This is a genomic window from Jeotgalibaca caeni, assembly GCF_028863945.1.
Taxonomy (GTDB): Bacteria; Bacillota; Bacilli; order Lactobacillales; family Aerococcaceae; genus Jeotgalibaca; species Jeotgalibaca caeni.
The window spans coordinates 1-57,671 of the sequence record NZ_JARBEA010000001.1 but is presented as its reverse complement, the minus strand read 5'-3'; the positions used below and the strand labels follow the sequence as shown (position 1 = coordinate 57,671).

At 41.4% G+C, this 57,671-nt stretch carries 51 protein-coding genes, 2 pseudogenes and 1 other annotated feature (1 of these 54 running past the window's edge); of the genes and pseudogenes, 46 read left to right on the top strand and 7 right to left on the bottom strand.

What is annotated here, in order from left to right:
- The 3 genes and pseudogenes from PVE40_RS00260 to PVE40_RS00255 form a co-directional block, all read right to left on the bottom strand.
- Window positions 1-1,040 carry the 5' portion of an ABC transporter permease gene (locus PVE40_RS00260; protein ID WP_274729878.1) on the bottom strand. Its footprint begins 223 nt before the window's first position, so only the first 1,040 of its 1,263 coding nucleotides appear in the window; its start codon is at window positions 1,038-1,040; its stop codon lies off the left edge, out of view.
- Window positions 1,033-1,242: pseudogene (locus tag PVE40_RS12950) on the bottom strand (ATP-binding protein DrrA1-3 family domain-containing protein); the annotation flags it as partial. The gene PVE40_RS00260 and the pseudogene PVE40_RS12950, both read right to left, overlap by 8 nt.
- A pseudogene (locus tag PVE40_RS00255) lies at window positions 1,242-1,932 on the bottom strand (ABC transporter ATP-binding protein); the annotation flags it as partial. The pseudogenes PVE40_RS00255 and PVE40_RS12950, both read right to left, overlap by 1 nt.
- A gap of 328 nt (window positions 1,933-2,260) precedes the next feature.
- Between PVE40_RS00255 and PVE40_RS00250 the strand changes: the two are divergent.
- The 4 genes from PVE40_RS00250 (at window position 2,261) to PVE40_RS00235 (ending at window position 4,644) form a co-directional block, all read left to right on the top strand.
- On the top strand, window positions 2,261-2,722 hold the full coding sequence (locus PVE40_RS00250) for a hypothetical protein (RefSeq protein ID WP_274729876.1): 462 nt from the start codon (window positions 2,261-2,263) through the stop codon (window positions 2,720-2,722).
- A gap of 25 nt (window positions 2,723-2,747) precedes the next feature.
- On the top strand, window positions 2,748-3,257 hold the full coding sequence (locus tag PVE40_RS00245; protein ID WP_274729875.1) for a DUF3592 domain-containing protein: 510 nt from the start codon (window positions 2,748-2,750) through the stop codon (window positions 3,255-3,257).
- A 78-nt stretch (window positions 3,258-3,335) separates the two neighbouring features.
- Entirely contained in the window at window positions 3,336-3,881 is a 546-nt protein-coding gene (pgsA, locus tag PVE40_RS00240) for a CDP-diacylglycerol--glycerol-3-phosphate 3-phosphatidyltransferase (RefSeq protein WP_274729874.1), read from the top strand.
- Window positions 3,882-3,990: 109 nt separating this feature from the next.
- Complete coding sequence (locus PVE40_RS00235; protein ID WP_274729873.1) at window positions 3,991-4,644, top strand: deoxynucleoside kinase; 654 nt, start codon at window positions 3,991-3,993, stop codon at window positions 4,642-4,644.
- Window positions 4,645-5,011: 367 nt separating this feature from the next.
- Here the strand turns inward: PVE40_RS00235 and PVE40_RS00230 are convergent, their stop codons facing one another.
- Window positions 5,012-6,184 (bottom strand): pyridoxal phosphate-dependent aminotransferase, encoded by a 1,173-nt coding sequence (locus PVE40_RS00230; protein WP_274729872.1) that lies wholly within the window; start codon window positions 6,182-6,184, stop codon window positions 5,012-5,014.
- 342 nt (window positions 6,185-6,526) lie between these two features.
- Here PVE40_RS00230 and PVE40_RS00225 point away from each other — a divergent pair, with 342 nt between their 5' ends.
- The 22 genes from PVE40_RS00225 to PVE40_RS00120 all read left to right on the top strand — a co-directional run bounded on the left by PVE40_RS00225 (window position 6,527) and on the right by PVE40_RS00120 (window position 28,909).
- On the top strand, window positions 6,527-8,266 hold the full coding sequence (locus PVE40_RS00225; RefSeq protein WP_274729871.1) for an ABC transporter ATP-binding protein: 1,740 nt from the start codon (window positions 6,527-6,529) through the stop codon (window positions 8,264-8,266).
- Window positions 8,263-10,023 carry an ABC transporter ATP-binding protein gene (locus PVE40_RS00220; protein WP_274729907.1) on the top strand — a complete coding sequence of 587 codons (1,761 nt, stop codon included), beginning with the start codon at window positions 8,263-8,265 and terminating at the stop codon, window positions 10,021-10,023. Before PVE40_RS00225 ends, PVE40_RS00220 begins: the two co-directional genes overlap by 4 nt.
- A gap of 362 nt (window positions 10,024-10,385) precedes the next feature.
- Window positions 10,386-11,165: an IclR family transcriptional regulator gene (locus tag PVE40_RS00215; RefSeq protein WP_274729870.1), complete on the top strand. Its 780-nt coding sequence runs from the start codon at window positions 10,386-10,388 to the stop codon at window positions 11,163-11,165.
- Between the two features lie 106 nt (window positions 11,166-11,271).
- Window positions 11,272-11,919, top strand: coding sequence for a bifunctional 2-keto-4-hydroxyglutarate aldolase/2-keto-3-deoxy-6-phosphogluconate aldolase (locus PVE40_RS00210; protein WP_274729869.1), 648 nt, complete (start codon window positions 11,272-11,274; stop codon window positions 11,917-11,919).
- A gap of 36 nt (window positions 11,920-11,955) precedes the next feature.
- Window positions 11,956-13,371: a glucuronate isomerase gene (uxaC, locus tag PVE40_RS00205; RefSeq protein WP_274729868.1), complete on the top strand. Its 1,416-nt coding sequence runs from the start codon at window positions 11,956-11,958 to the stop codon at window positions 13,369-13,371.
- 29 nt (window positions 13,372-13,400) lie between these two features.
- Window positions 13,401-14,450, top strand: coding sequence for a mannonate dehydratase (uxuA, locus tag PVE40_RS00200; protein WP_274729867.1), 1,050 nt, complete (start codon window positions 13,401-13,403; stop codon window positions 14,448-14,450).
- 22 nt (window positions 14,451-14,472) lie between these two features.
- On the top strand, window positions 14,473-15,321 hold the full coding sequence (locus PVE40_RS00195) for an SDR family oxidoreductase (RefSeq protein WP_274729866.1): 849 nt from the start codon (window positions 14,473-14,475) through the stop codon (window positions 15,319-15,321).
- Window positions 15,322-15,428: 107 nt separating this feature from the next.
- Entirely contained in the window at window positions 15,429-16,313 is an 885-nt protein-coding gene (locus PVE40_RS00190; protein WP_274729865.1) for a Gfo/Idh/MocA family protein, read from the top strand.
- A 28-nt stretch (window positions 16,314-16,341) separates the two neighbouring features.
- Window positions 16,342-17,418, top strand: coding sequence for a Gfo/Idh/MocA family protein (locus tag PVE40_RS00185; RefSeq protein ID WP_274729864.1), 1,077 nt, complete (start codon window positions 16,342-16,344; stop codon window positions 17,416-17,418).
- A gap of 138 nt (window positions 17,419-17,556) precedes the next feature.
- Window positions 17,557-18,249, top strand: a complete 693-nt coding sequence (locus PVE40_RS00180) for an NAD(P)H-dependent oxidoreductase (protein WP_274729863.1) — start codon at window positions 17,557-17,559, stop codon at window positions 18,247-18,249.
- 5 nt (window positions 18,250-18,254) lie between these two features.
- On the top strand, window positions 18,255-18,434 hold the full coding sequence (locus tag PVE40_RS00175; RefSeq protein ID WP_274729862.1) for a hypothetical protein: 180 nt from the start codon (window positions 18,255-18,257) through the stop codon (window positions 18,432-18,434).
- A 41-nt stretch (window positions 18,435-18,475) separates the two neighbouring features.
- Window positions 18,476-18,613 (top strand): hypothetical protein, encoded by a 138-nt coding sequence (locus PVE40_RS00170; protein WP_274729861.1) that lies wholly within the window; start codon window positions 18,476-18,478, stop codon window positions 18,611-18,613.
- Window positions 18,606-19,487, top strand: coding sequence for a DsbA family protein (locus PVE40_RS00165; protein WP_274729860.1), 882 nt, complete (start codon window positions 18,606-18,608; stop codon window positions 19,485-19,487). The genes PVE40_RS00170 and PVE40_RS00165 overlap by 8 nt, the downstream gene beginning before the upstream one ends.
- Window positions 19,484-19,855, top strand: coding sequence for a hypothetical protein (locus tag PVE40_RS00160; protein ID WP_274729859.1), 372 nt, complete (start codon window positions 19,484-19,486; stop codon window positions 19,853-19,855). The genes PVE40_RS00165 and PVE40_RS00160 overlap by 4 nt, the downstream gene beginning before the upstream one ends.
- Window positions 19,856-20,047: 192 nt before the next feature.
- The gene (ord, locus tag PVE40_RS00155; protein WP_274729858.1) at window positions 20,048-21,106 is read left to right on the top strand and encodes a 2,4-diaminopentanoate dehydrogenase; all 1,059 of its coding nucleotides are present in this window, start codon (window positions 20,048-20,050) and stop codon (window positions 21,104-21,106) included.
- 19 nt (window positions 21,107-21,125) lie between these two features.
- Complete coding sequence (gene ortA, locus PVE40_RS00150) at window positions 21,126-21,437, top strand: 2-amino-4-oxopentanoate thiolase subunit OrtA (protein ID WP_274729857.1); 312 nt, start codon at window positions 21,126-21,128, stop codon at window positions 21,435-21,437.
- The gene (gene ortB, locus PVE40_RS00145) at window positions 21,424-22,845 is read left to right on the top strand and encodes a 2-amino-4-oxopentanoate thiolase subunit OrtB (RefSeq protein WP_274729856.1); all 1,422 of its coding nucleotides are present in this window, start codon (window positions 21,424-21,426) and stop codon (window positions 22,843-22,845) included. The genes ortA and ortB overlap by 14 nt, the downstream gene beginning before the upstream one ends.
- Window positions 22,845-23,216 (top strand): ornithine aminomutase subunit alpha, encoded by a 372-nt coding sequence (locus PVE40_RS00140; protein ID WP_274729855.1) that lies wholly within the window; start codon window positions 22,845-22,847, stop codon window positions 23,214-23,216. Before ortB ends, PVE40_RS00140 begins: the two co-directional genes overlap by 1 nt.
- Complete coding sequence (gene oraE / locus PVE40_RS00135; RefSeq protein WP_274729854.1) at window positions 23,216-25,435, top strand: D-ornithine 4,5-aminomutase subunit OraE; 2,220 nt, start codon at window positions 23,216-23,218, stop codon at window positions 25,433-25,435. The genes PVE40_RS00140 and oraE overlap by 1 nt, the downstream gene beginning before the upstream one ends.
- A 3-nt stretch (window positions 25,436-25,438) precedes the next feature.
- Entirely contained in the window at window positions 25,439-26,830 is a 1,392-nt protein-coding gene (locus PVE40_RS00130; RefSeq protein WP_274729853.1) for a GlmL-related ornithine degradation protein, read from the top strand.
- Between the two features lie 125 nt (window positions 26,831-26,955).
- A complete protein-coding gene (locus PVE40_RS00125; RefSeq protein WP_274729852.1) occupies window positions 26,956-28,338 on the top strand; it encodes an APC family permease in 1,383 nt (460 codons plus the stop codon).
- Between the two features lie 16 nt (window positions 28,339-28,354).
- Window positions 28,355-28,909 (top strand): cob(I)yrinic acid a,c-diamide adenosyltransferase, encoded by a 555-nt coding sequence (locus PVE40_RS00120; protein WP_274729851.1) that lies wholly within the window; start codon window positions 28,355-28,357, stop codon window positions 28,907-28,909.
- 61 nt (window positions 28,910-28,970) lie between these two features.
- Here PVE40_RS00120 and PVE40_RS00115 read toward each other — a convergent pair whose 3' ends face one another.
- Complete coding sequence (locus PVE40_RS00115) at window positions 28,971-29,849, bottom strand: LysR family transcriptional regulator (RefSeq protein ID WP_274729906.1); 879 nt, start codon at window positions 29,847-29,849, stop codon at window positions 28,971-28,973.
- Between the two features lie 260 nt (window positions 29,850-30,109).
- Here PVE40_RS00115 and orr point away from each other — a divergent pair, with 260 nt between their 5' ends.
- Entirely contained in the window at window positions 30,110-31,240 is a 1,131-nt protein-coding gene (orr, locus tag PVE40_RS00110) for an ornithine racemase Orr (RefSeq protein WP_274729850.1), read from the top strand.
- A gap of 57 nt (window positions 31,241-31,297) precedes the next feature.
- On the opposite strand, the gene tyrS is transcribed toward orr, so the two are convergent.
- A complete protein-coding gene (tyrS, locus tag PVE40_RS00105; RefSeq protein ID WP_274729849.1) occupies window positions 31,298-32,560 on the bottom strand; it encodes a tyrosine--tRNA ligase in 1,263 nt (420 codons plus the stop codon).
- 64 nt (window positions 32,561-32,624) lie between these two features.
- Window positions 32,625-32,838, bottom strand: a binding site (T-box leader).
- A 236-nt stretch (window positions 32,839-33,074) separates the two neighbouring features.
- Here tyrS and PVE40_RS00100 point away from each other — a divergent pair.
- The 7 genes from PVE40_RS00100 (at window position 33,075) to PVE40_RS00070 (ending at window position 40,411) form a co-directional block, all read left to right on the top strand.
- Window positions 33,075-34,415: a C40 family peptidase gene (locus tag PVE40_RS00100; RefSeq protein ID WP_274729848.1), complete on the top strand. Its 1,341-nt coding sequence runs from the start codon at window positions 33,075-33,077 to the stop codon at window positions 34,413-34,415.
- Between the two features lie 114 nt (window positions 34,416-34,529).
- Window positions 34,530-35,291, top strand: coding sequence for a MerR family transcriptional regulator (locus tag PVE40_RS00095; protein WP_274729847.1), 762 nt, complete (start codon window positions 34,530-34,532; stop codon window positions 35,289-35,291).
- Between the two features lie 125 nt (window positions 35,292-35,416).
- Window positions 35,417-37,435 (top strand): methionine--tRNA ligase, encoded by a 2,019-nt coding sequence (metG, locus tag PVE40_RS00090; protein ID WP_274729846.1) that lies wholly within the window; start codon window positions 35,417-35,419, stop codon window positions 37,433-37,435.
- Window positions 37,436-37,576: 141 nt separating this feature from the next.
- Window positions 37,577-38,350 (top strand): TatD family hydrolase, encoded by a 774-nt coding sequence (locus tag PVE40_RS00085; RefSeq protein ID WP_274729845.1) that lies wholly within the window; start codon window positions 37,577-37,579, stop codon window positions 38,348-38,350.
- A complete protein-coding gene (gene rnmV / locus PVE40_RS00080) occupies window positions 38,347-38,937 on the top strand; it encodes a ribonuclease M5 (protein WP_274729844.1) in 591 nt (196 codons plus the stop codon). The genes PVE40_RS00085 and rnmV overlap by 4 nt, the downstream gene beginning before the upstream one ends.
- Complete coding sequence (gene rsmA / locus PVE40_RS00075; protein ID WP_274729843.1) at window positions 38,924-39,829, top strand: 16S rRNA (adenine(1518)-N(6)/adenine(1519)-N(6))-dimethyltransferase RsmA; 906 nt, start codon at window positions 38,924-38,926, stop codon at window positions 39,827-39,829. The genes rnmV and rsmA overlap by 14 nt, the downstream gene beginning before the upstream one ends.
- Before the next feature lie 324 nt (window positions 39,830-40,153).
- Window positions 40,154-40,411, top strand: coding sequence for a Veg family protein (locus PVE40_RS00070; protein WP_274729842.1), 258 nt, complete (start codon window positions 40,154-40,156; stop codon window positions 40,409-40,411).
- A gap of 73 nt (window positions 40,412-40,484) precedes the next feature.
- On the opposite strand, the gene PVE40_RS00065 is transcribed toward PVE40_RS00070, so the two are convergent.
- Window positions 40,485-41,771, bottom strand: a complete 1,287-nt coding sequence (locus PVE40_RS00065; protein WP_274729841.1) for a Gfo/Idh/MocA family protein — start codon at window positions 41,769-41,771, stop codon at window positions 40,485-40,487.
- Between the two features lie 173 nt (window positions 41,772-41,944).
- Between PVE40_RS00065 and PVE40_RS00060 the strand changes: the two genes are divergently transcribed.
- The 12 genes from PVE40_RS00060 to PVE40_RS00005 all read left to right on the top strand — a co-directional run bounded on the left by PVE40_RS00060 (window position 41,945) and on the right by PVE40_RS00005 (window position 57,546).
- Complete coding sequence (locus tag PVE40_RS00060) at window positions 41,945-43,960, top strand: glycosyl hydrolase 115 family protein (protein WP_274729840.1); 2,016 nt, start codon at window positions 41,945-41,947, stop codon at window positions 43,958-43,960.
- Window positions 43,961-43,993: 33 nt separating this feature from the next.
- Complete coding sequence (locus tag PVE40_RS00055) at window positions 43,994-46,213, top strand: glycosyl hydrolase family 2 protein (RefSeq protein ID WP_274729839.1); 2,220 nt, start codon at window positions 43,994-43,996, stop codon at window positions 46,211-46,213.
- A gap of 227 nt (window positions 46,214-46,440) precedes the next feature.
- Window positions 46,441-47,109, top strand: coding sequence for a DUF1961 family protein (locus tag PVE40_RS00050; RefSeq protein WP_274729838.1), 669 nt, complete (start codon window positions 46,441-46,443; stop codon window positions 47,107-47,109).
- Window positions 47,110-47,121: 12 nt separating this feature from the next.
- Entirely contained in the window at window positions 47,122-47,772 is a 651-nt protein-coding gene (locus PVE40_RS00045) for a YesL family protein (RefSeq protein ID WP_274729837.1), read from the top strand.
- 24 nt (window positions 47,773-47,796) lie between these two features.
- Entirely contained in the window at window positions 47,797-50,328 is a 2,532-nt protein-coding gene (locus PVE40_RS00040) for an exo-rhamnogalacturonan lyase family protein (protein WP_274729836.1), read from the top strand.
- Window positions 50,325-51,872, top strand: coding sequence for an extracellular solute-binding protein (locus tag PVE40_RS00035; protein ID WP_274729835.1), 1,548 nt, complete (start codon window positions 50,325-50,327; stop codon window positions 51,870-51,872). The genes PVE40_RS00040 and PVE40_RS00035 overlap by 4 nt, the downstream gene beginning before the upstream one ends.
- A gap of 85 nt (window positions 51,873-51,957) precedes the next feature.
- Complete coding sequence (locus PVE40_RS00030) at window positions 51,958-52,953, top strand: ABC transporter permease (protein WP_274729834.1); 996 nt, start codon at window positions 51,958-51,960, stop codon at window positions 52,951-52,953.
- A 17-nt stretch (window positions 52,954-52,970) separates the two neighbouring features.
- Complete coding sequence (locus tag PVE40_RS00025; protein WP_274729833.1) at window positions 52,971-53,849, top strand: carbohydrate ABC transporter permease; 879 nt, start codon at window positions 52,971-52,973, stop codon at window positions 53,847-53,849.
- A gap of 23 nt (window positions 53,850-53,872) precedes the next feature.
- Window positions 53,873-54,688: a polysaccharide deacetylase family protein gene (locus PVE40_RS00020; RefSeq protein ID WP_274729832.1), complete on the top strand. Its 816-nt coding sequence runs from the start codon at window positions 53,873-53,875 to the stop codon at window positions 54,686-54,688.
- A gap of 139 nt (window positions 54,689-54,827) precedes the next feature.
- Window positions 54,828-55,931 (top strand): beta-galactosidase BglB, encoded by a 1,104-nt coding sequence (gene bglB, locus PVE40_RS00015; protein WP_274729831.1) that lies wholly within the window; start codon window positions 54,828-54,830, stop codon window positions 55,929-55,931.
- A gap of 65 nt (window positions 55,932-55,996) precedes the next feature.
- Entirely contained in the window at window positions 55,997-57,001 is a 1,005-nt protein-coding gene (locus PVE40_RS00010) for a TRAP transporter substrate-binding protein (RefSeq protein ID WP_420828497.1), read from the top strand.
- Window positions 57,002-57,015: 14 nt separating this feature from the next.
- On the top strand, window positions 57,016-57,546 hold the full coding sequence (locus PVE40_RS00005; protein WP_274729829.1) for a TRAP transporter small permease: 531 nt from the start codon (window positions 57,016-57,018) through the stop codon (window positions 57,544-57,546).
- Window positions 57,547-57,671: the final 125 nt, after the last annotated feature.

Here is a 57,671-nt window from a genome sequence, read left to right as displayed (position 1 = left end):
GTAAAGAATGGCACATGAGATCCGATTTTAATAATCGGATGCGTAGTCGAAGCTAATGCAAACATTCCACCGTAAAAGCCCATCAAAGCAATAAAGACAATGGGCGAAACTGCCTTCGATACATCCTCACTCTTCGTTACCAATGAACCTAGGAATGCGGCGACTACGGCATATAGGAAGATCCCCATAATAAAGTAGTACAAGGAAGAGCCAACAATTCCGCGCAAAGTCGCAACAAGGTCGAGACCTTCAGGAAGTAAGTTTTGAACGAAATCCAACTGAAGGGCAATCGCAATGATAACCGCGTAGAAACCAATTTGAGTTAAACAGATGAAGAAAATAGCGACTAGTTTACCGAAGAAATGAGTAGTGGCTGACACACTGGAAAGAACCACTTCCATAATGCGTGTGCCTTTTTCAGAAGCAATTTCTTCAGCGATAATACTAGAATAGGTCATGATGAACATGAAAATCGCAATACAAATCGCATATGCAGCGGCAAGTTTCAAACCTTGATCAGCACTATCGCCTTCTACAACTTCCCCTTCGTCAATCGAAACCGTACGTGTTTCGATGACGGGAGGAGTTAATAGGGTCTGCGCTGTTTCAGGAGAGAGACCAAGTTCACTTGACTGTAGGTTCAGCTGCAGCCCTGATAACTGATTGGTCAAGTAAGCCATGTCCAAGGTCTCGCTATCTGGAAGGGAAACATAGGAAGCAGTTAGTGCACCATTTTGATTCGCAACAGTTAAATAGCCATCTAAGCCGCCAGCTTCCATTGCGGACTCGGCTGCTTCTTGCGTCTCAATTGTAGAGTCAACGTTGTAATATTCATTTTCTGCCTGTAACAATTCGACTACCTCAGATGATTCAGAAAGAACGGCAATTTGTGGAATCTCTTGTTCCATATTATCAATGAAAAAGATAATCGCCGCTACAATCCCAATCAAGATCAGCGGGCTCAACATCATGGTAATGAAACCGACTGACTTTACGTTTTTCTTATAAACTTGTCCAACAATTACCCAAAATTTATTCATTCTTTTCACCAGCTTTCAAACGGAAGATTTCATCAAGAGAAGGAGGTTGTTGGCTGAAGGTTGCAATGTACCCGCCTTGCGTCACCGCAGCAAAAATTTCCTTACCATGAGAGGGGTCCGAAAGGTCAAGAACCTTGAATCCATCTGAGTTCTCGGTAATCGTTTTGACACCAGGTAAGGCAGCCAATTGTTCGTTTGACCAATCAGTCTCCAAGAAGAGCTTGGTTCGACCGAATTGTTCCCGGACTTCTTTTACTGTTCCTGATAAAACCATTTCTCCGTTGCGCAACATCAATAAGTGGTCGCAGATTTCTTCTACGTTATTCATGTTGTGGCTGGAAAAGATTACGCAAGAACCTTGCGTTCGTAACTCCTTGATACCGGCTTCTAATAGGCTTGCGTTTACAGGATCGAGCCCACTGAATGGTTCATCTAAGATAACTAGTTTTGGTTCGTGTAAAAGGGTCGCAATGAGCTGCACCTTTTGCTGATTTCCTTTGGAGAGCGTTTTTACTTTGTCAGTCTTTTTTCCTTTTACTTGGAACTTTTCCATCCAATAATCGATTTTCGGCTTTACTTCTTTTTTTGATTTTCCTCTTAGCTGAGCGAAATAAATAAGTTGCTCTTCGATTGAAACCTTCGGATAGAGCCCTCTTTCTTCTGGTAAATAGCCAATAATATCATATTCGTCCTTCGTTAACGGTTTTCCATCCCACAAAACTTGTCCTTGATCAGCAGTTAAAAAATCAAGAATCAAACGGAAGGTAGTTGTTTTTCCTGCCCCGTTTTGCCCAATCATCCCCATGATTTCGCCGTCTTGTATAGTAAAGGATACACCCTCGACAGCTTGCAGCGAACCAAAGGACTTGTGTAAATCAATCACTTCTAACATCTTTTCTCCTCCTTGCAATCAACACTTACTGTAATAAGTGTATCATAACTGGTGAATACATCGAAAAGATTTCTCTAATTTTCCTATAAGGAAGTTAGTTACTTTTATTAAAAATTTTCTATAGAGATACAAGAAATATCAGTGGTTCTCTGAAAAAATATGTCATAGTTGAACTTCAATCTTTTTCTATATGTCCTTTTCTTATTTTTACTGTATAGTTATTATTTGTAAGAAAGGAGACATATTTGCTACTGTGTCTATACACTCGCTATGAGCATCCAAATGATATGATTATTATTAATAATGTAATGAACTAAAGGAGGTACTCATGACTCATATTCGTGTAGAACTAACAGCATTACAGAAACAACGAATCGAAGACACGAAACATACGGGCAGTCAGTTAGAGAAGGTACATCAAATTGTCCAACAATTTTTGGACCACCAAAAGGAAGGCGCTTGGGAGGGACGTGCGGTTTTCGTTCCATTCCAAGCACAATATACCAATGTGGATAAGCGTGCTCGCATTTTATACGTATTGGTAAACGATACAGACCAAACGATTCATGGAGTGTCCGGCTCCTTATTGCTGAAACTTCCCGTGAAAGAGGCACAAGTAGCTGCTTCCAAGTTATCTTTCACAGAAGAGTTTATGGGAAGAGTTGCTCCCCAGACTGCAATGATGTTCTTCATTGATGCACCGGTAAAGGGACTCTATCAAGATCAAACCTTCCATTTACAGACGTTGCAACTCTACATTAAAGATATCGAGTTTCAATCTGTCCAATAATTTTGATTAGAAAGAAGTTGATTGTTTGTCCGATTCAGAAGTTATGGATCTCGTTGCCTTGATCCTTGTTATCGTGGGTGTGCTCTTTATCATAGCGGGATTTGTCTTAAACGCCCGTGGAAAAAGGAAAGCCGAACGCTGCACAAGTCGTACGACTGGCGAGGTGTTTGGTTATGACGCAAGAGGGAATGGTGTCTTTTTCCCTCGTGTTGCTTTTAAGGTGCGCAACAAAGAATATCAAACGCGCCTCCATTATCGAAACCAAGTGGTGAAATCGACTCCTGCTCAAGGGGAAGCGATGATAGAAGGAGATCCACTCTCCACCACAATACGCATTAAACGGAACAGCATGGTTTCTGGTAATCCACTGGAGAACGTTTTTCCTCGTGGAACTGAAATGAAGGTTTACTATAATCCGAATGATCCGACCGAAAACTATGTGGAGCGCTATGCCGGCTCCCTCATGCCATTTTTACTTATTTTGAGCGGATTTATGGATTTCGGAATCGCTGCACTCTTTTATTTTCTTTTTTAAGGAAAAATTTATTTGGATTTTTCTGATCCATGATAGAATGAGAGTAGCAGATGAATTGAAGGAGAGGATGTGCGTAGCATGAAGAAACAGCTACCTAATCTTTTAACGATTTTACGGTTATTATTAATTCCTTTTTATTTTATTGTGTTTTATTCGGGCAGCGAAAATGCTACGTTTCAAGCACTTTTGGTATTCATAGCGGCGAGTATTACAGATGTGCTGGATGGTTATTTGGCAAGAAAGTATGAAGTCGTTTCGAAGTTTGGTACGGTAGCCGACCCGTTTGCAGATAAGTTAATGCAAATTTCTGTACTTTATACATTGTCCGATGCCGATTATTTAGAGAATTGGTTTTTCTGGATTATCTTGGTAAAGGAATTTTCGCAGATTGCATTGGGAGCAGTTATGGTTTCCATGAAACCAAGAATTATTATTGCAGCAAATGTTTTTGGAAAAGCTACAACGGTTTTGGTTTTTCTGACCATTATTTTGGCAGTATTCGAAGTTCCTGGCATAAACATTTTGCAAATCATTGTCACAACACTTGCTATTATCACCTTTAGCCAGTATGCACTTCGGTTCAGTCAAAAACTACAAAAAAGGAAAGCGGATGAGAAAAGGTAACTTTTCCATCTGTTTTTTTTATGTGCCTACTACATGTTGTGTTTTCTTTTTATTTAAGGGATAATCAAACTATTGTTTTAAAAATGGAGACGAGAAAAGAAGGGATATGATGAGTGTGATTGTCTTAGCGGGCATGATTGGCGCTGGGAAAACCAGCTATACGAGTTTAATAGCAGAGAGAATGGGGACCCAGGCGTTTTACGAGAGCGTGGACTATAATCCAGTATTAGATAAATTTTATGAGGAGCCAAAAAAGTGGGCGTTTAGTTTACAAATTTATTTTCTGAATTCGCGTTTTCGCAGCATCAAAGATGCCTTGGTTCATGACAACAATGTGTTGGATCGCTCAATCTATGAAGATGCTCTATTTACTCGGATCAATCATTTACAAGGAAATATTTCCGCGATCGATATGGATATTTATGAAGATTTGCTCGCAAACATGATGGAAGAGTTAGAGGGAATGCCTAAAAAAGGGCCAGACTTGTTGATTTATCTGCACGGATCCTTTGAAACTATTTTGGAAAGAATTCAACAACGCGGACGTGAATTCGAACAAGTAGAAGTGGGCGACGAACGCTACCAATACTTCAAATTACTCTGGGAAAAGTATCAAGGTTGGTACGATGCCTATGACGCGTCACCAAAAATATCTCTTTCCATTGATGAATTCGACATTAAACACAGTCTAGAAGATCAAAATCGCGTAATGGCTATTATTGAAGAAAAATTAGCAGAAATTAGAGAAGTGGTACCCTGCTAAAAATACGAAAAATGGGTAGCTCAGGAATAAATTTCCGCTGAACTACCCATTTTCACGCAGAAGTGGGTAGCTCAGGAAATATTTTTCGCTAAACTACCCATTTTCGTACAAAAATGGGTAGCTCAGGAATTTCTTTCCATTGAACTACCCACATTCATGTATACGAATGTCTGCCCCGTAAATGTGCTCCAAAAGGAAGCTCCGACGTCACTTTGTCATGATTGTTGCTGCTTTAGCAGCTTACAAGCATGATACACTTGGGCGTCAGCCCACAGTGCTCCCGAAATCATGCTCAGATGGTCTATGACCATCCTGCGCTTATCGATCCAGTGATTCGGTGCTTAACGCCTTTTGCAGCACTCTCTTTTTATTTTACATCGGGATAAGCGCGGCGAACGTATGCTTCAATCCGGTCCATCGCTTCAGAGAGAGCCTCTTCAGACTGGGCAAACGAAATGCGCAGATACCCTTCACCCATGGAACCAAATGCTGAACCAGGCGTCATTGCTACATGAGTTTCTGTTAATAATTCGAGCGCAAAGTCTTGTGAGCTTTTGCCAAACGCTTGTATGTTAGGGAAAGCATAAAAGGCGCCTTCCGTTTTTAGGCAATGAAACCCTGGAATCTGATTCAAACGGTCGACCACAATGTGCCGGCGACGGTCGTAAGCAGTAAGGTATTCTTGGACAATGGATTGATCGGACTGTAGCGCTTCGACCGCTGCATCTTGAATAAAAGGAGGCACACAGAAGCCGATTCCTTCTCTAAACTCAGCCATCCGCTCAATGGATGCTGTGTTTCCTACCACATATCCCACGCGCCAACCTGTCATCGCATAAGTTTTTGAAAAACTATTCACGACAAAGTGCCGCTCGTTCGTTCCTGGAATTTGGAATAAACTGAAATGTTTCTTGCCGTCATAAAGGATGCTCTCATACACTTCATCCGACAAAATGGTAATTTGATGCTTATCTGCCAACGCCACAATTTCTTCCATTTCTTCTTTTTCTAAAATAGAACCGAGAGGATTGTTTGGTGAATTAATAATGAGCAATTTCGTACGTTCGGTAATGGCTGCCTCAATATCTTTTGGCTGAATCTTAAATTGATACTCTTCGTATACAGGAACCTCTACAACGTTTGCTTTTAGTGCCATGATTTGGCCTAAGTAATTAGGATAGTGGGGATTCGCGATGAGGACTTCATCTCCCTGATCCAGAATGGTCATCATAACCAGCAGGATCCCTTCTGTAGCTCCAAAACTAGCCATCACTTCATCAGGATGAAATGGAAAGCCAGTCATCGCTTGGTACTTCTCAGCTACTGCTGCTTGAAAAGTGGATTCCCCCACGTTAGGCCCGTAATGCGTACGGTTTTCTTCGATGGCTTTGGTGCCTGCATACTTAATTAAATCAGGTGTTTCAAAATGAGGCTCGCCCATTGTTAACATAATTGTGTCTTCAAATTGTCCCGCAAGCTTTGCCATTTTACGGATACTGGAGGCGGGATAGTGTTTCGATAAAGATGACCAATGATACATGAAAGTAGCTCCTTAAGTTTTCTAATGATTTTAACAGAATTTTCTATTTTTTTATAGCTTTGTTCAAAAAACTTTCAAGATAATCAACATTATACTTGTTCATTGAGGAGAAAAGAATTAAAATACAAATAGAATAAAGAGAGGAGGAGTTACGATGAACGTAACAATTAATGTTTTTCAACGAAGTGAATACAATACAACCTCCCTCCATAAGATTATGTAATGGTTATTTTTGGTAAACCAAACCAGGCGTATTCTCCTTTAGGGCGGAATATGCCTTTTTTGTGTTTATGAAAGAAACCGTTTCAAAACTGGGAGGCAGAAAAGAGGGAAGCAATTTATATGTTTGATGTGATGTTTAAGTTGAAAGGATTTTTCAAGGAAAATCGCAAAAATTATTTTATTTCATTGGTCACCATGATCGGCAGTAACTTATTCAGTGTGTTCATTCCTTTTTTAGTCGGAAGAATCATTGATGCCATTGTACGGCAGGAATTAACTGGACGCGGATTAACTACCCTAGCTGGCTTATTCTTGTTCAGTTTGATTGCTGCTTACTTTTTAGAATTTACGTGGTCTTATTATTTATTTACCGGAGCAGCAAAATTACAGCGGAACATGCGCAGTAAAATGATGGATCATTTTCTGCATATGCGCGCAACCTTTTATGAAAAATTCCGCGTAGGGGACTTGATGGCGCGTGCCACCCAGGACATCCGTTCGATTTCAGATACGGCTGGATACGGAATGATGGTTTTGATGAACGCCACACTATTCCTGACCGTCATTGTTTTCATGATGGGCGGAACCGTTGCTTGGTCTTTGACTTTATTCAGTTTACTGCCACTCCTGTTCCTAGCTTATGCATTCGGTAAATTAGGCAACATGGTGGAAACTCGTTATACCATTGCTCAAGACTCATTCTCTGCCTTGAATAACGATGTACTGGAAGTAGTAGACGGTATTCGTGTGGTGCGGGCATATGTAAAAGAGGAAGATTATATTCAAAAGTTCCGCAGCCAAACCGAAAGCATGTTAAAGAAAAACAACCGGGTTGCCGACGTAAATGCCTTGTTCTCGCCAATGGTAAAACTTTCTATTACTGCGAGCAATGTCATTGCATTTGGGTACGGAGCGAACTTGGTTCTCGATGGACAGCTTTCTGTTGGGGACATGGTTGCCTTCCAAATGTACTTGGGAATGATTGTCTGGCCCATTATCTCAATCGGCGAACTGACAAACGTTCTCCGTCAAGGCAGTGCCTCCATGATTCGGGTGGAGAAGGTGCTGGCAACTGGCGACGAGATGGAAGAAACAGGGATCAAAGTAATCGAAACAGCGGATGACATTGTTATGCATGGATTAACTTTCCAATATCCAAGCAGCCAACAAAAAAATCTGGAGCGCATCGATATTACGATTCCAAAAGGGAAAACATTAGGGATTGTTGGGAAAACAGGTGCTGGGAAAACAACCTTCTTACGCCAACTATTGCGCCAATATCCACTTGGAACAGGGGACTTCCGTTACGGCAGTGAACCGGTGCAAAACTATCACCGGCCTTCCTTGCAGAACCTGATCGGCTATGTACCGCAAGACCACATTCTCTTTTCCCGAAGTGTGAGAGAAAATATAGCCTTCGGAAAAGCCGGAGCAACGGACGAAGAAATTATGGACAGCGTTCGGATTGCTGCCTTTGAAGAAGATTTGATGCGTATGGATCAAGGCTTGGATACCATGATTGGTGAAAAAGGGGTATCCATTTCTGGCGGACAGAAGCAACGGATCTCCATTGCCCGCGCCTTAATCAAGAATCCAGAAATTTTGATTTTAGACGATTCACTATCCGCAGTAGACGCAAAAACCGAGCAAAAAATTATTGAAAATATTAAACGTGTCCGGGCGGGTAAAACAACCATTATCTCGACCCACCGCTTGTCTGCAGTACAACAGGCTGATGAGATTATCGTCATGGAAGATGGACGAATTGTGGAACGAGGAACGCATGAAGCATTGATTCGCCGCCAAGGATGGTACTACACGCAGTACCTCCGACAAGAATTGAAAGAAGGTGGCGAATAATGAGAACGACCAAACGGTTATTATCTTATATGAAGCATTATAAAGGGCGGTTTGTCATTGGTTTCATCTTGCTCCTCGTGGCAGTTACCACCGACCTTTCTGCTCCGCTAGTAGCGCAAAGACTGATTGATGAAGTGATTACACCTGCTGCAGCAGAAGGGGAGTTTTTCGCTGAAGTACTAATCAGGCTGCTCCTGTTTTACGCATTCCTGATGCTCACAACCGCTGTCCTTCGCTACGCAAGCTTTTTGGTTTTAACAAAAGCTGCAAATGGAATTGTCAAAGTGATTCGGGACCAGGCTTATGAACATTTACAACGGTTGCCTATTCGCTACTTTGACAACCTGCCTGCAGGGAAGGTAGTCTCTCAAATTACGAACGATACGGAAGTATTGCGTCAGCAATTCTATGTAGCAGCCATCAGTAATGTGATGCTAAACGTTGTGTACGTAATCGGAACCTACATTGCCATTGCGCGGCTCCATCAAGGATTAGGAATTGCACTGCTTATCTTGTTGCCGTTGATGTATCTCTGGCACCGATTCTATTCCAAACGGGCAGGAGCATTAAGTCGGAAAGAAAGAGAATTGAATGGGGAAATTAATGGGAAGATTAATGAGTCTGTCCAAGGGATGCCGATTATTCAAGCCTTCCAACAAGAAGAACAAGTTGCTGAAGAATTCCAAACTATTAATGATGAGTGGTTTGAAGTAGAACGGAAATATGTACTGCTGGATTCAGCTGCGCAATTTACCTTAGGAGGACTGTTGCGTCACGTTACCTTGTTGTTGGTGATGGTTTACTTCGGTACGCAGTACTTAAACGGTGTATTAGGAATTTCGATTGGGACTTTGTATGTATTTGGAGACTATGTGACGCGTTTGTACGATCCAATCCAAGGAATTATCCAGCAAATGGCGTTTGTTCAACAAGCTATTGCAGCTGGAGAACGGGTTTTCAAACTAATTGATGAACCAGAGGAAGAAGAGGAAACTGGTGTATTCGAAATTGGCGAGGGAAAAGTGGAATTCCAGCACGTTACCTTTGGCTATCAAGAAGAGTCACCTGTTTTGAATGACATCCATTTTACCGCAATGCCGGGTGAAACGGTTGCGTTGGTAGGGCACACAGGTTCAGGAAAGAGCTCTATCATGAACTTGCTGTTTCGTTTCTATGATCCACAAGAAGGAAAGATTCTGATTGATGGACAAGATACAAAAGCCAGCTCACGCCAAAGTATCCGGGAAGCGATGGGAATCGTCTTACAAGATCCATTCTTATTCACTGGAACAATTGAGTCGAATATTACACTCGATAACCCAGCCATCACTACGGAAATGGCCGCGAAGGCTCTGACCGAAGTAGGCGGCGATTCGATGCTGACTCATTTTGAAAAAGGCTTAGGAGAACCGGTAGTTGAAAAGGGCGGTACCCTAAGTTCTGGACAACGACAGTTAATTTCTTTCGCACGGGCGCTTGCTTATGATCCGAAAATTTTGATTTTGGACGAAGCAACTTCCAGTATCGACACAGAGACAGAAGAAATTATTCAGCACGCGATGGATGTCTTAAAAGAAGGTCGCACGACGTTTATTATCGCGCACCGTCTCTCCACCATCCAGCACGCGGATCAAATTCTGGTCCTAGACGCTGGGAAGATTGTGGAACGCGGCAGCCATGATTCCTTGTTGCTGGAAAATGGAAAGTATGCTGAAATGTACCGGATGCAAAAGAAAGGCATGGAAGAAGCAAGTTAAAAACAGTGTGGGCAAGAGGAGAAAGATTTCTCCTTTAGCCACACTATTTTTTGTTGAATGGAGTACACGTGAGATACTGGTACTACAGTGGCTTCTCGTTTTTTTTTGTTTTTATGTAATCGGTATCATCGAAGTTTTTCTACCTGTCCAGAAATCTCACATGCTAAAAAAATGACACCAACCACTTTGCAAATCCTGTTTTAAAGAGACACGCAGTTTTTGATTTCCATGAATCTTAAGCTTGTAGGCAAGGGAAATAGAGGGATCCATTCGGGAAAAGTTGCTTTGTTTAAATAAAGATTCTATACTTAACATGGATTGTAAATAGTAGGAATACCATTTCCATAGGAGAAGAGAAGTTCATGGCAACAAGAGAAGAACAAGGAGTAACCTCCAAAGTTCAATCAATTGATCGTGCAGTATCAATCATCGAAACTCTATCAGATTACCCGAGTTTGAGTCTCAATGATTTGAGTGACAAGGTTCAGTTGCATAAAGCAACAACACACCGCCTAGTCCACTCATTGATCGAAAACGGCTTGATTGAACAAATTGAAGACACCAAACAATACCGTATTTCATTACGGATGTTTGAATTGGGCAATAAACGTGTCCAGAATATTGATTTCCTTAATGTCGCAAAAAGTAATATTCGTCAATTGTCACAAGAGATTGGACAAACCGTCCACCTAGTCATCGAAGATCGAGATGAAGTTTTATATGTTGATAAGTATGGAGACTATCAAGAATCCAAGATGCGTTCGAAAATCGGGTTGAAAGCGCCTTTATACTGTACGGCGGTTGGGAAAGCAATTCTGGCCACTCGCGAACAGAGTGAAGTGGATTCTTATTGGGGACGTATTACTGCGGAAAAGAAAACCGAATATACCATTACCGAACTCAATCATTTTCACGAAGAACTGCAACACATTCGTGAAGTAGGGTATGCGTTAGATGATGAAGAGTTTGAGTACGGTGTTTTTTGTGTGGGTTGCGTATTTTCTAGTTACAAAGAAGAAGCAGCAGGCGCAGTGAGCATTTCTTTACCGATCAGTGAAAAAGAAAGAAAAAGCTACTATATTCAAAAAGCATTAGAATGTGCCGAGAAAATTACACAATTATTAGGTGGAAAGTGGAAATAGCTGAGTAGAAGGCATTGACATAAATTTCATAAAATTTTATAATTGATTCGGTATGTGATATTGCGTTTCATAATGTGAGACGCAAACTATGAATGGAGGAACATTAATGAGCTTAAAAAGAGATATCTTAGACCAAATGCAAAAGAACTTCCTTTTCGCAGTCGTTCGTGGCTCTACACAAGAAGAAGGCTATGAAATTTCGAAAGCTGTTTACCAAGGCGGAATCAAAAACGTCGAAGTAACTTTTTCTACACCAAACGCTGAACAAGTAATGCGTCGTCTTGCTGACGAATTTGCAGATACAGATATGGTTGTTGGAGCTGGAACGGTTTTAGATGAAGTGTCTGCAAGACTTGCAATTTTGAATGGCGCGAAATTCATCGTTAGCCCAAACTTCAATGAAAGAATTGCAAAAATGTGTAACCTCTACACCATCCCTTACCTACCAGGTTGTGGTTCCATTACGGAAGTTGCAACTGCACTAGAAGCTGGTTGCGAAGTTGTTAAATTGTTCCCAGGTGGACTATTAGGTCCTGGATTCATTAAAGACTTGCACGGTCCAATTCCTTGGGTAGAAGCAATGCCTTCAGGCGGCGTTTCCTTGGACAACATGGAAAAATGGATTGCAAACGGCGCTTGGGCTGTAGGTGTAGGTAGTGCTTTAACGAAAGGTCTAAAAGAAGGCGGCTCTGCACAAGTAGAAGCAAACGCAAAAGAATTTGCTGATAAATTAATAGAAATTTTAGCAAAATAGATCTTTTTGGCAATAAAAGAAGGAGAGACTGAAGTAATGTCTTTTATTCACGATGATTTCATGCTCCAAACAGAGACAGCGAAACATCTCTATCACGATTTTTCAAAAAATATGCCGATTTTTGACTATCATTGTCATCTATCTCCACAGCAAATTGCGGAAGATCATGAGTTTGAGAATGTTACCGAACTATGGTTAGGCGGCGACCATTACAAATGGCGTGCAATGCGTGCAATGGGAATTCCAGAAGTGAAAATCACTGGAAATGCTACACCAGAAGAAAAGTTCGAAGCTTGGGCATACGCTTGTGAGAACGCAGTAGGGAATCCTTTGTTCCACTGGTCTGCTTTGGAATTAAAACGCTACTTCCATGTGGATGAATTGTTAAATTCCAAAAACTGGAAAGAAATCTATGACCACTGTAACCAAGTGATCAAAGATGAAAAATTGACTGCACGCACACTTATCAAGAACTCTAATGTTACCTTCGTATGTACAACAGATAATCCAACCGATGACTTAGCTTGGCACAAACAAATTGCAGAAGATGACTCTTTTGATGTAACGGTAGCCCCTGGTTTCCGTCCTGATGAAGCTTTTGCCGTTCAAGATGCAGCGAAGTTTACTGGTTTCCTTGATAAAATGAAAGAGGGAACGGGACGTGAAATGGACAGCTTCCAAGACCTGCTAGCAGGAATGGAAGAACGCATCCAATATTTCGCTGACCACGGTTCCAACGTTTCAGATCACGGCTTGTCGACCATTTACTATGTAGAAGCAAGCGACGAAGAAATTGAAGCGATTTTCCAAAAGGCTGCAAAAGGCGAGGCTGTAAGTGATGAAGAATACGCCAAATTCCAAACAAAATTGTTTGTAGAACTTGGGAAAATTTATCACGATAAAAACTTCGTGATGCAGTTGCATTTTGGTGCCATTCGCAACAACAACTCTCGTATTTTCAATAGCGTAGGCGCTGATGCGGGTGTGGATGCGATTCAAGATCAACCAAACGTCAGCTATGCCCTAAACAAGTTGATGGACGGCATGGATAAAGAAAACAAACTGCCTAAATTCATTATGTATCCTTTAGACCCAACCTACTTTGATTTGGCTGGAACCGCAGCAGCGAACTTCCAGATGAATGATCAAGGAATAAAGAGCAAAGTTCAACTTGGTTCTGGATGGTGGTTTAACGATACGAAGTATGGCATGTTGAAGCAGTTGAAAGCTTTATCTGAGGCAGGGTTGTTAATGAACTTTGTCGGTATGCTGACTGATTCAAGAAGCTTCATTTCTTATACACGTCATGAGTATTTCCGTAGAATCCTGTGTGACTTCATCGGAGACCTCGTTGAACGTGGTGAGATTCCAAATGACGACGCGTTATTGGAAAAACTAATTACCAATATTAGCTATAACAATGCAGTAGAATACTTCGAGTTTAATAAATAAAAAATTATAAATAAGGAAGTGTTTTGAAAATGGAAATGTCATTCAGATGGTACGGTCACGATGATCCTGTTACATTGAAAAATATTCGTCAAATCCCAGGTATGAAAGGGATTGTTACAGCAATTTACGATATTCCAGTTGGACAAGCATGGCCAATGGAACGCATCGAAAAGTTGAAAGCAGACGTAGAAGCAGAAGGCCTATACATTTCTGTTATCGAATCTGTACCGGTTCACGAATCCATTAAATTGGGTCGTCCAGACCGTGATCAATACATTAGTGCATACAAAGAAACCTTGCGCAACTTAGGTAAAGCAGGAATTCCTGTTGTATGTTACAACTTCATGCCAATCTTTGACTGGACTCGTTCCAACTTGGCTTATGATTTACCAGATGGTTCCAACGCGTTAATCTTCGATGAAGAAGAAGTAAACAAAATGGACCCACGTACGCTTTCACTTCCAGGTTGGGACGAAAGCTACAGTTCTGAAGAAATGAATGCCTTAATGGATGAGTACAAAGAAGTTGACGAAGAAAAACTATGGGCTAACCTAGAATACTTCATCAAAGAAATTATCCCAGTTGCAGAAGAAGCTGGCGTCAAGATGGCGATTCACCCAGATGATCCTCCATACAGCATCTTCGGCTTGCCTCGTATCATCACAGGCGGCGAAGCGTTGAACCGTTTCATCAAGCTATATGACAGCGAATATAATGGAGTAACACTATGTGTTGGTTCATTCGCATCTGATCCAAAGAACGATGCAGTAGAAATCTTGAAAGACATGTTAGCTAAAAAACGCGTAAACTTCGTGCATGCACGTAACGTGAAATTAGTTGGCGGACGTTCATTCGAAGAATCTGCTCACTTGTCCGAAATGGGATCCATCGACATGTATGAAGTCGTAAAAGCATGTGTAGAAGGCGGCTTTGAAGGCGCAATCCGTCCAGACCACGGCCGTATGATTTGGGGCGAAACTGGTAAACCAGGATACGGTTTATACGACCGCGCATTGGGTGCAACATACCTAAATGGTCTAGAAGAAGCAGTTAAAAAGAACTTAAAAGCTCAACAATAAAAAGAAAGTAGGTTTTTTAACCATGACAAATCCATTTGTACATGATTTTACTGACAAAGTAGTTGTCGTTACAGGTGCTGGTGGCGTATTGTGTTCTGACTTTGCAAAAGCATTCGCAAAAGCAGGCGCAAAGGTTGCTCTGCTTGACTTGAATGAGGAAGCAGCACAAAAATATGCGGACGAAATCGTTGCAGATGGCGGCGTAGCGAAAGCTTACAAATGTAACGTATTAGAAAAAGATTCTATTGAAGCAGCAAAAGCAGGCGTAGTAGCTGACCTAGGTGCAGTTGACGTATTGGTTAACGGTGCTGGCGGGAACAACCCTCGTGCAACGACAGATAATGAATTCCATGAAGCAGACATGCCTGAAGGAACAAAAACATTCTTTGATCTAGATCAAAGCGGTGTAGAATTCGTCTTCAACTTAAACTTCTTGGGAACATTGTTGCCAACACAAGTTTTTGCAAAAGACATGGTTGGACGTGAAGGTGCAAACATCATCAACATCTCTAGTATGAATGCATTCACACCACTAACTAAGATTCCTGCATATTCAGGAGCTAAATCAGCTATCTCCAACTTCACACAATGGTTGGCAGTGCATTTCTCCAAAGCAGGAATTCGTTGTAACGCAATCGCACCAGGTTTCTTGGTATCAAACCAAAACCGCGACTTGTTATTCGAATCAGACCACGAAACATTAAAACCGCGTGGCCAAAAAATCATCAACAACACGCCAATGGGCCGCTTCGGTGAGTCTGAAGAGCTGTTGGGTGGATTGATGTTCTTGGCTGACGAAAAAGCATCCAGCTTCGTAAACGGAGTTGTATTGCCAATCGACGGTGGATTCAGTGCGTACTCTGGCGTTTAATTAAATAGATATTAAGTAGGAAAGGAGCCGATAGAAAAAACTTCAATATGAAGATTTCTATTAGGCTCCTTCACTTTTAGTGAAACTTTTTCTAAAATGTAGAAGAGATGCTAGACCAAGAAAAAATAGACGTTGTTCATATTTGTCTGCCACATCATTTGCATTATCCAGTCACGAAGATTTGTGCAGAAAAAGGCGTCCATGTTTTACAAGAAAAACCATTGTCGTTAGATTTTTGTGAAGGTCTTAAAACAGCAGAATTGGCTAAGAAAGTCTCAACCAAAATCGCAGTCTGTTTCCAGAACCGTTACAATACAACTTTTCAGAAGTTACTAGAGGTTTTGAGAACAGATGACCATGGTGAAATAAAAGCAATCAAGGGCTTGGTAGCATGGCATCGCCCGGATGAATATTACACAGAGAAACCTTGGCGAGGCAGATGGTCAACTGCTGGCGGCGGTACGATTATCAATCAAGCCATTCATACACTGGACTTGATGCAAGTGGTTGGCGGAGAACTCGTTGCTTGTAAGGCGAGTCTTTCCAACATTACGGATTATAATGTAGAAGTAGAAGACACCGCAGTGGCGAACTTTACTTTTGAAGGGAACCGGACCGGCTTTTACATGTCTACGAATGCTTATGCCACCAATTCCAGTGTAGAGTTGGAAGTCGTGACCGAAAAGGCGACCTATACTATTAAAAATTATCAACTGTACAAAATTGATTTTGATGGGAATGTAACGGTTCTTGCACAAGATGAACAAAAAGCAGGGACAAAGTCTTACTATGGACCGGGTCATGCAACGTTCATCCAACGGTTTTACCAAGCAATCGAAGAAGATACCGATGACTTTGTATCGGTAGAAGATGCGTTGCCTTCGATGTTGATGATTGATGCAATGAAGCAATCATCAACAGAAACGAGAACGATTTTAATGGAAGAACTAAAAAAAGTGCCAGTATGCAATGTGAAGCAACTGCATAAATGAACAGTATGGTTTTGAAAGGAGTTTTATCGTGTCAGCAAATGATGGAATGAATTACGCACCAAAAGGGAAAATCAATCGGGTGGTAGAGCCGGGAGAATTTGTAGTCGGCGTGACTGCACTCGACCACGGGCACATCAATGGAATGTCCAATGGATTATTGGAAGCAGGGGCAACGATTAAGTATGTCTACGATGCAGACCCTGAAAAGGTGAAGAATTATTTGGAGAGCTTCCCTGAAGTACAAGCGGCAGAATCTCTGGAGCAAATTTTGGAAGATCCAGAAATTAAGTTGGTTGCGGCTGCTGCTGTACCGAATTTGCGCAGCGAATTAGGGAACCGGGTGATGCGTGCTGGGAAAGATTACTTTACTGATAAAACTGGATTTACCACTACGGCTCAGTTAGAAGAAACGAAGCGCGTTGCAGCTGAAACAGGACGCAAATACTGGGTTTACTTTAGCGAACGACTCCATGTAGAAGGTGCCGTTCTAGCTGGCCAATTGATTAAAGAAGGCAAAATTGGACGTGTTCTTCAAGTTACTGGATTTGGACCACATCGCTTGGATAAGGAAAAACGTCCAGAATGGTTCTTCAAGAAGGAACAATATGGCGGGATTTTAGCAGATATTGGAAGCCATCAAATCGAACAATTCCTGTACTTTACAGGAAACGAAGATGCCAAAGTGATTCATAGTAAAGTGGCAAACTACAACAACCCTGAAACGCCTGAGCTAGAAGATTACGGTGATGCTACTTTAGTGGGAGAGAATGGCGCTACATTCTTCTTTAAAGTGGATTGGTTTACTCCAGATGGGCTAGGAACATGGGGAGACGGTCGAACGTTCATTACCGGAACCGAAGGAACGATTGAAATCCGTAAGTACATCAACGTAGCAACGGAAGAGACAGGAGACCATGTCTTCTTAGTTACGAAAGACAGTGAAGAACATCACTCCGTTACTGGAAAAGTAGGCTTCCCGTTCTTTGGAGAAATGATTTTGGACATCATCAACGGAACCGAGCATGCGATGACCCAAGAGCATATCTTTAAGGCACAAGAGCTTTGCTTACTTGCACAGGAACAAGCGATGCGTATTACAGACTGATGAATGAAGGAGGGGCCAAGCTTGCAGCTGGCCTCTTTTTTTATATCGAAGCTTTAGAGGAGGAAAAAAGCTGTAATCATTGAATTATTCTGTTTCAATTGCTATGATTTGAAGAGGACTAAAAAAGGACGGTCGATCATGAAAACACTGATTATCATTTCCCATCCCTATCTACAAGAATCACAGACGCAGCAGTTTTTGCGTGAAAGTTTACCTGATCATGACGTGACGTGGCATCACTTGGAAGAGTATTACCCAGATGGGAACATTGATCTTCAAAAAGAGCAGTCGCTCTTAAGCCAGCATGATCGCATCTTGTTTCAATTTCCACTCTACTGGTACAGTTCCCCGCCGATATTAAAGCATTGGCAGGATGTCGTATTGACAGAAGGATTTGCCTACGGGAAAAATGGGACAAGTTTGACGGGGAAAGAGTTCGGTATTGTAGTGGCAACGGGTGTTCATGAATATGAATATCAACCCGGTGCGCGAGAAAACTATACAATGGCAGAATTGATGCGGCCGTTTCAAGCTATGGCTCAGAAATGCCGGATGACCTATTTACCTCTTTTTGTCATTTCCCGTTTTGAATACATGAACGAGACGCAACGGAAAACGTTGCTGATTCAATATCGGCAGTATTTAACGAAAGAAAATCGCTCCTCTCTTGCTATACGAGAACAGTGGTTCAAGCAGGAACTGCTTCATCTAGGCAAGAAGGACTTAGCAGAAACGGATCAACAATTGGTGGATCTAATGATTCAGCAAATGGAAGAAAACCGAGAGCGTTTGGATGATTTACTTTGGACCTTGGAAGAGATGGAGGAATAAAGAAGTTGGCACAAGAAGAATGGATGTTAGAACAAATTTTCCAGTTACAAGAAAAAAGCAAAGACTATCGACAGATTGCTTTATTTCAAGAGTTTGCTGCTTTAATAAAGGAACAATACCAACGCATTTATCAAGCAGAAGGCGAAATTGATGGCCGGATGTGGAGCCCGAAAGAATGGGGATAAAATATTTGATTCGGTTGTGTCCGAAAAAAGGAGCGAAAAACATGGAAAAATTTACATTTCTTGAACCGAACAGTAATGAGCTTCAAGAAGGAATGATATGTGATCCCATTACCGGGATGTGCAGTCCTTTTGCACCACAGGAAGAATCTGATAAAGAAAAGGAAGAAGCAGATGAATAATCCCTTAAATGAAGCTCCTCAAATTGATTTGTACTATATTACTGACCCGCTCTGTTCTTTCTGTTGGGTATTTGAACCCACGCTACGGAAATTTCGTTATCAATATGCCAAATACATCCATAATGATACGACTGTCATGGGCGGAATGATTGAAAAATGGGAAAATTTTGGCGGTGATGGAGCAAATGGCATTACCAATGCGGTAGATGTAGCGAAACATTGGCGTGAGATTGGGGACTACACCCGAATGGTAATGGATGGCCGAATTTGGTTGGATGAACCAATTGATTCTTCTTTCCCAAGTTCGCAAGTTTATCAAGTAGTACGCCGTGATGATCCAGAAAAAGCTTCTGTATTTTTACGCAAGTTACGTGAAACAGTGATGATGTGGAACCAAGATATTTCAAAAGCAGAGGTTGTTACGGGTATTTTGGAAGAAATGGACTTGGATGCAGAAGAAATCTGGCAAGAAGCAAACTCCTTTGAAGGGAGAATGCTCTTGAATGGAGATCTTGGTTTAGCTCAAGCCCTGACAGTAAGTGGATTCCCTACAGTTGTGATGGTGAACGGAGATAATCAAGGAATCAAAGTAGTGGGCGCCCAATCCTATGAAGCACTTATCGAAGCACTCCAACAAATTCTCCCAACCGATACAGAATTACTGGCCGACCCGATCCCAAGCTTGGATGTAGTGATGGAAATGACGCCGATGTTGCTGAACCGGGAAATTGAAGTGCTCTACAACTTAGAAGAAGTAGAGGTGCAGCGTTTCGTTGATATGACTTTAGGGAAAGAAAATCATCAAAAAGGAGAGCTGTTAGGACAGAATTACTACAAAAAAATCCAACATGCTCCTGAAAAGGGTCAGCAATGAATCTAGCAAAAGATATCGAGAATGCTTTGCAGAGTGTATTTTTAATTATGATCGTCATGTTAAAACAATACGCTGGATCATCTCTAGGCGAATATGAAAATGTCATTTTTGTTTTTTCAGCAGTTACAGGTTCGTATCTCATCCACTTCCTTTTTGTGAAGTTGAGTAAAAACTATCCAAAGCGCGATGATTGGGAAGAAAAATTAAATCTTCTTACACTTTTGGCATATGGGTTTGGTTTGCTTGTCCTTCAACTTCTTGGAGTGAAAAGTATTTTTGTCTTAGGTGCAGTCGGTATCATTTTGATTGCGATGAACATCTTAATTAAAACGAAACGAAAGAGTATTAAGAAAAAGATGGAAGAATAAAAAATGAATGGCCACGAAAAGAGGCGGGAGCGATTTGATAAGCTCCGGCCTTTTCCATTTAACTAAATGTAAACGTTTTCGAATAATAAGTATTCTCATTATTAATAATTATTCACTTGTGATCCGTTAAACTATACTCATGAAAGCGTTTCAAATAATAAGTTTACTTAATAAAAATCGGAGGTTAATTAAATGGAAAACGTTAAAGTAGTAATTTGGGGATTAGGCGCCATGGGAAGCGGTATGGCTCGCATGTTGATGGAAAAAAAAGGGGTCGACATCGTTGGAGCTATTGATATTGGCGCAAAAGTTGGCAAACCAATTTTTGAAGTAATCGGCCAAGAATATGCTGAAAAAGAAAATATTACAGTCGGAACCGTAGAAGAATACATCAAACCTGAAATTGCCGACGTTGTTTTACTATGTACAGACTCTTTTGTAAAAACAGCATTTGATAAAATCAAACTCATTCTTGAGAATAAAATGAACGTAATCACCAGTGCAGAGGAAATGGCTTATCCTAAAGCACAACAGCCTGAGTTGGCTGAACAAATTGATCAACTTGCGAAAGAAAATGGCGTTTCTGTTCTAGGGACAGGGATCAATCCTGGTCATATCATGGATTTGTTGGTGCTTGTGATGACAGGAGCATGCGTAGATGTAAAACATATTACCTCCCGTCGAGTAAACTCTCTATCTCCATTCGGCGCAGCAGTAATGGAAGAACAAGGGATTGGAATCACAGTGGAAGAGTTCGAAGCTGGGAAAGCTTCGGGTGAATTAGCTGGACACGTAGGATTTGCAGAATCCGTAACAATGATGGCGGATGCATTAGGAGTGAAACTAGATAACATAAACCTTTCCATGGAGCCAATCGTAACCGATGTTGATCGGAAAGCTCCGCATGGCGAAGCAAAAGCTGGAGAAGTTGCCGGAGTATCGATGCAGGCAGCCGGTATCGTAAATGGTGAAGAATTCTTCACGATGGATCATCCTCAACAAATTGAACCAGAACAAGTCGGCATTCAAACAGGGGATTATGTAATCATCGACGGATCACCATCCATCAATTTAATGAACACACCAGAAGTTGAGGGCGGCTTAGGAACCATTGCGATGTGTGTCAACATGATTCCGAAGATTATTAATGCTCGTCCTGGTTTGAGAACCATGATTGACTTACCAGTACCGCATGCAATTCTTGGAGACTTCAGAGATCAAATCGAACCAGAATGCAAAATTGTGAAATAACAAGGAGGTAGAAAGGGAAATGGCGATTAAAGGTGAGTGGGTGCAAGTTCATTCGGTGATTCTAACCCCTGAACAACGAGCACCACAAGTTCCTGATGATACAAAACGCGTTCCATTAGAGATGTGGGTGAAGGGAACGTTGCTGGAAGATGCAGCGATTGGCGATCACGTAAGGATTAAAACGGTTACGGGGCGCATCGAAGAAGGAACCTTAGTAGTTGTACGTCCTAACTTTTCTCACAGCTTCGGAAATTTTATTCCTGAAATTGTTCAAATCCATGAGCAACTTACAGAAGAATTAGCAGGAGGTGATACGGTTGCTGAAGGATAACGAGTATACAGCGGTCATGAGTCGCAGGAATCAAATCATGAATGATTCCTTACAAGTAGATTATTCAAAGTTTGAATTAAGCGGAGTTGCTTTCGATTATGAAGGTATGATGCAAGAAGCTGCCTATGAGGTAGAAGAAATGATCGAGATTCAAAATCGCGTAGGTGTGGGCAATACCCCCATTGTCGAATTGAAAAATTTAACGAAACTCGCCCGCAAATGTGCGCCAGCAGGCAAAGGTGCTCGTATTTTTATTAAAGACGAAGCGACGAATGCGTCAGGAAGTTTCAAAGATCGACGTGCTGCAGTTTCTTGCTACCATGCGAAAAAGCTAGGCTACAGAGGCGTAGTCACTGCGACAAGTGGAAATTATGGAGCAGCTGTAGCTTCCCATGCAGCGAAACTTGGTTTGAAATGTATCGTCGTACAAGAATGCTTTGATTCTAAGGGTGTTGGTCAACCAGAAATCGTGGAAAAGGCTCGTAAATGTGAAGCTTTAGGTGCAGAGGTTATTCAATTAACTGTAGGGCCAGAATTATTCTATCAGTTCTTAAAAGTAATTGAAGAGACCGGCTACTTCAATGCTTCCCTCTATACACCCTTTGGCATTGCAGGGGTAGAAACATTAGGCTATGAGATTGTAAAACAGTTTGAACGAGAAATTGGGCAACAGCCAGACGTTGTGGTATGTACCAATGCCGGTGGTGGAAACTTAACCGGAACTGCTCGCGGTATACGCAAAGCCGGTAACAAGACAACAAAAATCGTTGCTGCAAGTGTAGATTTGGCTGGATTGCATATGGCTTCCGACACAGACTTCAATCGCAAGTCCTTTACAACTGGACATACCGGATTTGGAATTCCCTTTGTGACTAATCCAGACCGCTCGGATGTACCGCGTTCAGCAGCGCGTCCACTGCGGTATATGGATCGATATGTATTAATCCATCAAGGTGAAGTCTTCTATATAACTGAAGCACTCTCCTGGATTGAAGGGTTGGAAAAAGGTCCGGCAGGAAACACGTCCTTAGCGGCTGCGTTCTCCTTAGCTCAGGAAATGGATGAAGAACAAATTATACTTGTTCAAGAAACTGAGTATACCGGAGCAGGAAAGAGTGTGCAGGCACAATTATCCTTTGCACGAGACAACGGGGTAAACATCTACTTTGGAAACCCTGCTGATGAAATCCCAGGAGAATCGATTGTTCTGCCTTCCAACTTGTCACTAATCAAAGCTGTAGATGTGGACTTGGAAAAATTGAGACGCTCTGCTATTAGAAATGCTCTCAAAGAAGGAAACGGTGATTTTTGTGAAGTGGAATTACACTATTTAGCTGAGGAAATTAATGGAACTGTGGAAGATGTATTGAAATTTGTCGCAGAACTACAGAAAGAAGAGGGAAAATAATGGAACAATCAATCGAAACGAGCTTTGAAGAAAAAAGAAAACATCTCATTGACTTATCTGATGAACAATTGAAGGAACATTTCTGGAAATTAGCAGAAGAAATCGTTCAACCTCTATTGGATCTTGGTCATGAATATACATCGCCTTCCATCGAACGTTCTGTGTTGCTGCGGATGGGTTTTTCTTCCATTGAAGCAACAGAAATCGTGAACCGGGTCATCCAAAATGAATTAATGGGAAAAGGTGCCGGACACATTGTGTACCTGGTTGCTAAAAAGAATGGACTAAGTGTTCGCGAAGCTGGGTTGAAATTGGCAGAAGGCAGTTATTGGGATCAAATGGGACAATTATTTAACGGAGGTCACGAATAATGAATGAAGAAATCAAGTTGAATAAAGACGAGAAAATTAATATTCATGAAATATTGAATGATTTAGAAAATTATCGTCCGAAACGTCGTGGCTGGACATGGCGCACACCGAAACCTCGCTATCAAATGAATAAATTTGAATACAAAGACATGTCCGAATCGTTGAAAAACTTTGTGCCGCTTCCATCAGCGAAGTACTTTGATAACATTGACCCACAAGGAACGGCATCCATTACAACTGAAATTGCTTCTGGGCGTTTTGAAGATGATATTCGCCGGATGCGTATGGCTGCTTGGCATGGTGCAGATCATATCATGGTTATCCGAACTGCTGGACAATCCCACTTCGACGGCTTGATCGAAGGAACACCACAGGGGGTTGGCGGAATTCCGATTACTAGAAAACAAGTACGTGCTCAGCGGAAGGCATTGGATGCCATTGAAGAAGAAGTGGGACGTCCCATTAACTATCATAGTTATATTTCCGGGATTGCCGGTCCAGAAATTTCTGTTATGTTTGCGGAAGAGGGCGTAAATGGTGCCCACCAAGACCCTCAATACAATGTCCTTTATCGGAACATTAACATGGTTCGTTCGTTCGTAGATGCATGCGAGGCGAAAAAAGTAATGGCTTGGGCTGGGATTGCTCAAATTGACGGTGCACACAATGCGAATGCGACAGCAAGAGAAGCATGGAAGGTTATGCCTGAACTGATGGTCCAACATGCCATCAATACTGCATTTTCTTATAAGGTAGGAATTGATCCATCTAATATCTGTCTTTCAACTGTGCCACCAACCGCACCGCCTGCTCCATCGATGTACTTGGATTTACCTTATGCCGTAGCTTTACGTGAATTCTTCAGTGATTTCCGGATGCGGGCACAACAAAATACGAAGTATATGGAAGCTTCTACTAGAGAAGCAACCGTAACGCATACATTGAACCTACTGATTTCGAAGTTGACGAGTGCTGATATTCAATCCACTATTACACCAGATGAAGGCCGCAACGTGCCTTGGCATATTTACAATATGGAAGCAATTGATACAGCGAAGCAAGTGTTCCAAGGGTTAGATGGACTAGGAGACTTGGTTCAACTGAAAGAGGAGGGCCCATTAAGAGAAATGGCTCGTGAAATCAAAGAGCGTGCGGTTCTATTTATGGAACGGATTGTTGCAGAAGGCGGCTACTTCAATGCTGTAGAAGAAGGTATGTTTGTTGATTCAGGGAATTTCCCAGAACGTAATGAAGATGGAATCAAACGTGACATTCAAGGCGGAATTGGCGCAGGCTCCATTTATAAACGTGACGAAGATTACCTTGCACCTGTCAATGCACACTACGGATACAACAACGTGGCACAATATGATGAGACTGCAGTGGATCAACCAGGAAAACTAATTGGAAAAACAACGTTTGAAGATCCGGACATGATTGTCTACATTGATGAATTGGATGAAAATGACAATGTGAATCTTCGTTTAGAAGAAACGAAGGAATACCGGGATGGAGGACTTATCCACCCAGAAGCTGAATGGAAAGGCGACGGTATCATTCTCTTGACGTTCATGTTACCGGAATCCAAACGAGTTGCAGAATTTGCAGCGCTGGAAATGGGTAAAAAGCTTGGATTAGAGGAATGTGTCGTCATCAATACAGAAGTAATGCAGAATGCTGAAGGAACGCGTGTAGAGATGAAGGGGCGTTTACCATTCGCAGTTGAGAAAGATACACTCGTTATTCCAGAAGAACCTACTGTTCTATCAGAAGATGAAATCCGTGCAGAAATCAAACGCAAAAAAATGGTAGTCGTGGCAGGGACCGTTGGAGAAGACGAGCACTCAGTAGGTCTTCGTGAAATTATTGATATTAAGCATGGCGGGATTGAGAAATACGGTATTGAAGTACATTACTTAGGTACCAGTGTGCCAGTAGAAAAAATTGTGGACGCAGCAATTGAACTGAATGCTGATGGAATACTTGCTTCAACGATCATTTCCCATGACGAGATTCATTACAAGAATATGAAACGCATTAACGACTTGACGATTGAAAAAGGCGTACGTGAAAAATTGATTCTGCTAGCAGGAGGAACGCAAGTTATTCCAGAAATTGCAGTTAAGAATGGCATGGATGCAGCCTTTGGAAGAGGGACCAAAGGGATTGATGTGGCTACCGCACTTGTGGAGAACAGAAGGAGAATGGAGAGCGAATAAAGCATGAGAATAGATGTATTGGTTGCTGAGATTGGTTCTACAACAACGGTCGTAAATGCCTTTAACGGCATTTACGACAATCAAGACCCTGTTTTTGTGGGGCAAGGTCAAGCGACAACTACAGTCGAAGAAGGCGATGTTCGTATTGGATTAGAAAATAGCATTGATGACTTGCGCAAAAATCTCGGTGTAGACCAACTGACCTATCAAGAATTATTTGCCACTTCCAGCGCAGCGGGTGGCTTGAAAATGACGGTTCACGGCTTGGTATTCGATATGACCGCTCGTGCGGCAAAGGAAGCCGCTTTGGGTGCAGGCGCAGTAATCCGGATGGTAAGTGCAGGTAGATTACGCCGGACGGATTTGAAAAAAATAAAAGAAACCCACCCGAACCTAATTCTGATTGCAGGTGGTGTGGACTACGGTGAACGCGAAACGTCACTCTATAATGCAGAACAAATTGCGAACTTGCAGACAGAAATACCTGTTATTTATGCAGGTAACGTGGAGAATCAAGAGGAAATCCAGTTGATTTTTGAAGATTCGAATCAAGACTTATATATAGTAGAAAATGTTTACCCGCAAATCGACCAGCTTAATATTGAACCTACTCGTAAGGTGATTCAGAGTGCCTTTGAGAAACACATCGTGCACGCTCCAGGAATGGAGCATGTATACGATGTTGTCAATGGCACCATCACTCCGACGCCAGGAGCGGTGATGAATATTACGAAGTTAATTTATGAGCGCTTAGGTGATGTGTTAGTCGTTGATGTGGGAGGTGCTACAACCGATGTTCACTCCGTGACAGAAGGCTCTGCTGCTATTTCAGAAATCCTGGTTGCGCCAGAACCAAAAGCGAAGCGGACAGTGGAAGGCGACTTAGGCCTTTATGTGAATATGGAAAATGTAATGGAAACATATGGAATAGAGAAACTAGAAAAAGCGGGCTTTAATATAGATACCATTCGTAAAGAATACAACGGTATCCCACAAAATGAAACGGAAAGAGCTTTTGTTTCCCTCCTATGTGACGTTGCAACAAGAACAGCAGTCGATCGCCATGCAGGTGTGATTCGTTATGTGTATGGCCCTACTGGACGGGGAACATTGGCACAAGGGAAAGATTTAAGCAAAATCAAATATATTATTGGGACGGGAGGTGCACTTACTCGGCTGGCGAATGGAGAAGAAATCTTGAAGAAGCTCATTAAAGAAGATGAGAACACCATGACGCTGTTACCGACTGGAGAAGTGAAGGTTTTACTGGATCATGATTATATCATAGCTTCATTAGGAATTTTGGCAATGAAACACGAAGAAGCAGCAATCAAGCTACTAGAAAAATCACTCCACTATTCATTGCCAACCCCAGTAGTTGTTGAAACTGTCTAGATCGTAATCATCTCCCGCTAAATGGTTTGCGAGCCACCTCTCGCTAGTTCCTTTAGCGGAGAGTTGATTTTTTTCAAGAATGATGTAACCGTGTTCAAAAAATCGAACATATAAGGAGTAGAATAATGAACGATATTAAAAACACCCAGCACGAAACAAACGAAGAATCGAAATTCGGCTTAGGCGGGGCGATTCTCTACGGAGTCAACGTTGTATTGGGAACTGGGATTTTATTATTGCCACGTACCATCTTTCAAGACTTGGGTCCAGCCTCTTTATTAGCAATGGCATTATGTACGGGGCTAGTTTTCTTGTTAGCTCTTTGTTTTGCTGAGGTATCCGGCTATTTTACGAAGAACGGTGGAGCATATCAATATGCCCGCGCTACTTTTGGTGGATTAACTGCGTTTAATGTAGGAATTTTATCGTGGTTTACGGTAACTGCTGTCTGGTCAGCTTCTGCTAGTGGCTTGTCAGAACTATTAGCTATCACATTCCCATCGCTACGAGGATTTGAAGCTTTGATAGGGGCAGCAGTGATTATCGCACTCATGTTTATGAACCTAACTGGGATTAAGACAGTAAAAATTTTCACCATTACTGTTACCATCTCAAAAATGATTCCGATGTTTGCAGTAGGGATTATCGGACTCTTCTTTTTGAAAAACGGAATTGATGCAGGAAACTACTCACCATTCCTTCAATTGAGTCCAGACATGAGTGTTTCCAAAGCTTTTGCATCTACTGCTATGACCGTTTTCTATGCATTTGTAGGGTTTGAATCTCTACCAATCATTGCTGGTGAAATCCGGAATCCTAAGAAGAATGTTCCAATGGCTATTTTAATCTCTCTCATTTTAGTATCTGTTCTGTATGTATTAATTATTGCAGCTGCAATTTCTACCCTAGGAAGCGAATTGCTAACGAGTGATGCACCAATTCAAGATGCATTTGCCATCATGGTAGGAAGATGGGGATATTGGTTCATCTCTGTAGGAGCAATCGTTTCTTTGATTGGTTTGAACGTAGGAGACTCTACGCACAGCCCACGTATGTTAGAAGCTGTAGCAGAAGATGGCACATTACCAGCAATCGTTGCTTATAAAGACAAAAAAGGAACACCTGTCGTAGCCATCATCATTACCAGTTTGATTAGTTTATTACTAGTCATTAGTGGCTCATTTGAAGCTTTGGTTGAATTAAGTGTCGTATTCTACTTCTTTCAATACATCCCGACTGCCCTTTCTGTAATTGTACTAAGAAGACGTAAATACCGCGGCGAAGACGGGGATGTAAATACGGAAGAACAATTCAAAGTTCCCGGTGGCTTTATTATCCCCGTTTTAGCAGTAGCAGTTAGTTTATGGATGATTATTTCTGATAGTTGGACACATTTAATTACGGCGGCAGTAGGGATTGCAATTGCAACAGCCGTATACTATTTATTTAATAAAATCATTACGCCCAAAACAGATGACGCAGTCGCACCAACGGTAGATGAAAATTAATAAGAGGTGACGATCTATGCAACTCTATACACGTACCGGAGATAAAGGAAAAACACGCATCATTGGCAATAGCGTGGTATCAAAAAGTGATGTACGCGTAGAAGCTTATGGCACCATTGATGAGTTAAACAGTCTGATTGGAATCGTAGCAAGTCTTAGCTCGGTTTCAAATGAATTAACGGAGGAACTCCAATTAATCCAACAGTACTTATTTGACTGTGGAACCGATACATCGATGCCCCATGACGAAAGCAAGTATCGTACAAAAGCAACATATATTACCTGGTTGGAAAAGCGGATTGATTACTATTCAGACCTTCCTCCCAAAATTCAGTCGTTCATTCTTCCAGGAGGAAGTTACGCTGCCAGTCAGGTGCATTTTGCCCGTACTGTAGCTAGAAGGGCAGAGCGGCGTGTTGTTGCTTTTCAAGAAACAACGGAATCGAATATTTATGTGCTTCAATTTTTGAATCGCTTGTCTGATTACCTATTTGCTCTGGCTCGAGTGCTTAACTTTGAGGAGAAGCATGAAGAGACCTTCTATGAACGAAGCGGGAAAGTATTTCGATAGGAGTAGATTAAGAAACGCGCTTAACCCCAGAAAAAGGTTAAGCGCGTTTTTAATATTGGAATTAGATCCACTTTACCATGTGTTTATTGCGAGGGTGAGCAATTTCACAAACAATATCATAAAGAGCGGATATAGCTGCATTATTGCGATTTGCTTTATTTTTAATAATGTAAATCGGATCGTTTTTTATGAGACTCTCTACCACAATAATCTCCCCTGAATCAATATGAGACTGTAAGCGGCCAGTCCTTACAACCCCCACCATGTTATGTAATAAAATCGACTCTTGAACCACTTCATCGCTACTTGAGTCAATAATATTTAGGGGCAGAGCAATGTAAGGAAATATATTTTCTGTATTGTAGTATTCAGATTCATCAATGACAATTGGATACTGTGTAAGGTAATCTTCTGAAGTTTTATTAGATTTATAAATTTGTTTATTCACACAAAGTGCGACCTCTTCGTGTCCAATCACACAGGATTCAAACTCACTAGGCAAGACATTTCCAGAAATAATACCTAAATCAATTTCGTTCCTTAATAACTGGCTTACGGTAGTTTCGTTATTCGAACCCTCTATCTTGAAGGAAACGTTCGGATAAGCGAGGGCCATCTTCTTAATAGCTGGGATAAAGTACCGATAACAATAATAGTCGTGACCCTGCAATTTTAATGAAACCAAACTGCTTGCGTTCGATGAGAGATTACTGATCGCATTCATTTCTCTCAAGATGACGATGGAATGATTAAATAACTCATGACCTGCTCTCGTTAGGGCATATTTCCCATTATTGCGTTCTAGTAATACAACTCCTAACTCGTCTTCTAAATATTGAATATGTTTGGTAATGGTAGGTTGAGAATAATTAAGCTTGATGGCAGCACGCGAAAAGTTTAACTCTTCAGCCACGACCTGGAACGTCCGTAAGGCGTTCATTTTCAAAGAAACCGCTCCTTTCAAAATCTCTTTATAATAAAACGCTCTCAGATCCTAACTAGTTAATGAACAGATTAATTATACAAAAGAAAGATAGCGCATACATTAGAAAATAGAAAGAATTAAGTAAAGAAATTACAAGGATTTCCTACTCAAGTTAGGAATAGTAACTATTCCCAAAAATCATAAAAAATGACCCATCTACCTTTATAATAAAATAAATGAAAGCGTTTTAATAAACAGAAAGTGAGACATGTGAAATGCAGATGCCTAAAATCACGGTAAACTTATCAAAACTAGAACATAACGTAATGTATTTAACTTCCCATGTGCGAGCCCACGATATTGACGTTGCAGCAGTAACAAAAGTATTCAGTGCTCATCCAGAAATAGTGAAGGTTTATGAAGCAATTCCTGAAATTAAATATTTAGCCGATTCACGTCTGGACAACTTTAAGAACTATGCGTCCGATTCAGGAAAAGAACGCTTATTACTGAGAATCCCTCATCTAAGTGAAGTAGACCAAGTTGTAGAATGGACGGATATCAGTTTGAATTCAGAAATCCAAACAATTCGCGATTTAAATCAGGCGGCGCAAAAAAAGAATACCCTACACCGGGTTATTCTCATGATTGATTTAGGCGATTTACGCGAAGGTGTGTTTGAAGCAGAAGAAGTGGATGCTTATGTGAAGGAAATTCTTACTATGAATCACGTCGAGTTAGCTGGAATTGGGGTTAATTTAACTTGCTATGGAGCTATTATTCCTGATAGTACGATTCTTCGTAAACTAGTAAGCTATAAACACCATATTGAATCTACATATGAACTCACTTTAGATATTATTTCGGGTGGAAACTCCAGCTCCTTATATTTATTGGATAGTACAGAAGACTTCATGCCAGAAGAAATCAATCATCTGCGAATCGGTGAAGCCTATGTCTTAGGTGTGGAAACTGCATTCGGTTTGCCTATTCCCGAAATGCATCAAGATGTCTTTACTCTTTCAGCTGAAATTATTGAGTACCGTGATAAGCCATCGTTACCCATCGGGAATGTAGGGCAAGATGCATTTGGACAGAAGCCAGTTTTCGTTGACAAGGGCATCATGAAAAGGGGAATTCTAGCCTTAGGGCGCCAAGATGTAAATGTGCAAAATATTCAACCTCGTGATGAACGAATCGAAATTATTGGAGCAAGTTCGGATCATCTAATCATGGACTTTACCAAAGCGGCGAAGGATTACCAACTTGGTGATGAAGTGACTTTTGATGTATCGTATGGCTCATTATTAGACTGTTTTACTAGTAAATACGTCCATAAGGAGTTTATTACAGAATCGCATATAATAGAAAATTCTGATAACCAAGTGAGTGCCTCAGAACATTAAAAAGAGAACGTGCAAGCAGGAGTTATAAACTCCACTTGCACGTTCTTTTTCAAAACATCAAACTAGTTTTACTAAGAAGTACTTTTTCTTCCCGCGACGAACAATAATGAAACGTTCTTCGAAGGAGTTGTCCGCAGTGATAACAAAGTCTAGGTCTGTAACCTTGTCGCCATTAATGGTGATGGCCCCGTTTTGGATATCTTCACGTGATTGACGACGAGAAGGTTCAATGCCGATATCAACCAACCAAGAAACGAGTTCTTGTTCGGCTAAGTTTACTTCAAAGGTAGGCATATTCTTGAAACCTTGCGCAATTTCATCGGCTGTCAATTCTTTTACATTACCAGTGAAGAGGGCTTCTGTAATCTTCAGTGCATCGCGTAATGCTTGTTCACCATGCACGAATTTCGTCATTTCAGCTGCCAGTGTCTTTTGAGCTTCACGTTTATGTGGTTCAGATTCTACTTTTTCAGCCAACGCTTCAATTTCTTCGTGACTAAGGAAAGTAAAGTATTGTAAGTATTTAATCACATCACGGTCATCTTGATTAACCCAGAATTGGTAGAATTCATATGGTGTCGTTAGTTCAGGATCAAGCCAGACCGCTCCGCCAGCCGTTTTCCCAAACTTAGTTCCATCTGCCTTTAGCATCAATGGAATCGTCAGCCCAAATGCTTTTGCTGTAGAGCCTTCTTTCTTTCTAATAAGCTCTAGTCCAGCAGTAATATTTCCCCATTGATCTTGTCCTCCTACTTGCAGCTGCACGTCTTGGTGACGGTAGAGGTGCAAGAAGTCCATTGATTGAAGAATTTGGTAGGAGAATTCTGTAAAGGAAATTCCTGTTTCCAAACGGTTGGCTACGATGTCTTTTGCTAGCATGGTGTTTACGTTAAAGTTTTTGCCGTATTCACGCAGAAAGTCTAGCAAGTTCAAATCTTTGGTCCAATCCAGATTGTTCACCAGACGGATAGGGGAATCAGTTTCACCAGCAGCAAATAGTTTCCGCATCTGAGCGGTAATCTTTGCTGCATTTTCTAACACGTCTTCTTCTGATTGCAACACACGCTCTTCGGATTTACCACTTGGATCCCCAATCGATCCTGTAGCTCCACCAATTAAGATGACTGGTTTATGTCCTGCAAGCTGGAATCTCTTCAGTACCATAAATGGAATGAGATGGCCGACATGCATACTGGAACCCGTCGCATCGATTCCGCAGTACAGGCCGATCGACTTTTTGTCCACTAGTTCACGTAATCCTTCCTCATCTGTTTGTTGATTGATGGCACCGCGCCAAGCTAAATCATCTAAAATGTTCATTGTCTCAAACTCCTCTATATTCTATGTGATAATAAAAAAAATCCCTGACAGAGAATCATTCTCCATCAGGGACGATATGTTAACCGTGTTACCACCCAGTTTGTCTTGGCCATAAAATGCACACAAAACCACTCTGGCACGATAACGGGTGCAAACCGCTCTTCATAAGAAAGATAGCTCCGGAGTGTAATTCAAAACAAGGGTGTACCGCTTTCCACCAAGCGCGGCTCTCTATGATTCAATGCCTTATTTTTACTGGGTTCCTTCATCGCTTTTAACTGTTTTTCTATACCTTTTAGTATAGGCAAGCGACTAGAAAAAGTCAATTTCAAAAGTAAAGATAACGTTCTGTAACAATACAGCTTGTTCATTACAAACATGTTACAAACCGACTACAAGTTGTCGATAAGTGATTTTTCACAAACTAACTGTGCTATGATTCATTCGTGAAGAAAAACTTTAGAAATTATTTAACTAAACATAAGAACTTATAAATTTAACGGAGGAATCAAATTTGAAGAAGAAACTTGCCACTCTTATCCTAACGAGCTCTATCTTAGCTGCAAGCTTGACTGCACCGTTTACTGCTTCCGCCGACGAATTAACTGATAAAATTCAAGAAACTGAACAAAAAGTAAATGAACTTAATAACCGTGTTAATTCTGCAGAAGCCGTATTATCCCAAGTGCAAGCAGAAATTACAGCAACAGAAAACAGAGCAAATGATTTATTAGAACAACGTGTGGTAACACAAGAAGAGATCACAGTCTTGAATGAAGAAATTGCACGTTTACAAGAAGTGATTGAACAACGTGAAGAACAACTAAAAGAACAAGCTCGTTCCGTACAAGTAAACGGATCAAACAAAAATTACATCAACTTTGTTTTTGGATCAGAATCTCTTTCTGATTTAATTGGCCGTATTGATGTTGTTACTACTATGGTATCTGCTAATAAAGATTTAATGGAACAACAAATCAGAGACCAAGAAGCAGTAGCAACAAAGAAAAATGAAACAGAAGTTAAATTAGACGAAATCGTTTCGATGTCTGTTGAACTAGAACAATTAAAAGGTAATCTAGTTGTTAAACAAATCGAACAAGAAAGCGCGATTGCAGCTTTGAGTGCTGAAAAAGCTACAGCTGAAGAAGACCGTGCGAAATTCGTTGCTCAAAAAGAAGAAGCAGATCGTCTAGCAGCTGAAGAAGCAGCAAGACAAGCAGCAGCAGTAGAGGCAGCACGTGTAGCAGCTGAAGAAGAAGCTCGTTTAGCGTCTGAAGAAACAGCAAGACAAGTGGCAGCAGCACAAACTGCTCCACAAACAGAACAATCTACAAATCGCCCTGCAGAGCCTGTAGTGGAAGAGTCTCGTCAAGAGGAAGTAGCAACTACTCCAGTGACAGAAACAACGCCAGCTCCAGTTGTAAACCAACCGGCAGCAACACAGCCTGCACCAGCACCTGCTCCAACCCCAGCGCCAGCACCACAATTACCAGCCACAACAGGTGACGTAATTGGGATTGCTAAACAATACATCGGTGTACCTTATGTATGGGGCGGAAGAACACCAAGCGGCTTTGACTGCTCAGGATTCACTTCTTATGTATTCAATCAAGCATATGGAATGAATATTGGTGCAACCACTACATCACAAGAAAATGCAGGAACACAAATTCCTGTTTCTCAAGCACAACCAGGAGATTTACTATTCTGGGGCAGCCGTGGTGGAACGTATCACGTAGGAATTGCTTTAGGAGGATCTTCATATATTCATGCTCCTGAACCAGGTCAAGGCGTTAAAATCGCAGACTTCAACTACTTCTACCCAAGCTTCGCTGTACGTGTAGCGAGATAATCTAACCATAACAAGTCAACAGGTAGCTCTTAGGAGCTGCCTGTTTTTTTACAAATAAAACTTGACCTTGTCGTTACGGCAAGGTTTATGATCATTGGAGAGGGAGGGGAGCATATGGAATATACAATTAAGAAGCTCAGTGAATTGGCTGGTGTAACGAGCCGGACGTTACGCCACTATGACGCGATTGGTTTATTGAAGCCCAAACGAATCAACTCTTCTAACTACCGTATATACGGCAGTGAAGAAGTGGAGCGCCTGCAGCAAATTTTATTTTATCGTGAGTTCGATTTGCCACTAGAAGAAATCAAACGTATTTTGGATGATTCCCATTATGATACGGAAGGGTCTTTATTAGCACATCGCCAGGCCCTCCTTCAAAAAAGGCAGCGGTTGGATCTCTTGTTGCAAACGATTGATCGAACGCTAGCAGATCAAAGAGGAGAGAGAACGATGACAGACAAAGAAAAATTTGAAGGATTTAAGAAAAAGCAACTACAAGAAAACGAGAAAAACTACGGGGAAGAAATTCGTGAGCGCTACGGTGCTGATACGGTCGAGAAATCGAATCAAAAGTTTGCTTCTCTGACAGAAGAACAACATCAAAAACTTCAGTTGATGGCAAACCAAATTTTAGCGGATTTGAAGACTGAATTACAAACGGGAGACCCAACTAGTAAGGAAGCTCATGCGTTAGCAGCGCTCCATAAAGAATGGCTCACCTATACATGGCCAAGTTATACAGAAGAAGCACACCGTGGCTTAGCAGACATGTATGTAGCGGATGAACGGTTTACTTCTTACTATGATGAACCGGCAGGCATCGGCGCAGCACAGTTCTTAAGGGATGCCATTTATGCGTATACAACCGAATAATGGAAGAATGAGTAATGGAATTAATGCCATTACTCATTTTTTAACGTCAAGGAGAAGAAATCTGTGGTAGAATAGAACCTACTGATGCAAGGGAAACTTGCGAATTTCTAAGGAGGCACTCATTCGTGTTTAAAGAAAAAGAAACATTTTATATTACCACACCGATTTACTATCCAAGTGGACAATTACATATCGGCAATTCTTATACAACGATTGCTTGTGATGTATTGGCTCGTTATAAACGGATGCAAGGGTTCGACGTATTTTACTTAACAGGAACGGACGAACATGGGCAAAAAATTGAAATTAAAGCTGCTGAAATGGGGATCACTCCAAAAGAATATGTAGATGGAATGGCAGAAGATATTCAAGCGTTGTGGAAGAAATTACATATTTCACACGATTATTTCATTCGCACAACTGATGAGATGCATGTGCAAGCTGTTCAAATGATCTTTGAAAAGTTATTAGCGCAAGGTGATATTTACTTAGGAGAATACGAAGGTTGGTATTCTGTCTCTGATGAAGAATTTTTCACAGAAACACAATTGAGTGAAGTGTACCGAGACGAAAACGGCAAAGTAATTGGAGGTGTAGCTCCAAGTGGTCATGAAGTAGAGTTGGTCAAGGAAGAATCGTACTTCTTCCGGATGAATAAATACGCTGATCGTTTGCTGCAATATTATGAAGAGCATCCAGAATTCATTTTGCCTGAATCGCGGAAAAATGAAATGGTTAATAACTTCATCAAGCCTGGATTAGAAGATTTAGCTGTATCTCGGACAACGTTCTCGTGGGGAGTTCCAGTGAAGAGCGATCCGAAGCACGTCGTTTACGTCTGGATTGATGCATTGGCAAACTATATTACAGCGCTTGGTTATGGATCAGAGGATACAACCCTATTTGATAAATACTGGCCTGCTAATGTTCACATGGTAGGGAAAGAAATCGTTCGTTTCCATACGATTTACTGGCCGATTATGTTAATGGCCCTTGATTTGCCATTACCGAAACAAATTTTTGGTCACGGTTGGTTGCAAATGAAGGACGGAAAAATGTCCAAATCTAAGGGGAACGTCGTTTATCCAGAAATGCTAGTAGAACGCTATGGTCTAGATGCACTTCGTTACTACTTAATGCGCGAAGTAAGCTTTGGTAGTGACGGTGTTTTCACACCAGAAGACTACATTAACCGCATTAATTTTGATCTGGCGAATGACTTAGGAAACTTGCTCAATCGGACAATCGCGATGATTAACAAATACTTTGATGGAACCGTTCCTGCTTGGAAAGGCCAAGTAACTGTTTTTGATCAAGATTTGGAGAACACAGCTGCCGATGTATTGGAGAAATTTGGCAAAGAAATGGAACGCATGCAGTTCAGTGGCGCACTTGCTGAGATGTGGCGTTTGATTTCACGAGCAAATAAATACATCGATGAAACAGAGCCATGGGTATTGGCGAAAGACGAAGCACGTAAAGAGGAATTAGGCAGTGTCATGGTTCACTTAGCTGAAGTGCTGCGGATGACTGCGATTCTACTTAGCCCATTTATTACCGAGGCACCAGTGAAAATTTTTGAACAATTGGGTCTCAATCATGAAGCAGATGCGAAGTGGGAAAACCTTGTATTCGGTAAATTCCCTGAAGGTACAGTGGTTGTCAAAAAGGGAACACCAATCTTCCCGCGTTTGGATGCGGAAGAAGAGGTTGCTTTCTTGAAAGAGCAAATTGCTCCAAAAGCGGAAAATGAAGAGGCAGTAGAAGAAGCTGGTTTTGATCCGAATGCAACTGAATTAATCAGCGAGAAAGAAAAACAAATCAAATATGAAGACTTCGACAAAGTAGAATTGAAAGTGGCAGAAGTGATCGATTGCCAAAAAGTGGAGGGAGCAGATAAGCTCTTGAAATTCCGCCTGGACGCAGGAGATAAGGGTCATCGTCAAATTCTTTCTGGAATTGCGGAATGGTATCCAGATCCAAGCTTCTTTATCGGCAAAAAAGTAGTCATTGTAGCAAACTTGAAACCACGTAAAATGCGCGGTGAAGTGAGTCAAGGGATGATTCTTTCTGCAGAAAAAGACGGACAGCTGCAAGTGGTTTTTGCACCTGAAGATGCAGTGAATGGATCCGGCGTAGCTTAATAGAAATGAGGAGAGTGTAACGAAACGCTTCGGGTGTTTTGTTGCACTCTCATTTCTGATTAAAAATGAGCCATTTTAAGACAATTGAATGAAGAAAGAAGTATAATAGAGGGCAGAATGATGAAGAAGGGAAGATGAGACGTGCTTTTTGACACACATTGCCATTTGAACGTGGATGCTTTTGAAGAAGACGTAGAAGCCACCATCCAACGTGCCAAAGAGGCTGGAGTAGAACGCTTTGCGGTAGTTGGTTTTGATGCTCCAACAAACAAGAAATCCATTGCATTAAGTACGCAGTATCCTGAAATTTACAGCATTATCGGTTGGCATCCAACAGAAGCGGGAACATACACCCCTGCTGTTCAAGAGAGCTTGCTTTCCTTGCTGACGAATGAAAAAGTAGTGGCAATGGGCGAAATGGGCTTGGATTACCATTGGAATACAGCTCCACCAGCCGTCCAAGAGAAAATATTTCGGATTCAAATCCAAATAGCCAAAGACTTACAGTTGCCCATTTCCATCCATATGCGCGATGCGATTGAAGATACGTATCGGATTCTGCGCGAGGAAGATGTTTCTGAGATTGGCGGAATTATGCATAGTTACAGTGGTGATGTAGCCTATATGGAGAAATTTCTTGACCTAGGAATGCATATCTCTTTAAGCGGAGTGGTTACCTTTAAGAAGGCAAGTGAAGTCCATGAAGTAGCAAAAGCTGTGCCATTGGATCGGCTATTAATCGAAACCGATTCCCCCTATCTAGCTCCCGTCCCTTATCGCGGCAAACGGAACGAACCGGCTTATGTTCGGTATGTAGCAGAACGTGTTGCTGAACTGCGAGGGATGGATATAAACGAGATTGCCCAAATCACTACACAGAATGCAAATCAATTATTTAGATTGGAAGACAGATGAAAATAAAAGAAATTATTGTAGTAGAAGGAAGAGACGATACGAAGCGGATTAAAGAGGCTGTCGAAGCAGATACCATCGAAACGAACGGTTCTGCCATTGACGAAGCGGTGCTGCGCCGTATTGAAAAGGCCCAAGAAATCCGTGGTGTGATTGTCTTGACTGATCCCGACTATCCGGGCGGGAAAATACGGGAGACTGTGACGCAGCGCATTCCCCATGTAAAGCATGCCTTTATCAAAAAAAGCGATTGTCAATCGCCCAAAGGTGGGAGTCTTGGAGTGGAGCACGCTAGTGTCGAAGTGATTCGAGCAGCTTTGGAAAATGTGCATACGCCGGCTTCTGCAGAGGAAAGGGAAAACATGCAGAGCTTCTGCCGACAAGTGGGCTTGATTGGCAACGCTCATTCCGCTTCGTACCGTGAAGTGCTGGGAGATGCTCTCGGCATCGGCCATGCGAATGGAAAGCAATTTGTGAAGCGGATGGAAATGTTCCGTATCCCCAAAGAAGAGGTCGTTGCTGTAATGGAAGAAAAGGGACTACCGGTTCCTGAGGCAGTCAAAAGGAGTATGACAAATGACACAAAATAAGAAAGACATTGCAACCCCAACGAGAACGAATCAAATCTTGAAGAAATATGGACTCTCCATGAAGAAGAGCTTGGGACAAAACTTTTTAGTCGAACCCAATATTTTAACCAAGATGGTTGCGGCAGGAGAAATTGATTACGAAACGGCGGTTATTGAAATCGGCCCTGGAATCGGTGCCCTCACGGAGCGCTTGGCACGCGAAGCAAAGAAAGTCGTTGCTTTTGAAGTGGACGAACGCTTGCGTCCCATTTTAAAACATGAACTAGCGGATTACGATCAAGTTGAAATCATTTTCCAAGATATCCTACAAGCAAATATATCAGAAGTAATTGCGGAGCATTTTGAACCAGAGGATCGAATTGTAGTAGCAGCAAACCTGCCGTATTACATTACCACACCAATCATCATGAACTTTATCGAGAGCCAACTGCCAATTGATACCTATGTCATGATGATGCAAAAAGAAGTGGCAGAGCGGATGACCGCTCGTCCTGGTTCAAAGGAATATGGCTCGTTGACGATTGCGATTGATTACTATACGAAAGCCGAGATTGCCTTCATTGTGCCGAAAACGGTATTCGTTCCTCAACCAAAAGTTGATTCCGCAGTCTTGAAACTGACTCGCCGGGATGAGCCAAAAGTTCAAGTGGATAATGAGAAGTTATTCTTCAGCTTGACCCGTGCATCCTTCCAGCAACGTCGCAAGACATTCTGGAACAATTTGCAGAGTCACTTTGGGAAAGCAGAAGAAGTGAAAGAAGCACTTCGCACAGTCTTGGAAACAGTGGGAATCGACGGCAGTCGTCGTGCTGAAACCTTATCTATCGAAGAATTTGCTGCATTAGCAAATGAAATCAATCGTAATGAAGTATTGACTGGCACACACGAATAATTTTCGTGTGTGTTTTTTTGAGAAGTAGCTGAAATGGACAAGTAAAGGGGTAAATACATGCTCACTTGTCCAAAAAGAGCAAAAGTGGACAAGTGATAGAGTAAAAAAACAGCTACTTGTCCAAAATGAAGAAAAATGGACAAGTGACGATCATTTTGAGTCCTCACTTGTCCACTTAGCCAAATGACTGGCTATCTCGCCTATAATTTCGGCAATATTTTTTAATTTTATCGCGTTCTTTCTACTTGCACAACAGAAACTCCTATGGTACACTTGAAAATTTTACAACATTGTGTTATAATAGAAGCCAGTGAGGTGAAGGGCATGCCAGAAAGTTTGATGGAAATCAGGGAACAGCTGGAAAGTCGCTTAGGCAAAAAGGTATTGTTGACAGCTCAAGCAGGAAGAAAGCGTAAGACCGAACGCAAAGGAATTTTACGCGAGACCTATCATTCTGTTTTTGTTGTGGATTTAGATCAGGACGAAAATGCTTTTGAACGTGTTTCATATAGTTATGTGGATGTATTAACTTCATCTGTTGAAGTCTCTTTTTATGACGAAGAGACCGAGCAGTACGCTTAAAAACGTATAAGGATTTGTGAAATTATTAAGAAAGCCAGAGCACCCAATCGGATGCTCTGGCTTTCTTTTTTGATTAAAATTGCACTAAATCTTTGATTTGAACCGGCATACCGGAAGCAATCGATTTGTTTCCTGCGATTCCAGTCAAGATGGACATCGCTCCGTCAACGTGTGAAGCAGCACGGTTGAATGGATCGGGCACTGGTTCGCCAAAAAGATCATTCAAGAGAATCGGATCACCGCCACCATGTCCGCCTTCTAACTCCTCTAACTCTACTTCATAAGGCTCACCAAACATTGGGTAAACCATGATGCTTTTTCCTACGAGAGCGCCTTCGTTTTCCTTGTCGCCGCCCGCATTGATATAAGAGCTTTCTACTACTTTCATTTCAATTCGACCTTTGCTGCCGTTAAAGACCACATTGAATCCTTCCCACGGCATATAAGCGTTCAAAGAATAAGTTAAGATTGTACCGCGATCATATTTTACGATGGCACCTAATGTATCTTCTATGGAAATATCGTCCGAAAATACACTGCGGTCCCGAATATAACCACTATCTTCTTCAGCGTTTAAGTATAGTTCGCGCAACTCCTCCGTGCTCTCTAAATCAATCGCAAACGGGTCATTTTTCGCTGCTTCACTTCCGTGACAGCGATAATAAAAGTCTTTGACGCCGCGTTTTTCTGCATTTTTCATCCCATAGAAATTCAAGTCACCAAAAGCAAACACGGTCTTTGGATAACTATTGATCCAGAAGTTTACCAAATCAAAGTGATGCGTTGACTTGTGCACGAATAGGCCGCCGCTATTTAGTTTATTCCGATGCCATCTTCTGAAATAATCAGCGCCATGCACCGTATTCAGTAGCCATTCAAAATGAATGGAGAATACATCGCCAATGACACCATCTCGAATAAGTTCACGAATTTTTGTATTATGGGGAGCGTAACGATAGTTGAACGTTACCCGCAAAGACTTGCCGGTTCGCTTCTCCGCATCAATAATGGCTTGCGTTTTTTCCTCGTCAATCGTCATCGGTTTCTCGCTGATTACATCATATCCTTTTTCCATGGAACGAATAATATAGTCATGATGTGTGCGGTCTACTGTAGTGACGATTACATAATCTGGCTTCAAGTCATCCAGCATTTGATCAAATTCTGTATAGTGATAAGTAGGAACTTCCTTTTGGTTATACCGCTCCGAAATAATACGGTTTGCGTAATCCATTCTTGTTTGTGAAAGGTCACAAAAACCTACAATTTCACTCGTCTCATGATAGGTAGAGGCGATTGATTCATAAAAGAAGCGAGCTCTTCCGCCGGTACCAACTTGTACATATCTTTTCTTTGCCATGCCAACATTTCCTTTCCTGCAGTCTTTTATCATTATGTCATAATGTTAAAGCGGTTTCAATGAAAAAACAGTTTTTACTTAATTTTTAACTAAATGTTTGCAAATTCCGTTTGCTATTCCTTTCTCCGTATAGTAAGGTTTTACGTAAATACAGCAATGAAAGGGGTTTAATTATGACTGGGTTTTGTCTGAATTGGGGCACAGAAATCATATATGAAGGAAATATCCCTCCTTCCATAGCGTCCTTTGTACAAATTTTTCAGCGTGATCTTACGTGGGCTCTGACAGAAGGGGAGAACTTCATAGCTAATAAAATCATTCTAAGTCAAGCAAGCGGAACAGATGTAATGGTGGAACAATTTCAGCTCAACATTACGGAGGACCACATTCAAGTATTTGCAAAGGATGAACGAGGATTTATTTACGCCTTGCTCTACATCAGCGAAACGTATTTGGGAGTGGATCCTCTTTGGTTTTGGAATGATGTGTTACCAGCACCAAAAAATACCATTATCATTGAAACAGGAACCTATCTCTCACCTATTCCGAAAGTTCGTTATCGGGGATGGTTTATTAATGATGAGGTACTGCTGGCTAAGTGGCAGTATGGTTCAAATGAAGAAGAAAAATGGGAGCGAATATTTGAAACGCTCTTGCGCTGTAAGGGGAACATGGTTATTCCCGGCACAGACTTGAGTGATCCAATGCCGAAACAAGTGGCATCACGAATGGGGTTAATGCTGACCCATCATCACTCAGAGCCTCTAGGAGCAGAAATGTTTGCTCGGATATACCCTGATAAAAATCCCTCATACACAGAAAACAAAGAGTTTTTTATGGAGCTGTGGCGGAAGGCAATTATAGAACAACAGCATCAAGAAGTGATTTGGAACATTGGGTTTCGTGGACAAGGCGATCGCCCTTTTTGGGCGGATGACCCAACATTTGATACGGACAAAAAGCGAGGCGCATTGATTAGTGAAATTATTCAAGCACAATATGATTTGATTTCTCAATACCAACCGAATCCAATTTGTTGTGTGAATCTGTACGGCGAAGTAACGGATTTATACCAAAAAGGGCTCCTTTCGATACCGGATCAGATTATTAAGGTATGGGCAGATAGCGGATATGGAAAGATGGTTTCAAGAAGACAAGGCAACCACAACCCGCGCTCCTATTCCCAACCATCTGAAAATCATACCGGGTTGCATGGGATTTATTACCACATTACTTTTTATGACCTGCAAGCATCGAACCATTTGACGATATTTCCGAATACCCCAGCCTTTATCCAGCAGGAACTGACGCAGTCCTTTGATAAAAATATGGATGAGTATGTCATTGTTAATGTGGGAAATATACGCCCGCACTTATTGTATATTACCTTGATTCGTGAGATTTGGGAGAAAGCAGAAGTGGATGTTACGAAGCTGGAAGAAACCTATGTTAAGAGGAACTTTCCAGAAAAATATGAAGAAGCGCAACAAGCGTTTCATGACTATCAAGCAGCGATTTTGAATTATGGAGAGCACTTGGATGAGCGTGCGGGGGAACAGTTTTACTTCTATGCGATCCGATACCTTGCCCATGCATGGCTAAGTGGAAAGAAGGAAGGGACTGACCGTTTGCACTGGCTGACTGGCGAAAAAAGTCTTCTGCAACAAGTTGAACAGATTGAGCAGCTCCTACTCTCGAAGAAAGCACAATGGGAGGAACTCTCTCACCGCTTGCTTCCCATAACGAAGTTGGGAGAGGAAGGGAACCGGATTTATGACCAACTCTATCTGCCTACATCGATTCATAATCAGGGTCTACAAGCGCTATATTATCTATGCAGGGGCATGAAAGAATGGGAATCAAAGGATTCTCTGGCAACCTTTATGCACCTCTTGGTAGCTCAAGAACAGGTAACAGACTTGGTGCAGAAAATGGCATTCAGCACACAGCTGAAGTGGCAAGATTTTTATGCCAATGACTGCTTGACGAATGTTTCCTTAGCAGTTGAGATTCTGGAGACACTCTCCAAGTACGTACGTCTCGTAGGGGACGGACCAAACTTCTATAGCTGGGAAAAAGCGTACCTAACGGATAAAGGGGAAAGTGCGGTTATGTTGCTCACGAACAAGTCCAAACAGTTATCCAGTACTGAACTATATCAGAGATTGAAAGAGAAGAAATCGATGTAGCGCCTTGCCGTTACTATATAAAAGAGGTGGAATATGAATCCTTATTTCAAACCATTTACAGAGCCATCGAGCGAATATACCCAATTTCCCTTTTGGTTTTGGAACGATGCTCTAAATTTTGAACAAATCGAAGAAAGCATGGAAGACTTCAAGGCTAAAGGAGTCGATGGCGTAATCATCCATCCACGAATAGGTTTAAGCGAAGAAATCGGGTATCTAACGGAAACGTATTTTGAATATGTTTCTTGTGCGGTTGAGAAAGCTGCACAGTTAGAGATGAAAGTTGTTTTATACGATGAAGGGATGTATCCTTCAGGTTCGGCTCATGGAGAAATCGTGAGAAACCATCCAGAGTTAGCTTCAAAAGGGTGTGTTACGTTAAAAAAATCCACAATGAACCAGTATCCATATGAACCAATTCGGATTATTGAAACATACTCTGAGGAAGAAGAGACCGTCCTTTTATATGGTCCCTCAGGTGGAACGATTCGCGGCGTTCATGTAGGTGAAGATGACTCCCAACATCCACCAGCGTCTGCAGATTTGTTGCACCCGGAGACGGCTCTGCTCTTCATCGCGTATACGCATGAGAAGTACTATGAGAAATTATCCCCTTATTTTGGTAATACGATTATTGGGTTCTTTACGGATGAGCCGGATATATTGGGCAGGAATGCTTTTCCTGGAATGATTCCTTGGACAGCAGAGATGGTAGAGAAATTAGCGGAAGCGGGGATTGGTCCAGAAGCATTACCGCAATTATTCCAGCCGGATACACCCGAGAAACAAATTTATGACGATATCATAGCGCAATTATTGTCCCAGAATTACTATGCCGTACTATCAAAATGGTGTGAAGACCATGACATTTCCTTGATGGGGCACCCTCACGGGAGTATGGACATTGGGTACTTGGAACATTTTCAAATTCCTGGGCAAGATATGGTATGGCGCTGGGTTGGACCAGGCGAAAGGGGTGGGATAACCGGGAAAGATAGTACTGCGGCGAAATGTTCTGCTGACGCTGCACGACATTTGGGAAGAAGACGGAACTCGAATGAAATATTCGGCTGTTGTGGACCAGATGGCAAACAATGGGCGTTTACGCTCAGTGACATGAAATGGTATCTTGATTGGCTGTTTATCCGTGGTGTCAATCTCATCATCCCACATGCATTTTTCTACTCCCTGCGTGGAATTCGCGGGGAAGACCGTCCACCTGATGTAGGACCGCATAACATTTGGTGGCCTCATTACCGCATCATGGCGCAATACAGCAAAAGAATGAGTTGGTTGATGACTGATGCGATCAACCAAACAAATATTGCCGTATTATGCAAAAAGGATGATCTGCCATGGGAAGAAGTGATTCCTTTTTGGGAAGAGCAGATGGAGTTTAATTACGTAGAGGAAAAATATCTCGACCAGCTGCCGGTAAAAAATGGTTGGATTGAAATAGGTGCACAACGCTATAATGTACTAGCCGTAGCAGAGGGCTTTTCATCCCTGACAAAGCAGAAAATTATGGCACTGGAGAAAAAGGGATTAACCATCCTTCCAATCAGCGAAGTAGCGGAGATGAAGCGGAATGCCTTGTACCGTCCAACCTTATCAATAAGGGTTCCACAGATTCGTTATAGCCAGATTGTCAAAGACGGGCGAACTTTTTATTTGTTCAGTAATGAAGGGGAAGCGTTGTGTGAGTTTGAATGGCTGGCTCCTGATTGCTTGCTAGAGCTGCAACCAATGACTGGTGAAATTTATACATCTCCCACCCAGGATGGAAACAAGCAAGTGAAGCTATATCCCAGAGAATTAAAAATATTTACCGAAAAAAGAAACGATGAAGAGTACCCTCTGCTAGAAGTTAGTAAACTGAAGGAAATACAAGGAGATATTCAAGTAAAAACAGAACCTTTTTCCTTATCTGATTTTTCGGACTGGACAAACATCGATCCCGCTTATTCAGGTGAAGTGTGTTACCACATTACCGTAACCGTTCCTCCTGAAAATGAGAATCGTCATTTCGTGCTAGATTTGGGAGCAGTGAATGATATCGTAAGGTCCATTTCAGCAGATGGAACAGAAACAATCATTTTTACAGCTCCCTATCAGATTCCATTAGAGACTGCTGATGAAAATGGGGAAATCGAGATTGAAGTTTATGTGCAGAATAGTTTAACCAATCAGTATGAAGCCAATCCGAGAAGCTCAGGTATTTTAGGACCTGTGAACGTGTTAGAGAAAAGCTGAATCATTTTGATTGGAGGCAGGGAGGAAAAACCCTGCCTTTTTTACGTATTTCAATAAAATGAAAACGATTTCTTGGTGTGAGGTTTTGTTGCACTTTTTTGCAAAGAACTATTCTAAACGTTGGTATAATAACGTTTTACCGCAATCGGCAAAAAAAGACAATTGTAGGAAATCGCTTTCTTCGATATTTTTGATGTAGAACGTAGAGCAAGCAAGGAGGAGGGTAGATGAAAAAGAAATTAATCTATGAAAATCCATTGGTGAAGGAAGCAGATGTGACAGGTTGGATAAAAGAAGGAAATGTCTTGTATTCCTTTGAAGAAGGTCTTGTGTTAGAAAACGGAGACCCTGAATCACTGGGGGACAACGCACATTGGACGTATTGGTTGCCAGAAGAATTTCCAAGTGATATTGAAATCCATTGGGACTTTCTTCCGATAAGAGAACCGGGATTGTGCATGATTTTTTTTGGGGCTAAAGGAGCGTCAGGAGAATCAATCTTTGATGAGAAGTTAAAAAAGAGAAACGGCTATTATCCTCAATATCATTCAAGCGACATCAATACGTATCATCTTTCTTATTTTCGGCATAAATATGAATCTGAACGAGCGTTTCGAACGTGTAACTTGCGAAAGAGCAGCGGGTTCCACTTCGCTGCACAAGGAGCCGATCCGCTTCCACCAGTTGAAGATGCCAATAGGTACTATCATTTAAAAGTATGTAAGAAAGAAAATACGATCTCGTTTCAAATTGATGATCTGCCTATCTTTCAATGGAAAGACGATGGAGAGCAATTTGGACCAGCTTTAGAAAGTGGTCATATTGGCTTTCGCCAAATGGCCCCAATGAAAGCAAAGTACCACAATTTACAAGTTTATGAGTGGGTAACGGAGTAGGAGGAAACCTAGATGACCACTTCAAGTTCATTCTTTCAGAAGGTTTATAGTGGCTTAAACCATTTATATATTTGTGCCATCCTTCAGGCACTTTTTGTATTAGGGTTTGTATTGGGACTAGGCATATTTGGACTGGGTCCTAGTTTTGTAACAACCATGGAAGTAGCCAAGGAATACCACCAGCATAAATTAACCAAACCGCTGCGGGTATACCTGGAAAAATATAAAAAGAACTTTGTGCTTGCCAATAAAGTGTTCCTTCCGCAATGTATTGTATTTGCTTTTATCGAAGTAGATAAGCAAATTAATTTCGGATGGAGTGGAGAAGTACAAGGCATCTTTCTTTCTATCTTGGTAATAACTCAATTTTTACTCTTTATTTCAATGATGACTTCCGGTGCCTTGCTAACGAGTTATTGGTTAAGACCGTTGGAAGCGATCAAGAAGAGTATGCCCTTTATCTTTTATAACATAGGAGGAATGTTACTGATCATCCTATGGACAGGAATCTGTTATTACGGGTCTCTTTTACTGCCTGGTCTCATTCCTTTCTTTAGTTTTGGATTGTGGATTGTAGTGATCGAAGGGATGTATTTAAGACTCTTTGAAAATAATGAAGAAAGGATGATGGAAAGTCAAAAGGAACAAGCAATCGCAAAGTAGGAAGATTGGAGTGACAAAAGGTAAATGACAATGAAGTGGTTGGATCAAGCCGTTAGGGTGAAGAAGGGAATTTCTTGGGGAATTCCTTGGGACAAAGGAACCTTAACAAAGGATGAAGCAGTTCAACTGAATCAATTGGGTAACCGACCGGCTCAAACAAAAGTAATGGCGTATTGGCCGGATCAATCAGTTAAATGGACGGCTCATGCTGCTGTATTCGAAGAAAACGAAAAAATTACCAACGATTTATCAAGAAATGATCAAGAAAAAACGATCCCGGTAGCCTTAGAGAAGTATAATGGAGTGTATGTGGATAATGGAGCGCTGCAAGCCTTTTTCCCAAAACAAGGTGTTCTAGGAACCGTAATCGAATGGATCAAGGTAAACGGGAAAAGAAAGGCGGAGTCCTTGCGGCTCTTTGCCGAGTCTGATTCCAAACGACTTCTCGCTCTGATTGAAAAAATCGAAGTAGAAGAAAATGGCCCAGTAAAAGCAGTAATAAAAGTAACCGCAAAAATAATGAAGAACGAGAAATGTCTTCAAGAAGTAATTGTTCGTTTTCGCTTCTACCAAGGCGTTCCTCATATAGAAGTCGTACATACTGCTATTATTGCAAGTGCCGACTCTCTCGATGGGATTGGTTTAGAACTACGTACACAGCTAGAAGGAGAACCTTGGAACCGGCATGTTCGGCTGATGGGTGAAGAAGGAATCTACACAGAACCTGCCCAACTATTATTGAGCAGAAGACATGCCGTAGCTAATACGCATTATGAACGGCAACTTTCTGGCGAAATAGTAGAATTCGATCAAGAAGAGCCAGAACTATTGATTCACGCAAGAGAGAATGCGATATGGAATCAGTTTCACCTTACCCAGCTTCGGCCCAATCACTATGAAATAACGAAGAAAACGGGACAAGACTATACCAATTTGCAAATTGGTTGTGGAAATCGTTCCAAGGGAATGGTGTATGTCGGGGGGAGAAGTGGCGGAATCAGCTGTGCAATTGAAAAGTTTTGGGAAAAAGCTCCAAGAGAAATAGCAGTGACCGAACTTACCGGAACCTCCACGAAGATGACTATTTGGCTGTGGACACCAAAGGGAGGAACAATCGACTTTCGACATTATTCAGAACGCAATCACATGCTTAGCGCCTATGAAGGAATGGAAGAGAATCGCTCTACGCCAATTGGAATTGCCAATACGAATACAATGATGCTATCTGTATTTACGGCACCGCCTTCTAATGAAGAGTTGGTAGCGCTTGCGGAAGAAGCGAGTCAACCGGCTCGAATTGTTTCGCAGCCCGAAGATTATTATCGGACCAAGGCTCTGGGAGTGTGGAGCTTACCGAATCGATCCACTCCGATGAGCAGCTTTTTAGAAGAACAGATGTTATTTCTAAGAAAGTTTTATATCAAAGAAATCGATCAAAGAGATTGGTATGGCTTTTGGAATTATGGAGACGTCATGCATACGTATGATCCGTATCGTCATGTTTGGCGCTATGATATGGGCGGCTATGCATGGCAGAATACAGAACTCGTGCCCAACATGTGGTTATGGCAAGATTTCCTTCGTACAGGAGATGCAGAAGCCTTTTACTTAGCGGAAGCGATGACTCGCCACACATCAGAAGTTGATCAGTACCACCTCGGAGAGTATAAAGGATTGGGTTCGCGCCACAATGTTCTTCATTGGGGCTGCCAATGTAAGGAAGCCAGAATTTCGATGGCAGGGCTGCATCGATACTATTATTTCCTGACGGCTGACGAACGAGTAGGCGATCTATTAACCGAAGTGAAGGACAATGAACAGACTATTTTCGATGAACTAGCTCCATTAAGAGAGTTTTATCCAGAAAAAGTAGAAGAGAAATATCCCATTCGAGTAGGTCCAGACTGGGCTGCCCTTACTTCCAACTGGTTTACGGAGTGGGAAAGAACGGGAAATGGCAACTATCGAAATCATATTGAAACAGGAATTCATTCCATAAAAAACACAAAAAATAGATTGCTGACAGGTCCTACTTATTTGTTCGATAAAGGAACGAAGGAAATGCACGATTACGGTACTGGGAACGTTGGCGGATACCATATGATTATCTCCTTTGGTGCTCCTCAAGTATGGCTCGAATTAGCTCAGAGTTTAGGGGATGAGGAATGGAAGGACATGCTGGCTGAATTCGGAGCATTTTATGCCCTTCCGAATGAAGAAAAGAAAGCACGTACAGGAGGAGACTTGTATGATCAGCATTTCGCCTGGCCCGTTTTTGCCTCTGGTCTGATGGGTTATGCAGCTTCTCACTACAAGGATGAAGAACTTGCCCGTCATGCTTGGAACGTTTTGCTGAATGAATCGATATCGGGTGTACCGTTGCCGATGGAAGCTTCCCTGAAAAAAGTTACCAATTGGAAATCAATAGAAGAACTTCCTTGGATTTCTACGAATATTGCTTCTCAATGGTGTCTCAACATCATTCTATGTTTAGAATTTATTCAGGAATACTTACCAGAATCAATCAAACAAAAAATATTGGAGGAAGAAAAATGAATTTCAAAAAGATTGTTACAACCTGTGGAGCTGTTTTACTTTCAAGTTTAGTCTTGGGTGCTTGTGGAGAGGCCGCATCTTCAAGTGGGGAGACATCTGGCTCAACAACTGCTGCAGAATTTGATGCGAGTACAGTTACTTTGATGGTTCCCTTCATCGAAACCACACCGCCAGAAGAAGACAATGCGATACTAGAGAAAATGGAAGAATATACAGGAAAAGATATTCAAATTACTTGGGTACCTAATCCATCTTATGCAGATAAAATGAATATTACCTTGGCTTCTGACGATATTCCTCAAATTATGGTTATTCAAGGAAAAGACCCTGGATTCATTAAATCAGCCGAGAGTGGAACATTCTGGGAATTATCAGAATACTTAGATGATTATCCAAATCTTTCTCAAGCGAATCCTGAAGTCTTAGAGAGCTCGAGTGTGAACGGAGAAATTTATGGAATTTACCGTTCTAGAGATTTGATGCGATCAACAGCTATTTTCCGGAAAGATTGGCTCGAAAAATTAGGATTGGAAGCACCAAAGACAGTAGAGGAATTGTATAACGTAGCAAAAGCCTTCACAGAAGAAGACCCGGATGGAAACGGAGTAGATGATACAACCGGTATTATTATTCCTAACTTTGCTCAAGCATTCGACTTATTGAATATCTGGTTTGGAGCTGGCAATGGTTGGAAAGAAGTGGACGGCGAGTTGATTCCTTCCTTTATGACGGAGGAGTACCTTGAATCCATTCAATTTGCTAGAAAGATGGCAGAAGAAGGCCTGATTAACCGCGACTTTGCTACTCTATCATCTGATAAATGGAATGATCCATTCATTAATGGAACGGGAGGAATCATTTTAGATACTCATTCACGTGCTGCTACTATCACAAATACAATGAATACCGATGAAGTTGCCGGACAAGATTTCGTAACGATCACAGGAAACCTGGCTGGACCGGATGGAAATACATATGCACAGCCAACCGCTGGATATTCCGGTTTCCTCGCTATTCCAAAATCTTCTGTACAATCTGAGGAACATTTACGAGCCGTTCTTGATTTTATTGACAAGACGAATGATGCTGAAATGCAAGTGTTGATGAATAACGGGATTGAAGGAGTGAACTTTACAGTGGAAGATGAGTACTCGGTTGCTGTAACAGAAGTAACTCCTGAAATTGAAGAAATCAATACCGCAATCAAATCGTATTCACAAATGGGAACAAACGTAACCGAAGAAAGTCATATTTATACTGCCAAACCAGCTACAGAAAAGGCAGAAGCTGCATGGAAGCTACGTAAAGACTTAGAAGCGAGAGATTTAGAATTTGCTGTCTTTAACCCTGCTGCAGCTTACGTTACGGAAACCTATGCTACAAAAGGTGCACAACTTGACCAAATTATTACCGATGCTCGTGTACAATATATTGCCGGCCAAATCGATGAAAATGGTTGGAAAGATGCCATTGAACTATGGAAACAAAGCGGCGGGGAAGATTTGATTGCTGAAACAAATGAATTGCACCAAGCCAATAACTAAATGAATGGAAAAGAGGCAGGAACGTTTGTGCCTGCCTCTTTTTTACATTCGTACGTACAGAATGAAGGAAAAGGGGTTGAGAGGATTGAGCACCATAAAAACAGAAACAGCGTCTCAAAGGGAAATCGCATTAAAACCACCGGCAAAAAAACGGATGACTTCTTCTTTTATCCAACTCAAAGATTTTATTAAACATGTCAAAAATAACAAATGGTTGTACTTACTAGTTGTACCTGGACTTCTCTATTTTTTGATTTTTAAGTATGCACCTATGTACGGAATTATCATCGCTTTTAAAGATTATGTTCCGAACTTAGGGATTCATGGCAGTAAATGGGTAGGGTTAGAGAACTTTAGGGACTTTTTTATTAATCCTGATTTTATGCGGATTATGAGTAATACGCTTATCATTGCGTTCTTAAACATTCTAGTCGCTTTTCCAGCTCCGATTGTTTTGGCATTACTGTTGAATGAGGTCCGCCAAGCGATTTACAAACGGATTGTGCAAACCATGGTATATGTTCCGCACTTCTTATCTTGGACCATTGTCGCAAGTATCACGTTTATCTTATTCTCCATCGATGGAGGAATCGTTACCAAATTGGCTCAATCCATTACAGGGCAAGAAATCAGCTTTTTGACAGACCCGCAGTGGTTCCGTCCTTTGATTGTGCTACAGGTTATCTGGAAAGAGATGGGATGGGGAACCATTATCTACTTAGCCGCTCTTTCAGCAGTAGATCAGGAACAATATGAAGCTGCCATTATGGACGGGGCAGGTCGTTTCCGTAGAGTTTGGCACATTACCTTGCCTGCTATCCGTAGCACCATTGTCATTATGCTCATCATGCGAGTAGGTTCGATTCTTTCTACAGGTTTCGACCAGATTTATTTAATGACGAATGCTTTGAATCGATCGGTCGCAGATGTTTTTGATACCTATGTGTATATGATGGGGATTACAAGCGGGGCTTACAGTTATAGTACAGCTGTCGGATTATTCCGTTCTGTTATCGGAATTGTTTTAGTACTATCAACCAATAAACTAGCGAAAAAATTAGGTCAAAATGGCCTTTACTAGGAGAAGGAGGAACAAAGATGCACACCATGCACAATACGAAAGCAGGAAAAATTTTTGATTTCTTTAACATCATCTTCCTGTCCTTTTTGGCAATCATCATGCTGCTACCTTTTCTATATGTAATCGCAGCTTCCTTTGCCACAGAAGCAGAAATCGCCACTCGTCCATTCTTTTTGATTCCAGAGACGATTACCTTTGAAGCATATCGATATATTTTTACTACGCCAGCATTTATGAGAAGTTTGATGGTTACGATTGGCGTTACCATTGGTGGAACGCTAATTCAGTTATTCTTTACATTCTCATTTGCCTATCCTCTATCAAGAGCGAAGTTAAAAGGAAGAAATGTCCTGTTGAACATGGTTATTTTCGCTATGCTCTTCTCAGGAGGAATGATTCCTACCTTTTTAGTTGTAAAAAACTTAGGTTTGTTAGATACCTACTGGGCACTCATGCTCCCAGCTGCCATCAATCCCTTTAACTTAATGATCATCAAAAACTTCTTTCAAGAAATGCCGCTTGAACTAGAAGAGTCCGCACGTATGGACGGTGCTACAGAAATAACGATTTTAACGAAGATTTTCTTGCCTCTATCGAAACCAATTCTGGCTACTTTTACGCTTTTCTATGCAGTCGGAATTTGGAATGACTTCATGAGTGGATTATTGTATCTGAATGACAGTACCAAGTGGCCGATTCAACTCTTGCTGCGTCAAATAACGATGTCTTCCAGTGCGCTGAACAATACAGCGTTAATGGATCCAAACTATATTCCTCCAGAACAAGGGATGAAATTTGCGGTCATTATTGTTGCCACGTTACCAATCCTTATTGTATATCCCTTCTTGCAAAAGCACTTTGCAAAGGGAATGATGATTGGCTCAGTAAAAGGATAAAAATAAGAAAGGGAATGACAAGGATGAATCAATATGTCATTACATATCCAGAAGGAAAGTTTAAGGCTTTGACATTCAGCTATGATGATGGGAAAGTCGCGGATCGTCGGTTGATAGAAATATTTAATCGATATGGTTTGAAAGGCACATTCCATTTAAACGGAGGACTTTTTCATGATGAAGGAGAGTCCTCTTCTTCACGAATTGGAAAAGAAGAGGTGACGTCTCTCTATCAAGGGCATGAAGTGGCGTGTCATACGTATACACATCCGACGATTGCTCGATGCCCGCTTGAAAAGGTCACGGAAGAAGTATTGGAAGACCGAAAGGCTTTGGAGGAGTTCGTACCATATCCAGTTCAAGGTTTTTCATACCCGAACGGATCGTATACACAGAAAATTAAAGAGCTGTTACCGTTTCTCGGGATTGAGTATGCCAGAGTAGTAGGAAATAGCAATCAGTTTCAATTGCCGAATGACTGGTATGAGTGGATGCCAACGTGTCACCATAATCACCAGTTAATGGAATTGGGAAAACAATTTGTTTCTTTGGATAAAAGTCAGTACTTGTATCTCATGTATGTGTGGGGACATAGCTATGAGTTTGATGCAGACGGAAATTGGGACTTGATGGAAGAGTTCGCGCAACTCGTATCTTCACAGGAAGATATTTGGTTTGTCACAAATCTGGAGTTCAAACAATATATGGATGCAGCAAACCGATTAGTATTTACACGAAATGGAGACCGAGTGTGGAATCCAAATGCACAATCCATATGGATAAAAGTAAACCAACAAGTACATACGATTAAACCGGGGATGAATACCTTAACAACCTAAAAAACTCACACAAAACCAAGTAAGCAGAAATATATTTGTGGTTTTTTTAGAGAAAGTGTGGAAAAAGTATTGAGTTATCTTCCTTCCTTCGTTATAATGAAGTTTATAAATTTCTAAGTATCAACTAGGGAGGATCACCATGATTATCAATGAATTATTTGTAGAACGAAAAACGATTTTGAAAGCGATTGATTTGATGATGGACAATTTGACTCAAATCAAAGACGATAGCGGGGAATTTTTGTTAGACTTCGATGGCTTAAAAGTAGACGATAAAAGCTGGACTGTTTGGAACTGGCCGCAAGGTGTTGGCTTATACGGAATCTTTAAGTACTGGAAAACAACGAATGATGAAAAAGCATTAAAAATCGTTACCGATTGGTTCGAGCAACGCTTATTAGAAGGTGCACCACCAAAAAATGTCAATACAATGGCGCCACTACTAACAATGGCTTTCTTGTATGAAGAATTTGGCGATCAACGTTTTGTACCTTATTTAGAACAATGGGCAGACTGGGTTATGTACGATATGCCTCGCACGAATGACGATGGCTTACAACATATGACATATGGTCCTGAAAACAAGAATCAATTATGGGATGACACCTTAATGATGACGGTATTGCCGCTGGCTAAAATCGGGATGATGTTTAATCGACCAGAGTATATAGAAGAAGCGAAGAAACAGTTCTTGATTCATATCAAGTATCTAGCAGATAAGAAAACTGGTTTATGGTATCACGGCTGGACTTTTGAAGAAAATCATAACTATGCTGAAGCTCTTTGGGCTCGCGGAAACTGTTGGATTACGATTGCGATACCAGAAATCATTGAAATTTTGGAATTAAAAGAAGGCGATTTCTTTAGAGAATTCTTAGTGGATACATTAAATAGCCAAGTTCGTGCCTTAGCTTCTATGCAAGATGAAAGCGGTTTGTGGCATACGCTATTAGATGATCCAAATTCCTATCTGGAGTCCTCTGCTACAGCCGGATTTGCATACGGTATCTTGAAGTCTATTCATAAACGTTACATCGGAAAAGAATATGAAGAAGTAGCTGAAAAAGCCATTTTGGGCTTACTAAATGAAATTGACGAAACAGGTACCGTGCAAAAGGTTTCGATTGGAACGGGAATGGGAGATACGCTCGACTTTTACCGTGAAATCGGAATTACAGCGATGCCTTATGGACAATCCTTGACCGTGCTAGCATTTGCAGAGTTGTTGGTATCTTTTGTTTAAGATTCAGAAGGAAAAGATTTTCGATAAGCTAAGGAGAAATAGCAATGAGAAATTTCAATAAAAGAATGAAAGCAGTTTTACTAAGCGGAGCGGCGCTCCTATCTTTAACTGCTTGTGGTTCATCCGATCAGACAAGTGCTTCTGAAGATACGATAGTATTGAGATACTCCTATGCAAGTAATAGCCAACCGGTTATTGACTCCATGCAGTTGTTTGGAGACTTAGTAGAGGAAAAAACAAATGGGGAAGTAGTCATTGAATACTTTCCTGATGGACAGTTAGGTGCAGAGAGAGAACTAATTGAATTAACACAAACCGGTGCGATTGACTTCACCAAAGTCAGCGGATCAGCGTTAGAAAGTTTCTCTAAAGATTACTCCATCTTCTCCGTTCCATATTTGTTTGACAGTGAAGATCACTTCTTTCGTGTCATGGAAGATGAATCAATTATGGAGCCGTTATACCAATCAACAGCTGACTTAGGTTTTGTAGGGCTTACTTATTACGATTCTGGACAAAGAAGTTTCTATATGGTTGACGGACCAGTTAACCACCCGGATGATTTAAAAGGAAAGAAAATCCGGGTTCTTCAAAGTGAAACCGCTATTCGGATGGTAGAAATGCTAGGAGGATCCCCAACTCCGTTAGGTAGTGATGAAGTATATACTTCTATGCAGTCAAATTTAATTAACGGTGCTGAGAACAATGAATTTGTTTTAGTTACTGCTGGACATGGAGATATTGCGAAATATTATTCCTACGATGAACATACTCGTGTTCCGGATATTGTCATCATGAACCAAGCGTCTATGGAGCAATTGACAGCAGAACAACAGCAAGCGATTCATGAAGCAGCGGCGGAATCAACTGCATTTGAAAAAGAGGTCTTCAAGCAAGCAGTAGAGGAAGAAAAAGCTGCTGCAATCGAGCAATACGGTGTTCAATTCAATGAAGTTGATAAAGCTCCTTTTCAAGAAGCGGTCCAACCCTTACATGAAGAGTTCAAAAACAGTGAAGAGTTTGGAGAACTGTATGAAGAGATTCGCAACTTAGGCGATCAGGCCGAATAGGAGTGTAGGAGAAAATGGTTAATTTAAAGAAATATCTAGACAAGGCCCTTGAATTAGTCTGTGGAAGTATTCTGGTTATCATGGTGTTGGTAGTAATTTGGCAAGTAATTGCCAGAACAATTCTTAATAACCCAAGTACCTTAACGGAAGAATTTGTACGTTTTAGTTTAGTGTGGCTGGCGATGTTGGCTTCCGCTTATGTAGTAGGGAAGAAGAGTCACTTAGCCGTTACTTTGTTAAGTGACAATTTAAACGAAAAAAACCAACGTATTTTGGAGATGATCATTCAAGTTCTATTCGTTCTTTTTGCAGCGATTATCATGATTTACGGAGGCAGTAAAGCTGCATCCTTAACCATGAGTCAAATCTCGCCTTCATTAGGAATTCCAATGGGCTTCATTTATTTATCTGTACCGGTTTCTGGTGTACTGATGCTAGTTTACAGTTTGATGAACTTATTCAGTATTATCACGAATCGTCCGTTGGAGGAACCTACACGAGAAATAATCGAGACAGAAGAAGAAATTCTGAATAGAGGAAGGTGAGAATCGAATGGAATTACAAGCAGGTTTAATTTTATTAATTGTCTTTATCCTGAATAATTCATAGTTTTTCTAATATGCTCTCTAAACCTTGTCCCGTCCTTGTTTTTCATATTGTTATCCGACAC

Excerpts from the sequence above, each read along its gene's own strand:
- PVE40_RS00250 (WP_274729876.1), top strand. The coding sequence starts at position 2,261 with ATGACTCATATTCGTGTAGAACTAACAGCATTACAGAAACAACGAATC.
- pgsA (WP_274729874.1), top strand. The coding sequence starts at position 3,336 with ATGAAGAAACAGCTACCTAATCTTTTAACGATTTTACGGTTATTATTA.
- PVE40_RS00235 (WP_274729873.1), top strand. The coding sequence starts at position 3,991 with ATGAGTGTGATTGTCTTAGCGGGCATGATTGGCGCTGGGAAAACCAGC.
- PVE40_RS00230 (WP_274729872.1), bottom strand. The coding sequence starts at position 6,184 with ATGTATCATTGGTCATCTTTATCGAAACACTATCCCGCCTCCAGTATC.
- PVE40_RS00225 (WP_274729871.1), top strand. The coding sequence starts at position 6,527 with ATGTTTGATGTGATGTTTAAGTTGAAAGGATTTTTCAAGGAAAATCGC.
- PVE40_RS00215 (WP_274729870.1), top strand. The coding sequence starts at position 10,386 with ATGGCAACAAGAGAAGAACAAGGAGTAACCTCCAAAGTTCAATCAATT.
- PVE40_RS00210 (WP_274729869.1), top strand. The coding sequence starts at position 11,272 with ATGAGCTTAAAAAGAGATATCTTAGACCAAATGCAAAAGAACTTCCTT.
- uxaC (WP_274729868.1), top strand. The coding sequence starts at position 11,956 with ATGTCTTTTATTCACGATGATTTCATGCTCCAAACAGAGACAGCGAAA.
- uxuA (WP_274729867.1), top strand. The coding sequence starts at position 13,401 with ATGGAAATGTCATTCAGATGGTACGGTCACGATGATCCTGTTACATTG.
- PVE40_RS00195 (WP_274729866.1), top strand. The coding sequence starts at position 14,473 with ATGACAAATCCATTTGTACATGATTTTACTGACAAAGTAGTTGTCGTT.
- PVE40_RS00190 (WP_274729865.1), top strand. The coding sequence starts at position 15,429 with ATGCTAGACCAAGAAAAAATAGACGTTGTTCATATTTGTCTGCCACAT.
- PVE40_RS00180 (WP_274729863.1), top strand. The coding sequence starts at position 17,557 with ATGAAAACACTGATTATCATTTCCCATCCCTATCTACAAGAATCACAG.
- PVE40_RS00170 (WP_274729861.1), top strand. The coding sequence starts at position 18,476 with ATGGAAAAATTTACATTTCTTGAACCGAACAGTAATGAGCTTCAAGAA.
- PVE40_RS00165 (WP_274729860.1), top strand. The coding sequence starts at position 18,606 with ATGAATAATCCCTTAAATGAAGCTCCTCAAATTGATTTGTACTATATT.
- PVE40_RS00160 (WP_274729859.1), top strand. The coding sequence starts at position 19,484 with ATGAATCTAGCAAAAGATATCGAGAATGCTTTGCAGAGTGTATTTTTA.
- ord (WP_274729858.1), top strand. The coding sequence starts at position 20,048 with ATGGAAAACGTTAAAGTAGTAATTTGGGGATTAGGCGCCATGGGAAGC.
- ortA (WP_274729857.1), top strand. The coding sequence starts at position 21,126 with ATGGCGATTAAAGGTGAGTGGGTGCAAGTTCATTCGGTGATTCTAACC.
- PVE40_RS00140 (WP_274729855.1), top strand. The coding sequence starts at position 22,845 with ATGGAACAATCAATCGAAACGAGCTTTGAAGAAAAAAGAAAACATCTC.
- oraE (WP_274729854.1), top strand. The coding sequence starts at position 23,216 with ATGAATGAAGAAATCAAGTTGAATAAAGACGAGAAAATTAATATTCAT.
- PVE40_RS00130 (WP_274729853.1), top strand. The coding sequence starts at position 25,439 with ATGAGAATAGATGTATTGGTTGCTGAGATTGGTTCTACAACAACGGTC.
- PVE40_RS00125 (WP_274729852.1), top strand. The coding sequence starts at position 26,956 with ATGAACGATATTAAAAACACCCAGCACGAAACAAACGAAGAATCGAAA.
- PVE40_RS00120 (WP_274729851.1), top strand. The coding sequence starts at position 28,355 with ATGCAACTCTATACACGTACCGGAGATAAAGGAAAAACACGCATCATT.
- PVE40_RS00115 (WP_274729906.1), bottom strand. The coding sequence starts at position 29,849 with ATGAACGCCTTACGGACGTTCCAGGTCGTGGCTGAAGAGTTAAACTTT.
- orr (WP_274729850.1), top strand. The coding sequence starts at position 30,110 with ATGCAGATGCCTAAAATCACGGTAAACTTATCAAAACTAGAACATAAC.
- tyrS (WP_274729849.1), bottom strand. The coding sequence starts at position 32,560 with ATGAACATTTTAGATGATTTAGCTTGGCGCGGTGCCATCAATCAACAA.
- PVE40_RS00095 (WP_274729847.1), top strand. The coding sequence starts at position 34,530 with ATGGAATATACAATTAAGAAGCTCAGTGAATTGGCTGGTGTAACGAGC.
- rnmV (WP_274729844.1), top strand. The coding sequence starts at position 38,347 with ATGAAAATAAAAGAAATTATTGTAGTAGAAGGAAGAGACGATACGAAG.
- rsmA (WP_274729843.1), top strand. The coding sequence starts at position 38,924 with ATGACACAAAATAAGAAAGACATTGCAACCCCAACGAGAACGAATCAA.
- PVE40_RS00070 (WP_274729842.1), top strand. The coding sequence starts at position 40,154 with ATGCCAGAAAGTTTGATGGAAATCAGGGAACAGCTGGAAAGTCGCTTA.
- PVE40_RS00065 (WP_274729841.1), bottom strand. The coding sequence starts at position 41,771 with ATGGCAAAGAAAAGATATGTACAAGTTGGTACCGGCGGAAGAGCTCGC.
- PVE40_RS00060 (WP_274729840.1), top strand. The coding sequence starts at position 41,945 with ATGACTGGGTTTTGTCTGAATTGGGGCACAGAAATCATATATGAAGGA.
- PVE40_RS00055 (WP_274729839.1), top strand. The coding sequence starts at position 43,994 with ATGAATCCTTATTTCAAACCATTTACAGAGCCATCGAGCGAATATACC.
- PVE40_RS00050 (WP_274729838.1), top strand. The coding sequence starts at position 46,441 with ATGAAAAAGAAATTAATCTATGAAAATCCATTGGTGAAGGAAGCAGAT.
- PVE40_RS00045 (WP_274729837.1), top strand. The coding sequence starts at position 47,122 with ATGACCACTTCAAGTTCATTCTTTCAGAAGGTTTATAGTGGCTTAAAC.
- PVE40_RS00040 (WP_274729836.1), top strand. The coding sequence starts at position 47,797 with ATGACAATGAAGTGGTTGGATCAAGCCGTTAGGGTGAAGAAGGGAATT.
- PVE40_RS00035 (WP_274729835.1), top strand. The coding sequence starts at position 50,325 with ATGAATTTCAAAAAGATTGTTACAACCTGTGGAGCTGTTTTACTTTCA.
- PVE40_RS00025 (WP_274729833.1), top strand. The coding sequence starts at position 52,971 with ATGCACACCATGCACAATACGAAAGCAGGAAAAATTTTTGATTTCTTT.
- PVE40_RS00020 (WP_274729832.1), top strand. The coding sequence starts at position 53,873 with ATGAATCAATATGTCATTACATATCCAGAAGGAAAGTTTAAGGCTTTG.
- bglB (WP_274729831.1), top strand. The coding sequence starts at position 54,828 with ATGATTATCAATGAATTATTTGTAGAACGAAAAACGATTTTGAAAGCG.
- PVE40_RS00010 (WP_420828497.1), top strand. The coding sequence starts at position 55,997 with ATGAAAGCAGTTTTACTAAGCGGAGCGGCGCTCCTATCTTTAACTGCT.
- PVE40_RS00005 (WP_274729829.1), top strand. The coding sequence starts at position 57,016 with ATGGTTAATTTAAAGAAATATCTAGACAAGGCCCTTGAATTAGTCTGT.